The sequence below is a fragment of the Flavobacterium sp. genome (genome assembly GCF_036741995.1).
In the GTDB taxonomy this organism is placed as follows: Bacteria; Bacteroidota; Bacteroidia; order Flavobacteriales; family Flavobacteriaceae; genus Flavobacterium.
Window position 1 is genome coordinate 1 of the sequence record NZ_DAINRG010000013.1, and the last position, 52,922, is coordinate 52,922.

Genomic DNA, 52,922 nt, shown 5'->3' on the forward strand with positions numbered 1-52,922 from the left:
TATTAGATTTAGAAGGAATAAAAAGATAGTTAAAAATATTTTATTAAATTTGCAAAGTTATAAAGTCATGTAAAATGACTGATTAATGCGCCTTGACTAATTTATTTTATGAAAGAAGATATAAAAGCTCACGATAATGTGTTAAGTTTAATAGGGAATACTCCGCTAATTAGGCTTAATAAAATCACCGAATCTTTACCAGGAAATTTTTACGCTAAGGTTGAAGCTTTCAACCCAGGTCATTCTACCAAAGACAGAATTGCATTATATATTATTGAAGAGGCTGAAAGACAAGGAATCCTTTCTCCAGGCGATACGGTCATTGAAACTACTTCGGGGAATACCGGTTTTAGTTTAGCGATGGTTAGCATCATCAAAGGGTATAATTGCATTTTAGCGGTTAGTTCAAAATCTTCCAAAGATAAAATTGATATGTTACGCAGTTTAGGGGCCAAGGTATATGTTTGCCCGGCACACGTATCTGCGGATGATGAGCGTTCTTATTACAATGTAGCCAAGCGTTTGCACGAAGAAACCAAAGGTTCGATTTATATCAATCAATATTTTAATCAACTAAATGTTGATGCGCATTACAAATCAACCGGTCCGGAAATTTGGGAACAAACCAACGGAAAAATTACCCACTTAATTGCTTGTAGCGGGACGGGTGGCACTATCTCAGGAGCTGCAAAGTATTTAAAAGAAAAGAATCCGGATATTAGAATTTTAGGAGTGGATGCTTTTGGTTCTGTATTGAAAAAATACCACGAAACCAAAGAGTTTGACGCCGAAGAAATTTATCCATACCGAATTGAAGGTTTAGGTAAAAACTTAATTCCAACGGCTACCGATTTTGATTTGATTGATCATTTCATGAAAGTAACAGATGAGGAAAGTGCCCACACTACCAGAGAAATCGCCAAGAAAGAAGGATTGTTTGTTGGTTACACATCGGGTGCTGTAATGCAAGCGATTAAACAATATGCCGAAGAAGGTGAGTTTACTGAAAACAGTAATGTAATTGCCATTTTCCCAGACCACGGTTCGCGTTATATGAGTAAAGTATTCAGTGATGATTGGATGAATGAGCAAGGTTTCTTTGACAGCATCAATGCGGAAGAAGTTCAAAAAGTGGAATTTATTAAGTAATCATTACTTTTAAGATATAAAAAAAACTCCGGGCATTGCCCGGAGTTTTTGTTTTTACAGAACTTTGGATTATTTTTTCTTCGGTTCGTCTTTATCATTTTTGGTATCCATCATTTCCATCAGTTTCATTCCCAATAAGCCACTGATGCCGCCTTCGGAACCATTAGTGCCGGAAATCAATACATCCGGAATTACTTTAATGCTGCCTTTACCAATTTCTTCGGTGATTTTGTATTTGGTAAAGTTATCACCACCCATAGCAGAAACTTGTAATTGATACGATTCCGCTGTCGATTTACCAATGGCCATAATTTTCTCAGCTTCTGCCAAACCGGTTTTAGAGATTTTCTCTGCTTCGGCGCTGGCGTTTAGTTTGGTAGCTTCGGCTTGTGCACCGGCTCTGGCTTTAGTAGCCTCTGCTTCAGCATTGGCACGCATTTTTGTGGCTTCTGCTTCGGCGTTTACATTTAGTTTTAAACTGGTAGCATCACCTTCCGCTTTCTTAACAGTTGCATCGGCGGTGCGTTGGGCAATTTCAACACTTTGCGAAGCACGAACGATTTCCTTCTGCATATCGGCAATAGCGGTTTCTTTTTCCATTCCCTGACGCTGTTCTTGCGCCATTTTTTGGGTTTGATAGGTTTTTTGCTCTTCTTCGGCAATCTTTCTGTCGGTTAATGTTTTCATCAACGAATCCGGTGGCACGATATCTCCAATCAACGTATCTACGGCATTTACATTGTATTCATCCAAAACTACTTTGATATGATTTTTAGCCGATTCCTGACGCTCTTTACGAGTGCTCAGGAATGAAATCACATCACTTTCCTGTGCCGAGTTACGGAAATAGTTACCAATGGTTGGTTCTAAAACTTGTGACACTAAGTTGGTCATGCTACCAAAACGGGCAATTACTTTTGGAGCTTCATTAGCCGGAACGTGAATAATTTGCGACACGTCCAAGTTGAATGGGAAACCATCTTTAGAACGAACCGTAATAGTTGATAAATTATGATCCAAATTATGTGATTCACTTCGGGCATCAGCCCAGTTCAACACTAGGTTGGTGGTTGGTACTGATTCCAATTTGGTCGTATATTTATTCAAAGCGTATTTACCAGGTCCCAGTGGTTCCATCCAAACTCCACGTTGCCCTTTGGAAACTATATTTCCGTGTTTGAAATGTTCTCCAGTAACATCTTTACCGTCTTCACCAATATAAGAAATGACAACGCCAACATATCCAATTGGTACATCTGTCATTGGAGTTTGCTCAATTTGAATGGCCCAAGTGTTGATGTAATATGAACCAGCTAACATTACTTGTGGCTGCAAACCACGGTTTCCACCATCATCCAAAAACTTATCAAAATCCTGAAAGTTATTGTGTGATTCTACATATTTACCGGCAATTTGCCCGATTGGAATAGGTTCACCGTCTAAAGCGGTTACCACACCCACCATATTTTCGAATATTTTGATTTGATCGGCCATAACAATTTCGAACAGAAAAGTATTGATACGATACGAACCGGTTGTGATGAAAGCTGTCTGACGTCCTTTTTGACCACCATTTTCAAGGAATGCTTTGGCATCCTGGAAATTATCGCTGGAAACTTTTCGAGCCAAAATGCGACCGGTTGGGATTTCTTTTCCGTCTTTACTCAAGACCAATCCAATTTTGCCTTCGGGGATGATGGTAAACGGAGACATATCGATAGAATATTGCCAAATCCATTTCATCCAGTATAAACCCGGAGCTAGAGTTTGCGCCTGATAACCCGCTTCGCCTTTAGTGGCAATGATACGGCCGTCGGGCAATGATTTGTCAGTTCCGAAAAGCACGAATTTTTTGGTGACTAAACCAATTTTATCTTCGGGAACGATTACCATTCCGAAGAATACACGTAAAACAAATTTGTAAAGAATAATGGATAAGACAAGTAAGACTACCCACCAATAAGAGAAAATGTCATTCATTGTTATTAATTTAAGTTGGTTTTTTTAATTGGATTTTTAAAGAGATTGTATTGGAAAATAAAAATAAATCAAATTGCAGTTCAATTGATGTTGACGCTACGTTGCGATATTTTAGAATAGTTTTCTATGATAAAAATCTGTAATTATACGGAGCGCGAGTTTGAATGTTACAACTTTTTAGTACAATTTTTTTTATAAAAAAGTAAGTGTTTAAGAATCAGTTAAATAAAAAAATCCGTTCTGTTGGTACAAAACGGATTTACTATATGAGGTAATATAAAATTATTCTTCCATCGTATGATATACGTTCATCACGTCATCATCTTCCTCAATTTTTTCGATAAGTTTTTCTACGTCAGCCATTTCAGCTTCGGTTAATTTCTTAGTAATCTGTGGGATTCGTTCAAATCCTGAAGACAAGATTTCGATACCACGACTTTCCAATTCTTTTTGAATCGCTCCAAAGCTTCCGAAAGGAGCGTAGATTAGGATTCCGTCTTCATCGGCAAAAATTTCTTCGGCACCAAAATCGATGAATTCCAATTCCATTTCTTCAATATCAATATTGTTATTCGGAATGCGGAAATTGCAAGTGTGATCAAACATGAATTCTACCGAACCTTGTGTACCTAGTGTTCCATTGCATTTGTTAAAATAACTTCTAACATTGGCCACCGTTCGGTTGTTATTGTCAGTTGCCGTTTCGATTAAGATAGCGATTCCGTGTGGGGCATAGCCTTCGAATAAAACTTCTTTATAGTTAGCAGTATCTTTATCGGTTGCTTTTTTAATGGCACGTTCTACGTTTTCTTTCGGCATGTTGGCCGATTTGGCATTTTGCATCACGGCTCTTAAACGAGAGTTGGCTTCCGGATTTGGACCGCCTTCTTTTACCGCCATTACAATATCTTTTCCGATACGAGTAAACGCTTTGGCCATAGCAGCCCAACGTTTCATTTTTCTTCCTTTTCTAAATTCAAATGCTCTTCCCATTCCTAAGAATATTATGTTTTATGTCTAAATTGAGTGCAAAAATAAGGTATTATTCGATTAATGCAAATTTGAAATTAATCTGCCGGAACGTGAGAAGAAATAAAATTATCTCCCGTGTTATTCCAATTGGTAATTACCATATTTTTTTCCTGAAAATTGGCGCTGTTGGCTTTGTTGTAGTTCTCTATTTCTTTGTTGATTTGTTTCACCATGCCATTGTAATTATCGACTTCTTCTTTGGTTTTATCTTTATCCGATTTGGCTTCCAGCGATTTTCTGGCATTGTCAAATTTCTCATTAAACATAAGGAAATCAACCACTTTCGGAACGTATTGCTGCGCTTGTTTTTTATAGTATTCTAACGCTTTTTTAGTGACAATTACCATAGTGTTGTCATTTCCAAACGCTTTCATGGTTTTTAATTTTTCCAATCCTTCATCCGCATATTGCAATAAAGCATTGGCATTTTGTTGGATTACGCCTAAATCCTTCTTTTCAATAGCGACTGACAAATTTAAATCGGTGATATTAGTTTTGAAGAATATCAGGTACAACTGAGTGTGGTAATCAAATACTTCATTTGAAATTTTCATTTTTTCACCCAATTCACTCGTGTCCTCGGTTAGATTGATGTTGTATTTCAAGGCAAATTGTTTTTGTGCCAAACTCACTTTTTCATATTCGGCGTCAATTTTTTTATTCACCAAGTCACGCGTCATAATATAGGCTTCCATCAAATCGTAGGATTGCTCCGCCACTTCTTGCATGTCAATGATTTTATCGTATTCTTCGTTGATGTTTTTTTCAGAAATGCTAAGGAAATCCAGCACCTGATTTCTATAATCCAAATCATCTTTATAGCCTGCTTTTAAATCGCTGATTTTCTTACTGGCTGTTTGGATGCTTTTTATCAGTTGTTTTCGGGTAGCATCAATCTTACGGGCGCTTTTAGAATGGGCTACAGCCGAAGTGTACTTCCACATGCTCTTTGAAATGTTTCCCTGTTCTTTTCCAATGTAAGCCAAATAGTCAACCGGCGTCTTGAATTCTTGCGCTGATAAATTTAAACTTATCAAAAATATAAAGGCGAATAGTAATTTGAATTTCATATAGTTATGGTTTTGATTGTTTTATATCGTTAAGTATATTAATTGCTTCTAAAACATGAAAGTTTTTTTTAAGATCTTTAATCCTTTCGGTGTTACAACTCTTCAAATAGTCATCATATTTTTGGTATTCATCATCCACAGAATTTTGAGTGACAGCTATCGGATACTCTTTTTCATTGGCCGATTTTATACTTTTCCATAAGGCATTGACTTTGGTGACATCAGTAAAAACGGCATCAAATTTTAGTGTGATGGGTGGTAAATTATTATCGTAGAAAGGATTGATTTTCGCATTCAAAGCTATAATGTCGTTGGCTTCTTTACTGGTTTCAATTCTTTTTTTACTTAAAGCAATCGCATTTGCATATGTTTCATTCGGCAGGCGATTATATTTCAACGTAACAGCAATTTCATCGTTTTTCAAAGCGGTATCGTTACTGTCTTCTCTAGGCATTTGCTTATCAAACAACAGCGGAATTTCAACATCCGGCGTAATGCCTATGTACTGATTGCTTTTACCTGTTATTCTGTAAAATTTCTCCAGAGTCAATTTCAGAAACTCATCATTGTTCTCATCCAATGGAAATACCCGTTGCATAGAAGCTTTTCCTAATGATTTGTTACCAATAATGATAGCTCGATTGTAATCCTGCATGGCATTGGTAAAAAACTCACTGGCCGAAGCCGAAAAACCATTTATCATTACCACCATAGGACCATTATAAATGGTACCGCGATTGGTGTCTTTTAATATTTCTTTCTTGTTTTTATTGTTGTTCATGACCGCCAACGGACCATAATCGATGAATAGCCCCGATAGCCTTATTGCTTCTTCCATAGAACCGCCGCCATCATTTTCTAAATCGATAATGATACCGTCTACATTGTCTTCCTCTAATTTGTATACTTCCTTGGTCACATCGTTGCTTACGTTTGATTTTCCGTTTTCGAAAGTGGAATAAAAGCTGGGAATTCTAATATACCCAAAAGTGGCATTATCCTTTTTTATTTTAAAGCTAAAAACGTTGTTTTGGTAATCTTTCAATATTTTTTTGACTAAACTAACGCTGTAAACTTGTCCGCTTTTTTTGCGGAAAGTGAAATCGGCCTTCTTGTATTCATTGGAACTGATGATTTCATCAATTTTTTTCATCGAGGCACAGGCAATCTCATATTCTTCGTCTTTGTATTTGATTTTAATCAACTGATCTCCTTTGTCAATTTTCTCAGTGAAATAAGCTGAACTTCCCGGAATAATGTCGTCCACAGTCATTTCATCTTTCTCTGTCATGGAAACATACAAGCCAAAAGTCAGGTTGTCAGAACTCACCGTTGAGAAAAAAGAAGCCTTTTCATTGGCTGAAAAATATTCGGTATGCGGATCAAAATAAGAGCAAAACACACTAAAGAAAATCGCTTGAAATTCAGCTTCGGTAAACTGATAACTTTCAATTTTGCATTTGGATTTATCAAATACTTTGGCTTTGCTCGTGGCTGCAATCGTATTAAAATTGGTTACTAATGAATCCTTATTGGTACTCAATTCAGCTACATCGCGAAGGGTGTTGAACAAAATCCGTTTTTTGTACAAATGTTTAACTTCGGCTTCATCTTTGGCATAAGGGAATGCTTTCTTTGAAAAAACGACACTTTCGGTACTGCTCAAAGGAAACGGCTCTTTCTCCATAGCCGCCAGCATGGTTGTATACCGCGTTATGGTTTTGTTATAGGCCAAATAAAATTCATGCAAAAAATCACAATTGTTTGCCTTGATATAGTCATCAATTTTGTACTTGTGTTTGCTGAGTTCTTTGATTTCGGGCTCAATGAATAACCTGTTTTCTTCATCCAATCGGCTTAGAAAGGTAGTAAAAACATAAACCGATAAACTATCGTCTACCGGTTTGGGTTTGTAATGGTTCTCTTGAATCAGAGCATTTAGTTTTAATAGGGTTTCACAAGGATTTTTTTCAGTTTGACTGAAAAGGACACAAGGAAAAAGAATGCCTATGATAAAGAGTTTTTTCACTAAGTTTTATTTTTTGTAAAAGGGTAGTTTGACCACTTTTGCTTTTATTTTATTGTTTCGGATTTGGATAAAAATCTCACTGTCAACCGCAGAAAATTCGGTTTTCACATAGCCCATTCCAATTCCTTTACCCAAAGATGGCGCCATAGTTCCCGAAGTTACGATTCCAATGTTGTTGCCATCGGCATCTACAATTTCGTAATCGTGGCGCGGAATTCCTCTTTCGATTAGTTCAAAACCAACCAATTTGCGGGAAACACCGGCTTCTTTTTGTTTTTTTAGGTTTTCGGAATTGGTAAACTCTTTGGTGAATTTGGTAATCCAACCCAATCCGGCCTCTAATGGCGAAGTCGTATCGTTGATATCATTGCCGTATAAACAGAATCCCATTTCCAAACGCAACGTATCACGAGCGGCTAATCCGATAGGTTTGATTCCGAAGGCTTCACCAGCTTCGAATACTTTATTCCAAACTTGCTCGGCATCTTCATTTTTGCAATAAATCTCAAATCCACCTGAACCGGTATAACCAGTTGCGGAAATGATAACGTGTTCAATTCCGGCAAAATCAGCCACTTCAAAATGGTAATACTTGATAGCCGATAAATCAATAGAAGTCAAAGATTGCATGGCTTCCACAGCTTTTGGACCTTGAATAGCCAATAGTGAATAGTCTTCTGAAATATTTCGCATGTCAACGCCCAAGTCATTGTGAGATGAAATCCAGTTCCAGTCTTTTTCAATGTTAGAAGCATTCACTACCAATAAATATTGGTTTTCTTTCATTCGGTAAACGATTAAATCGTCTACAATTCCGCCATCATTATTAGGCAAACACGAATATTGCGCCCGACCAATTTCCAATACTGATGCATCATTGGAAGTTACTTTTTGAATTAAAGCCAAGGCATTGTCGCCAGTCAGTAAAAATTCGCCCATGTGTGACACGTCAAAAACGCCCACACCATTTCTCACGGTTTCATGTTCGGCATTGACACCTTCGTATTGCACAGGCATATTGTATCCGGCAAACGGCACCATTTTGGCACCTAAACTTTCATGAATATGAGTTAAAGCTGTATTTTTCATTTTAGATTGTAGTTGTAGTATTTAAAGTTTGTTTGTTTTATTTTCTAACGAATGGCGGTAATAATTTAGAAGAAACTTCGCCAAAGCCAATGCGTACCGAACTGTTTTGGCAATAACCTTTCATGATAACGGTATCATTATCATTAATAAATTTGCGTTCGGTTCCGTCTTTCATAATGATTGGGTTTTTGCCGCCCCAAGTCAATTCAAGCATCGAGCCAAAACTATCTTCCGTTGGGCCCGAAATCGTGCCTGAACCCATCATGTCACCCGAATTGATACGGCACCCATTTGACGTATGATGCGTCAATTGTTGCGCCATCGACCAATACATGTATTTGAAATTGGATTTGGAAACTAATGTGCCTTCTACATTTTCAGGTTCTATATAGACTTCTAAATTGATATCGAAAGCATTCTTTCCTTTTTGTTGCAAATAGGGAAGTGGTGTTGGTTCTTGTTTTGGGCCTTTGGTTTTGAAAGGTTCCAAAGCATCCATAGTCACTATCCACGGAGAAATGGAAGAAGCAAAGTTTTTGGCTAAGAAGGGCCCCAGCGGTACGTATTCCCATTTCTGAATATCGCGCGCGCTCCAGTCGTTTAGTAAAACCATTCCGAAAATATAATCTTCGGCTTCACTGATTGGAATATTTTCGCCCATGATATTAGCATCCGTAGTAATAAAAGCGGTTTCCAATTCAAAATCAACCGAACGGGAAGGACCGAAAACAGGAGTGTTTTCACCATTTGGCAAGGTTTGTCCCATAGGACGATGCACCGGAATTCCGGATGGAACTATAGTAGAACTTCTGCCGTGATAACCAACCGGAATGTGAAGCCAGTTGGGCAACAAGGCATTCGCCGGATCGCGGAACATTTTACCAACATTGGTAGCGTGTTCTTTGCTGGAATAAAAATCGGTGTAATCGCCAATTAAAACAGGGAGTTGCATTTCTACATCTTCCATTTTGAAAATAACGATATCGCGGTGCTCCTGATTGTCTCTTAGTTTAGGATTGTTGCTGTCAAAAATATTTCCAATGCGGTTTCTAACTAAGCGCCAGGTTTTCTTTCCATCTGATATAAAATCATTCAGAGTATCCTGCATGAACATATCGTCAGTTAATTCAATCCCGTCGAAATAATTCAGTTGTTGTAGCGCTCCCAAATCGATGGCATAATCGCCAATTCGAGTGCCAATCGTAATCACATCTTCTTTGGTTAAAAAAACACCAAAAGGAATGTTCTGAATGGGGAAGTCACTGTTATCGGGGACGCTAAGCCAGGATTTTCGAGTAGGATTGTTAGTTGTAATGGGCATTTTATTTTGATTTAGTTGTTGAAAAATTAGTAATCAAATATATCATTTACTATTAAAGTAACAAACCATTTTTGTAATTTTGAACTCAATTTAACGAAATAATTTCAAATGCAACGCGACGAACAAATTTTTGACTTAATTCTTGAAGAACAAGAAAGACAAATCCATGGAATAGAACTTATTGCTTCTGAGAACTTTGTGAGTGATCAGGTGATGGAAGCTGCCGGTTCCGTATTAACTAATAAATATGCCGAGGGCTATCCGGGCAAAAGATATTATGGCGGCTGTGAAGTGGTAGATGTCATTGAACAAATTGCCATTGACAGAGCCAAAGCTTTATTTGGTGCCGATTATGTAAACGTGCAGCCACACTCGGGTTCACAAGCCAATACAGCGGTTTATGCTGCTTGTTTGAAACCGGGAGATAAAATTCTAGGGTTTGATTTGTCCCATGGTGGCCATTTAACACACGGTTCTCCGGTGAATTTTTCAGGGAAATTATATAATCCTGTTTTCTATGGTGTTGACCAGGAAACGGGTGTTTTGAACTATGATAAAATCCAGGAAATTGCGACAAAAGAACAGCCTAAAATGATTATCGCAGGAGCGTCAGCATATTCCCGTGATATGGATTTTGAACGTTTCCGCAAAATTGCTGATAGCGTTGGCGCTTTATTATTAGCCGATATTTCTCATCCTGCCGGTTTGATTGCCAAAGGATTGATGAATGATCCAATTCCACATTGTCATATCGTTACTACGACAACGCACAAAACATTACGTGGGCCAAGAGGCGGTATCATTATGATGGGGAAAGATTTTCCAAATCCATGGGGGTTAACTACTCCAAAAGGAGAAATCAGAATGATGTCACACGTAATTGATATGGCTGTTTTCCCTGGAAACCAAGGAGGACCTTTGGAACATATTATTGCAGCTAAAGCAGTAGCTTTTGGCGAAGCCTTGTCGGATGAATTCTTTGCTTATGCGATGCAAGTCCAAAAGAATGCCAAAGCCATGGCAGAAGCTTTCGTGAAAAGAGGATATCACTTAATCTCAGGTGGAACTGACAATCACATGATGTTGATTGATTTAAGAAACAAAAACATTTCCGGTAAAGATGCTGAAATTGCCTTGGGCAAAGCGGAAATTACGGTGAATAAAAACATGGTGCCTTTTGATGACAAATCACCATTCGTAACTTCGGGAATTCGTGTGGGAACCCCTGCCATTACTACGCGTGGTATGGTAGAAAGTGATATGGAAACTATCGTGGCTTTGATTGATAAAGCCATTACCAATCACACTAACGATGAGTTATTGGAATCGCTTGCCGATGAAGTAAACGAAATGATGAGCGAAAGAGCGATTTTTGTTTACTAAAAAAATAAAATTCAATAAAAATCAAACCTTCAAAATTACTTTTGGAGGTTTTTTTAAATAAAAATACTATGTCTGTATTGCGTTTAGAATTACCAACCGACCCGAGATGGGTAAATATAGTCGAAAAAAATATAGAAGAAATTCTAACAGATCACGCGTGGTGCGAACAAAAAGCAGCCACCAATGCCATTACCATCATCACGCATAACTCGGAGCACGAAGATTTGGTTACCGATTTATTGGCTTTAGCCAAAGAAGAAATCGACCATTTTGAGCAAGTGCATGAAATGATAAAAAAGCGCGGATTAAAACTCGGGCGCGAGCGCAAAGACGATTATGTAAATGAATTGGCGCAATACATGAAACGGAGCAATGATGGCAGTCGTGTTTCGGCTTTGGTAGAACGTTTGTTGTTTTCGGCTATGATTGAAGCGCGTAGTTGTGAGCGTTTCAAGGTGTTATCCGAAAATATTCAGGATGCAGAACTGGCTAAATTTTACAGAGATTTGATGGAAAGCGAAGCCGGACATTATACCACGTTTATCACCTATGCCCGAAAATACGGAAAAGGAATAGACGTCGAGAAACGCTGGCGCGAATGGATAGCTTTTGAAGCTACTATTATTGCTAATTATGGTAATAAAGAAACGATTCACGGTTAAAATACCATTTAAATCCTTCCTTTCGGAGGGATTTTTTTTATGATAATTGTCACACTTAAATATCTGAATTATCGTAAATTTGGATTGCTGAATTCTATAAATAGTTATTTAATGAAAGTATTAAATGCCCTTTGTTTTCTCTTTATTCCTCTTCTTATTTCCTGTTCTAAAAAAGACAATGGTGAAATTCAGCCTACAAAAGGCACCATAACCGAAAGTGTTTATGCCTCGGGCGTTGTGAAATCCGAAAATCAATATACGGTATACTCTACGGTGAATGGCGTTTTACAGAAAGTCAATGTAACCGCCGGTCAAACCATAGTGCAGGGACAATCCTTATTTCAAATTGAAAGCGACAAAGCGGCATTGAATACCGAAAATGCTCGGCTAGCCTACCAATTGAGCAACGAAAACAATCACTACATACAAGATAAGATTTCGGAAATGGAAACCAAAGTTCAGGCTGCCAAAGACAAACTGGCCTTAGACCAATCGGTTTACAATAGAAATAAAAATATCAAGCAATACAATGTGATTTCGGAAGTAGAGTATGAACGAGTGGAATTGGCTTATAAAAATTCTAAATCCAATTACGAAGCGGCTTTAAAGCAATTGTCTCAATTAAAAGCGCAATTACAAAATGAGCAAAGTCGGAGCAATATCAATTTGAAAATCAATGAAAAAGCACAAAACGATTTCAATGTAAAAAGCGCTTTTTCGGGCGAGTTGTTTGATGTGCTAGTGAAGGAAGGAACATTAATTACCACACAAACTCCATTGGCCGTTATTGGAAAAAAGAATTCGTATTTGCTCGAATTGGATGTTGACGAAAATGACATGGTAAAAGTAAAACTGGGCCAAATTATGGAAGTTACTATGGATAGTTACAAAGGCAAGGTCTTTGAAGCTACTGTTGACAAGATTTATCCAATTATGGATGTGCGTTCGCGTACATTTAAGATTGAAGCTCATTTTACTAAGCTACCGCAGCAATTGTATCCCAATCTTACTGCCGAAGCCAATATTGTCATTCAAACCAAGAAAAATGTGTTGACTATTCCTAAAAGCTATTTGGTAAACAACGAATATGTTTTGGTAAATAAAGATGAAAAGCGCAAAGTAAAAATAGGGTTAAATGATTATGAGCATGTTGAAATTCTGGATGGATTGAGTGCGGAAGAAACCATATACCCACCAAAATAATGAACTTCAAACTCATTTTAAATATCGCTTTGCACTTACTTAGAGCCCGATTGAAACAAACTATCGTAGCTGCTGTTGGTGTCACTTTTGGTATTGCAATGTTTATTACGCTGGTTAGTTTTATGAATGGCATGAACGATTTGCTGGATGGATTAATGCTCAACAGAACGCCACATGTTCGTTTATATAACGAGATAAAACCTTCTGAAAATCAACCGATATCATTTTCAGAAAAATACAAAAATAAGACCAACTTTATATCTTCGGTCAAGCCCAAAGACAGAGGTAAAGCCATCTACAATTGCAAATCGATTATCCATGCTTTGAAACAGGATAAACGGATTATTGATGTGGCTCCCAAAGTAACCACACCTGTTTTTTTTAATTCGGGAACCATAGAAATTTCAGGAGTTATTAATGGAATTGATGTGTTGGCCGAAGAAAAATTATTCAAAATCAGCGACTATATTATTGAAGGCAAAGTACCGGATTTGCTACAAAATAACAGTATTATCATCGGGAAAGGGCTGGCAGATAAAATGCTATTGAAAAAAGGAGATATTATCAAAGTCACTACTTCCAAAGGGAATTTAGCTTCGTTAAAAATTGTTGGAATCTCACAAGTTGGCATTGCGGATATTGATGATTCGATGAGTTATACCTCATTGGTAACGGCACAAAAACTATTGGGTGAGCCGACAAATTATATTACCGATATTCAAGTGAAAACCTATGATATTACTACAGCTCCGGCTTTGGCTAAAGAATTCAAAGCAAAGTTCGATTTGGACACCATTGATTATCAAACCACTAATTCGCAATTTGAAACCGGTAGTACTATTCGAAGTATTATTTCTTATGCGGTCGGAATCGTATTGCTTATTGTAGCCGGTTTTGGGATATACAATATTTTGAACATGATGATTTTTGAAAAAATGGATAGCATTGCTATTCTTAAAGCCACCGGTTTTTCGGGCAATGATGTGAAATGGATTTTTATTTCGCTTTCCATGGTAATAGGGATTACAGGAGGTTTATTTGGTTTGCTTTTTGGCTTTATCTTTTCCCATATTATTGATGTAATTCCGTTTAATACAGCCGCTTTGCCAACGATTAAGACATTTCCCATCAACTACAATCCATTGTTTTACGGTATCGGAATTACGTTTGCTATGATTACCACTTTTATTGCCGGTTTGTTTCCGGCTTTGAAAGCGAGTAGAATTGATCCTGTTGAAATTATTAGAGGAAAATAAGATGAGCAACAAAACCATAGAAGTCAAAGGGTTGAGTAAATATTTCTACGACCCGATTAAATTTCAGGTGTTGAAAGAAATCAACATGAGCGTTAATCATGGCGAATTTGTTTCCATCGTTGGGAAATCGGGCTGCGGAAAATCAACTTTGTTGTATTTACTCTCTACGATGGATACCGAGTATGAAGGACAATTATTCATACACGAAGAATTAATCACGGGAAAAGCAGATAAGGAATTGGCTCAGATTAGAAACGAAAATATTGGGTTTGTTTTTCAATTTCATTATTTGCTTTCGGAATATAATGTGCTGAAAAACGTCATGTTGCCCGGCTTGAAACTCAATAAACTTTCAGAGGCAGAAGTAGAGCACAATGCAATGGAACATCTGAAAACGTTGGACATGCAGGAACAAGCTCTGAAAATGCCCAACCAACTCAGCGGCGGACAGAAGCAAAGAGTCGCCATTGCTCGGGCACTTATCAATAATCCCTTAATTATTATGGGAGATGAGCCTACCGGAAATCTAGACAAGAAAAACAGCGATTTGGTCTTTGATATTTTTAATCAATTAACGACAGAACACAATCAAACGTTATTAATTGTAACACATGACACAGATTTTGCCAAAAGAACTCACCGAACCATAACCATGGAGGATGGTAAAATTATTTCTTAATTTTTGTTTTGTAAAGAAAATTTTATTTTATTTGTTTATCAAACCTTTAAAACCAAACTCTTTATGAAAAAATTATTTATCAGATTATCAATTCTGTGTTTAGTTATTACTGCCGTAAGTTGTAGTAAAGATGACAGTAGTAGCCAACAAACTTTTAAACCAAAAGTTTCAACAATCGATGTAAGCAAAATAGCGCCAGCTAGTATGCAAAATAGTGCGCCTGAAGCTTATGGAATGTTATCCCAAATGTCTGCTTACATGGCTATGCCAGCGGCTTACATGCAAAACCCAAACGGAAAAACTGGTGCCACCTCTGGCACATGGACTAGTGGAGGGTACACCATTGTTTACTCTTATGGTGATGACGGAACACAATACAATTTCAGTTATGTAGGGACTAACGCTCAAGGCCAACAATGTTTTAGTGTTGAAGGCTGGGAGAATATGGATGGATCTGCAGGTTCTTGGGATTATACCATTAATACAGCTGTATTAGGAGATCCAAACGGAGGAAATTACAATGTAAGCTTTGATTGGAATACCAATACACAAGGTGGATATCATTTCGATATGCATTTTGATTTGGGTTCAGTTAATTACCATTATGTGATGAATACTTTTGCCAATTATGCTGGTAATATGTCTATTTCTGAAGGTTCTACTTTGACTGACTATATCGAATGGACAGCAGCAGGAGGAACTTGGACGGATTACTCAACGGATCCGGCTGAAGTAACTACTTGGACAAACTAAGAATAACTTTAGGATATAAATTAAAAGAGGATGTAAATTTTACATCCTCTTTTTTTATTTAATAATCAAATCGTATTTTTCTAAAAGCCCTTTCAAACCTTCTGTTGAAAAGACAGCTTTCTTCAGCTTGTTTTTCTCCGGATCAATAGTGTAATCATAGCTGGTAGAGAAATCAGCTTTATTGGCAATGGTATCCATAAAAACAGTTCTTCGCAGATTGCAATTGTCGAATAAAACTTCGGTCAGATCGCTTGCCATAAAATCAACTGCTATCATGCTGCAATTGACAAACTGCATTTTTTTTAGTTTCAACGCATAGAATTTGGCATAATCCAACAAACAATCCTTAAAGTGAAATTCATAAATCACTTGATCGGTCATGGCAAAATTAACTGCCGTAAAATCACATTTGGTAAACTGAACGCCGCGTAAGGAAACATAGTTGATTTTGGTATCTTTAAAATTGCAGTCAAAGAAATTGCAATCGACAAAAGTTACCGTTTGAAAGGTACAATCGGTAAAATCACAGTTGTGAAACGTGCAGTTTTCATAGTCTTTGAATTTGATATCGGCTTCGAGAAAATAGACATCTTCAAATTTTTGATCAATAATATAATCAGAGGACATAGTCGTTTTTTTGAGCCGTAAAACTAAATAATTTATTTGGTTACTCAGCCTCATATAAATTCGGTTTATGTTAATATAACGATAAAAAGTATTTCGGACATTATCGGTTTGTGGCAAAACACTAAATTTACAACGTTATCCCAACAGCCATTTCATCTCTATGGATAAAGAAAACTCATCTCAATCAACCCCTTCCGGATTTTTTTATAAAAACCCTTCGCTCAAAATAAGGGAATTCCAATCGTTTCTTACCGCTCGTTTAGGAGTGATTTTTGCGCTAAATATGCAATCTACTATTTTGTATTATTGGGTGTATCACATTACCAACAGCAAACTTTCCTTAGGATACGTAGGACTTTCCGAAGTAATTCCGGCCATAGGCTGTTCTTTATTTGCCGGTCATTTTGTTGATTTGAGTGAAAAACGGAAAATGGTGGTCCTTTGTCTGACAGGCTATGCGTTGATCGCGATTTGTCTTTTTGTCATTGCGATGCCAGTTTCCAGCCAATATCTTTCGGTTACGGCTATGGTAAGTTTGATCTATCTGTTTGTTTTCCTTGGTGGCGTGTTGCGCTCGTTCTTCAGTCCATCAATGTTTTCATTGTTTGGATTAGTGGTACCGCGCGAGCATTATGCCAATGCCACGAGTTGGAGCAGTATGTCATGGCAACTGGGCTCTGTCTTAGGGCCTTTGGTAGCTGGAGTTTTCATCGCCTGGAAAGGAATTACTGCTGGACTATTTGCTGTGATTGTATTAGAACTGCTCTTGTTTTTCCCTGTTTTATCCATTACAGTAAAACCAATTTTGAATAAAGTCAAAGAACCCGTTTTACAGAGTGTAGCCGAAGGATTAAGATTTGTGATGCGAACACCAACGCTTTTGGCAGCGCAATGCTTGGATATGTTTTCGGTTTTGTTTGGTGGAGCCGTGGCCTTATTGCCGGTGTATCAAAAAGAAATTCTGCACGTAAACGAAATGGGTTTCGGAATCCTGCGCGCTTCACCAGGAATAGGAGCGTTGCTGACTTTAGGATTATTGGCTTTTTTACCATTGAAAAATAAACCGGGAAGAAAACTCTTTTTATGCGTTACGGGATTTGCCTTATCGATTATCATCTTCGGAATTTCAACTAATTTTTACCTTTCGGTAGTTATGCTGATACTTTCCGGCATGTTTGATGCGGTCAGTGTGGTTATTCGAAGTACCATTTTGCAATTAGTAACGCCTGATGATATGCGTGGCCGTGTTTCGGCTGTGAATACAATGTTTGTAAGTTCTTCTAATGAATTCGGTGATTTTGAGAGTGGCGTTATGGCGCATTGGTTGGGCACCGTGCGAGCGGTTGTAGTTGGCGGTTGCCTCACGATGGGTGTAATTGCCATTACTTTTTTCAAAGCTCCACAATTGCGGGAATTTAGTTTTGAAGATAAGAAGAAGGAAGAATAAGAGTTTTGGCGTAGGCTGAAAAAACACGCGTTTTTTATGTTTAAAAATCAAATTTGATTTGCAGGTTTATCAAATATAACTATATTTGCACCCACAAAAAGGCCTCGTGGCGCAACTGAATAGCGCATCTGATTACGGCTCAGAAGGTTACTGGTTTGAATCCAGTCGAGGTCACAGAAAAATTAAAAGCCCACACGAAAGTGTGGGCTTTTTTTATGGAAATTTGATTTTGAATTTGTGGAAAACTTACTGAAGTCTAACTCATTTTAAAGCTTTTTTGGTAACATAATACCGCCAGCCGATAATGGCCATTTGCCACTTTTTGGCTTTAGCCAAATCCAATTGCTGTTTGGTAAAACTGGGTAAAATCAGTTTGTTGAGTTGGGCTAATAATTTGTACATCAGTAATTGTTTCTGCAAAAATAAAAAAGACCACTGAACTAAGTGGTCTTTTTAAATTATGATTTTTGTTTCTTAAGTTCAGTTTTTGCTTTTTCGAGTTCAGCTTTGGCTTTCTCCATTTCGGCTTTAGCCTGTAGCATTTCTTCTTTGGCTTGCAGCATTTCGGCTTTGGCTTTTTCTAATTCCGGTTTTGAAAGCTCAATTTCTCTTCTTGCTTTTTCCATTTCCGGTTTTCTTCTTTCCATTTCTGCGCGTACTCTGTCTTTTTCGATTTTAACCATTTCCATTTGCTTTTTCATTTGAGGTCCCATCCGTCTGATTTGGATTTGGGCATTGGCCATGGCTTCGCTTCTTACTTTCGCCATGTCTTTTCCATTAATGATAATTTGAGTAGCTTCACTATCTCCATCATTCATTTTGGATGCGTTTTTGAGTTCTTCTAATTCATCTTTATCTAAAGAACTTTCGTCGCCTTCAACTACTTTTCCGTTGATGATTACCAATGGTTTTTTACCGTCTTTTTTGATGATTATTTTGGAATTTCCATCATTGGAAGCAATCCTATCGGCTCCATCCGTGTTGATATCAAAGTCAAAATTAAGGTCTTTAATTTCCGGAATACTGTCGTCATCAAAATGATAGGCATAACTCATTTCTGGCTCTCCCTCATTAGTAGCATTTTCATTTTTGCCATGATTGATGTTGGTGATTACTCTCACTTGTTTTGGCTCTCCAAATCCAATCGCTTCGTCATTTTTATAGAAATGGATTGGTTTTATAGGCTCATCACCATTTACCTGAGTGGTGCCTTTGTTTCCCTTTTTGTCTTTAAACTCCACTTTGATCCCAGTGATTTCGCCGGAAGTATTTCGTTTAATTTTGGTGCATTTTAAAGTAACACCATGTTCTTCTTTTAATCGGGCCGCTTCTTTTTTCAAGTCTTCATCTGAGGAAGATTTGTCAATTTTGATATGAATTCCCTCAGAGTTTCTGAGTTTTTCCATGAAAGCGGATTCCTCTTTTTCCTGCGCAATAGTTTTAATCTGAAATAGCAGCACGAAGCCAATTAGGGCTGGAATTACTAAAGCGTATTTCCAGGAATTTCTTTTGTGTGATTGATTGGTGTTTAACATAACGATTCGTTTTTTGATTAATGATTGATAAAAATGATTGGTAATGGATAAGCAGTTTTGATGCGAAACTACTTTGAGTAATGCGTGTTGATAAGCTTGTCGGTCGTCGAGTTGCTGAATTGCTTTTTGGTCGGCAATGTATTCCAGATTTTGGGAAATAGCTTTTTTATAAAGCCAAACAAACGGATTAAACCAAAATACTACAGTGAATAATTTGACCAATAAAACATCAAAAGAATGATGTTCTTTGCTATGAACCTGTTCGTGTAATATGATGCTTTGCAACTCGGCATCCGTATAGAAATCAGAATTGTAAACGATGTATTTAAAGAACGAAAATGGAGAGATGTTATCGTCTAAGTCAACTAAGGTAAATCCTTCTCTTTTAAACATTTGCTGTTTGTGAAGCATTCGATACAGTGAAAGTAAATTAAGCACAATTTTAATCACCAAGACAAAGGCAATACTGATGTAACCAAACCAAATAAGTTGTGTCCAATCAAATGCTTCAACAGCTTGTATCTCTTTAGTCGTTGCAGTAGCTTGTTGGGAATAAGCCACCAAATCGGCCATCGAGATTTTAGGTCTTTCCACCCAAATTATCTTTTTGATAAAAAATAACGGAAGCAAGGCCGAAGTAAATAAACCGGCTAATAAAAACCAACGGTTGCTGTTAAAAAGAGTTTCTTTGCGCACCAAAAAATAATACGCCAAATAAAACATAGCAAGCAATCCGCTCGACTTGACTAAATAAATGAAAAGTGTTTCCATGTTATTGCTTTTTTTCGATTATGGCTAAAATCTCGCGCAATTCTTCTGCTGATATTTTTTGTTCTTCAGCAAAAAATGACACCATATTTTTATAGGAATTATTAAAATAAGTCTCAATGGCAGTGTTCATAAAGCGCTTTCTATAGTCTTCCATTTTTACGATGGGGAAGTACTGATGTGTGTTTCCATAGGCATTGTGTGCTACAAAACCTTTGTCTTCCAGATTTCTGATTATAGTAGAAAGTGTATTGTAGTGGGGTTGATCTTCGGTAATTTCGGCCAAGACATCTTTCACGAAAGCTTTTTTTAACTTCCATAAAATTTGCATGATTTCTTCTTCCTTGTTTGTTAACTTTTGCATGATGATTTAATTTGAAATCAAACTTACAACTATATTTTTAGTTAACAAACTGTTTTTATAGTTATTTAACTAAATTTTAAGGAATGCATAAAGAAATTAAAAGTTAAGCAATTGATTAATAGCTAGTTGTTTTCTGATTTGACTAGGCGGTAAGCCCAAAGCCCAAATAGAGTTCCTACGATACCCAGCATTCCCATAAAGAACCAATTGGTGGTATAACCGAAATCCTGAATGATTTGCATTCCCATTTTGGAACTGAGAATGTGCGCCATACTAAAACTCATCGTGTAAATGGCCATGTAGCGTCCTTCATGTCCTTTGGGGGCCCGACTCAAAGAAACCGAATTGGAGAAAGGGAAAGAAAACATTTCGCCAAAGGTCATAAAGATCATCATTACGATTAATATGCCCACCCAGGCTTTAAACATCAATAGAAACAAGCTAATCGCCATCAGGAATGTACCAGTAAATACTACTTTTATCTTGTTGATTTTTTTGCGTTCAACAAAGCTTACCAAAGGCATTTCGAGGAAGAATATCAGTAAACCATTCATCGTTAGTAACAACCCAGTTTGAAATTCCGTCAAATGAAACTGTTCGCCGTGATACAACGGAATAGTGGTGAAGACTTGGAAAAATAAGATTCCGCTAACCAAACACGTAACCTGAAAAACCCAAAAGGCTTTGTCCTTGAAAACCGATTGAGCGAGTACTTTGCTGGGATGTTCTTTGTCTAGGAAAGGTGATTTCTTCTTTTCTTTTACCAATAACCAAAAGATTAGTATGGCCACTATACAGGTAGCGCCATCCACCCAAAATAGACCACGATACCCAATATTCATAATGATTAAACCACCTAAGGCTGGTCCGGCAGAGAAACCGAGATTAACGGCTAGTCGAACTAATGTCAGCGCCCGGGTTCTGTTCTCGGGTTTGGCATAAGCGCCAATAGATACAAACATCGCAGGGCGGAACATATCGGCAATAATCATTAATAAAAACATACCAATGCAGAGCCCGACAAAACTGGTGATGAATTCCACAAAAAGAAGTAAAATACCGGTAGTTAGCAAACTAAAAATCATGATTTTGTAAAACCCGATTTTATCCGAAAGTTTGCCGCCCAACCAAGAACCAATCATAGAACCGCAACCAAAACAAACCATAATCCAACCAACTTGACTATAGGAAAAACTCAAATCTTCTTTCAGGTATTTCGAAAGAAAAGGCAATACCATCGTGCCGGCACGATTGATAAATGTGATGATGGTCAGTATCCAAATTTCGCGGGTGAAGCCTTTGAAATTGTTGAGATAGCGTTGAAAAGCGGTTAGGAGCATGGATTGATGATTGATACAACAAAGGTAAAAAACTTTACAGCTTGGTTTCTTTGTGGCTTTGCAACTTTTACAGTATTTTTGAACATGCCTTATTTTAATCTTCATACACACAAATACACCAACAATCATAATACTTTGGAGTTGGTGAATCAATATCCTTGGGAGTTTGATGCCAGTATTCCGCAGTATTCCATTGGCATTCATCCGTGGCATATTGATGTAGCACGATTGGAAAGTGATTTACAACTTATAGATGAAAAACTGGCCTTACCCGAATGCCTGGCTTTGGGCGAATGTGGTTTAGATAAACGCATTGAAATACCACTGTCACTACAGATTGAAGTATTTGAAAAGCAAATTGCTCTGGCTGAAAAACACCAAAAACCTTTAGTATTGCACTTAGTAGCGGCTTTTCAGGAGTTGATTGAAATTAAAAAACGATTGAATATTTCGGTGCCAATAATCATTCATGGATTTTCCAAAAACGAACAAGTAGCCCGCGAATTACTTCACAATGGTTTTTATTTATCGTTTGGCAAATACTTGTTGCGCAACCCGGAATTGAAAGAAGTCTTTCTCTCGGTGCCCAATGACCGTTTCTTTCTCGAGACTGATATGATTGAAGAAACCTTGGAGGAAGTATATGAGCTTGCCGCTTCTTATAAAAAAATCACCATAGATGCTTTACAAACTCAGGTAGAGGAGAATTGGCGAAAGGTTTTCGGAAAAAACAATACCATTTCATAATTACTTTGAACCTTTTCCTTCCTGTTTTTTGCTTATTTTTACACTCATAAAATCAGAAATACTAAATACGGATTCGCATGGCTAAATGGCAGGAAAGAGCAGAGCTTTTATTTAAAACCGAAGGATTAAACAAGTTAAAAAAAGCTAATGTCCTAGTCGTTGGATTGGGTGGTGTGGGTTCTTTTGCTGCAGAGTTTTTGGCTCGTGCCGGAGTGGGAAACTTGACAATTGTTGATGGGGATGTAGTTGATATTACCAATGTGAACCGACAATTACCGGCTTTACACTCTACAGTTGGAATGCCGAAAGTGCATGTAGTTGGGGATCGATTGATGGATATTAATCCCGAATTAAAGTTAACCCGTGTGGAAGAATTCCTGTCACCGGAACGCTCGCTGGAAATCGTAACTCCCGAATTTGATTATGTGCTGGACTGTATTGACAGTGTAACTCCAAAACTGAATCTGATTACTGCCTGTAAAAGAAAACGGGTCAAAGTTATTTCGAGCATGGGCGCCGGCGGAAAGATGGACGCTTCCAAAGTAAAGGTGGGCAATATCAAGAATACTACCAATTGTCATTTGGCAAAGACCATCAGAAAGCGTTTAAAAAAGATCAAAATTGATAAACTGAAAGTAGTATACTCATCCGAAATACAAGATGCCAGCAGTCTTAAAATGACCGATGGTGCCAATTATAAAAGATCATTTTATGGTACCAATAGCTATATGCCGTGTCTTTTTGGCTTGTATGCTGCCGAAACCGTAATTCGTTATTTGCTTAAACAAGAAGAATAAACTCAAAATCATAGCGCCTCAGCTACTTAGAACTTAAAAAATGATACAAACCGTAATTTTCGATATGGATGGTGTGATTGTTGACACCGAACCGGTGCACCATTATGCCTATAACCAACATTTCAAACAACTCAATATAGAAGTCACGCCCGAGATGTACGCTTCGTTTACCGGTAATTCAACCAAGAATATCTTTGAACGTTTGAAAACCCAATTTAATTTGGAAGAGGATGTACAGACTTTAGTAGAAACCAAACGCAATCTCTTCAACGATGCTTTTGACAACAAAGAAGATTTGTATTTGCTGGACGGTGTGGAAGATTTAATCAAAGATTTGTATGCCAATGGGATGCAGTTGGTTTTGGCTTCTTCCTCGGCGACGGTTACTATTAATCGAATTTTTGACCGTTTTGGTTTGCACAAATATTTCTCTCATATTGTTTCGGGAGAAGATTTCCCAAAATCGAAACCGCATCCGGCGATTTTTCAGCATGCGGCATTTTTGGCACAAACTCCGATTGAAAATTGCATTGTCATTGAAGACAGCACCAACGGAATTTTAGCCGCAAAGGCTGCCGGAATTTATTGCATTGGCTATGACAGTTTTCATTCCAAAATGCAGGATTATAGCAAAGCGGACCAAATTATCAGTAATTTTAAGGAGTTGAATTACAGTATCATTCGCCAAATCCAACCCTCATGAAAAAGATAGTAGCTTTATTCGTTTTATTCATTTCGCTTCAGGTAGCTTCGCAGGAGAAACCTTTTTGGGATGAAATAAAAGCCTTCAGAACCCAAGACAGCATCCAAAAACCGCAGGACGGAATGGTTTTGTTTATTGGGAGCTCTTCGTTTCGTTTATGGAAATCGGTGAAAGAAGATTTTAAGAATCCGAATATAGTGAACAGAGCTTTTGGTGGGGCAACGCTATTGGACGTGATTAACTATCAGGATGATGTGGTTTTGAAATACAAACCGAAAAATATATTTATTTATTGTGGCGAAAATGACATTGCCAGCTCCGAGAAAGTAACTCCGGCAATTGTTTTCGACCGATTTAAAACTCTTTATCAAACCATACGAAATCATTTTCCGGAAACGCCGATTGTTTTTGTGTCGATAAAACCGTGTATTTTACGATGGTCAATGAAAGACCGAATGATGGCCGCTAATACTTTAATAAGTCAGTATTTAAGCCAACAAAAGAAAGCTACTTTTGTCAATATTTGGGATAAAATGCTCGAGAATGGCGAACCAAAAAAAGACATCTTTATTGAAGATAAGCTCCATATGAATGCCAAAGGATATGCCATTTGGGTAAAAGAAATGGCCACATTAGTGAACGAATAGTGATTGTAATAGCATAAAAAAAAGCCAGTGAGAACTGGCTTTTTTATTGGAATAAAGTCTTATTTTTTGACTTCTACTTTTACGTCTTTGCTATCAACATTAACACCATCACTGCTCACTTTTACTGAAGTCCCGTCCGTTTTTGGCTGAGTAGTATCTTTTACAACTACAGTGTCAGTTTCGACTGTATTGGTAGTGGTATTATTTTCAATAGTATCCGTTGTTTTTTCTTCTTTTTTTCCGCAAGATGATAAGGTTAATACAGTTATCAATCCCAAACATAATCCAATCTTTCTCATAAATAGTTATTTAAAGTGAATAGTAAAGGTACTCTAAAAGCAATGACTAAACTATTTATTATCAAACTATTAATGTTAAAGCTATCCAACAGCTTCTTTATAAATTTTCAAACATCTTTCTCTGGCTTCTTTGTGCTCAACAATTGGTTTAGGATATTCCAAAGTATTCAGTTCAGGAACCCATTTTTTGATGTATTCTAAATCCTTGTCAAACTTCTTAATTTGTTCTGTTGGATTGAAGATTCTGAAATAAGGAGCAGCATCAACGCCACAACCTGCAGCCCATTGCCAGTTGCCTACATTGCTGGCTTGTTCGTAATCTAACAGTTTACTGGCAAAATAGGTCTCGCCCCAGCGCCAGTCAATTAATAAATGTTTGCACAAAAAACTAGCTACGATCATTCGCACGCGATTGTGCATGTGTCCGGTGGCATTCAGTTCTCGCATGCCGGCATCTACAAAGGGATAACCGGTTTGGCCTTCGCACCATTTTTGAAATAATGCTTCATTATTGTCCCAACGAATGGCATCGTATTTTGGGCGGAAACTTTTAGTAATGGTATGCGGAAAATGCCAAAGGATCTGCATAAAAAATTCGCGCCAAATGAGTTCTTTAAAGAAAGTTTCATTTTGACTTTCAATTGCTTTAGCCACCATTTTCCGAATGGAAACGGCTCCAAACCGCAGGTAAATCCCGAGATAGGAAGTCCTGTTCATCGCCGGAAAATTGCGTGTCGCTTCGTAATTATCGATTAAATCATTTGAAATATCATAAGGTGTCACCTGAATAGTTGATTTTTGAAATCCTATTTCTTTTAAGTTCAAAAAAGGATAGGAGTGGAGCGCGATTTGGGCTAAATAATCTTCGGAATTGTAATGAACAAGCTGAATTTTTTTAAAGTTCTCTTTCCATTTATTAGAATAGGGAGTGTACACTACATAAGGCGTTCCGTCGTCTTTCACCACTTCGTTTTTCTCGAAGATGACTTGGTCTTTACTCGTTTTGAATTCGATGTTGTATTCTTGGAACAAATGATATAATTCTAAATCGCGTTTGCGGGCATACGGCTCGTAATCGTGATTGGTGTAAACCGCTTTAATATCGTTTTCGGTAAGTATTTTATTGAATATTTCAAAAGGCTCACCGTGAAAAACAGCCAATGATTTTCCAAATTTCTTTAGTTGGCTTTGTATTTTTTCCAATTGCTCCTGAATAAAAGTAACACGCGCATCGTCTTTGGGCAATTGTGTCAGTATGGTAGTATCAAAGATGAAAATAGGTAGCACTTCTTCATTACTTTTTAAAGCATGAAAAAGCCCAACGTTATCATTCAGGCGCAAATCGCGGCGAAACCAAAAAATATTCATATTACAAATTTAGGAATTTACTAAAAGGGTTGACATTCCTCCATCCACATGGAAAATCTGGCCAGATATCCAACTGCTTTTGTCACTTAACAGAAAGCTAGCCATTTGTGCCAAATCGGTCGAAGTGCCAAATCGTTTCAACGGATGACGTTGTGCTGATTTTTCTCTTTTTTCGTCGCTGTTTAAAAATTTATCTGCTAAGGGCGTATCCGTAAGTGAAGGAGCAATAACATTCACTCTGATTTTCGGAGCATATTCGGCTGCTAAAGCTTTGGCAAAACCTTCAATAGCACCTTTGGCTGCAGCTACACTGGTATGAAAAGGCATTCCCATACTCGCTGCCACGGAGCTAAACAATACAATGCTTGATTGTTCTGAAGCTATTAAATTTGGTAAAACAGTTTGAATTACCTTAATCAGGCTGATGAAATTGATTTGCAAATCGGCTTCGAAGGCTTCGGGTTTTAAACCTCGAAACGGACGCAAATTAATGCTTCCCGGGCAATAGACTAATCCGTCAATTACAGCGGGTAAAATAGTTGTGTCTAAGGTGTCGGCTAAAGCATCAAACGGAAGGTGAGTTATGTTTAATTCGCTCAAATTCTCGTTAGTGCGAGAAGCAATAAAGAGATTGTTTTCTGTGTTTAGTTCTTTGGCTATAGCTAAACCAATGCCATAGGAACCGCCAATTAAAAGTATGTTTTTCATGTTGTTAGGTTTTGTATTCTCCAAAAATCTCTGTGAGTTTGTTTCTACGGTAGTCAAAGATTTCGTCAAGTTTGGGTTTTACCAAAAAAGGATGTACTAACTGCCCCAAAATTCCCATCGGTACCTTATAATCTATGACGTCTTCCATTTCTACACCGCCCGGAATTTCTTTTAAAAAGTGTTTGTGATGCCAAAGCGAATAAGGACCGAAACGTTGTTCATCTACAAAATAACTTTTGTCTTTTAGATGAGTAATTTCGGTTACCCATTTCATAGAAATGCCCATAACAGGCGTTACGATATATTGAATAATTTGTCCTTCAAACATTGCTCTGTCATCACCCGAAAGGGTTTTAAATCCCATGTAATCCGGAGTAATAATTTTAAGATTCTTCGGGTTCGATAGAAATTCCCAAGCTTCGTTGAGTGTAATGGGAAGGTTTTGTTTGGTATGTAGTGTATATATTTTCATTTTTTGGTAAAATTACAAAATTGTTTAATATTTTTTTAATTTTGTTAAACAAAATATATTTAAGTTATTCTTAACATTCGCCAACTTATACTATTTGTAATTTTGAAAAACATCAAAAACACTAGCTCATGAGAAAAATTATTTTTGTTTTAGCAACGCTAATTGCTAATTATGTTATTCACGCTCAAGTGAAAACACCACAACCAAGTCCACATTCCACGCTAACACAAGTCGTGGGTTTGACAGATGTAACTGTTGATTATTCGAGACCCAGTGCTAAGGGAAGAGTGATATTTGGAGATTTGGTTCCGTTTGGAAAACTTTGGAGAACTGGCGCTAATGCCAATACAACTGTTACGTTTAGTGAAGATGTTGTAATTAAAGGCACTACTTTAAAGAAAGGAAAATACGCTTTATACACTACACCAAAAGCCGATATGTGGGAAATCATTTTCTACTCTGAAAGCGATAATTGGGGAACACCGGAGAACTGGAATGTGAACAATGTGGCGTATACCACGAATGTTGATCCTATTGCGTTAGGCAATGCTGTAGAGTCGTTTACCATTTCGATTAATAATTTGACGAATGACAGCGCTACTTTAGATATTTCCTGGGAGAAAACCATGGTGTCTTTAAAGTTTGAAGTACCAACTCAAAAAATGGCTATGGCCAGTATCGACAAGACTTTAGCCGGACCAACTGCCGGAGATTATTTCTCATCCGCTCAGTATTTTTACCAATCGAATGGTGACTTGACTAAAGCTTTAGAGTATGTAAATAAAGCTATCGCGATGACAAAACCGGGAGATGATATTCCGTTTTACCAATTGCGCATGAAATCGTTAATTCAGGCTAAATTAGGAGATAAGAAAAGTGCGATTGAAACCGCAAAATTGTCGTTAGCCGCTTCTGAAAAAGCAAAAAACAATGATTATGTTAAAATGAATAACGACAGTATTAAAGAATGGAGTAAGAAGTAATTTTATTTTTTATACAATTGGAAACCACGGATTCAGTAATGAATTCGTGGTTTTTTTATGCCATGACTTTTTCTTTTTCCCGGAATATAAATTGGGAAATGACTGCCAAAACTACCGTCAGGGTGGCTCCAATAAAGTTAAGCCACAAATACCCGAGTTTTTCCTGACCAGTCGGATAAATATGAATGGTGTAGTAGTAGATGAAAAAGATAGTGGTTTGGCTAATGATAGCGCTGTAAAATATGGCATTAGCTTTCACATATTTGATATAAAACCCAACCAAAAACACGCCTAAAACGGTTCCGTAGAATATGGAACCTACGATGTTTACCAGTTGAATCAAGTTTTCAAATAACGTTCCCACACAGGCAAAAAGGATGGCAATGATTCCCCAAAGCAGGGTAAAGGCCTTGGTAGCATTTACAAAATGCTTTTCCGATTTTTCCCCGTTGACATTTCGTTTATAGATATCAATGGCAGTGGTTGATGCTAAAGCGGTCAAGCCCGAAGCCGAGGACGACATCGCCGCCGAGAAAATCACAGCCAGTAAAAGCCCGATTAAACCGGAAGGAAGGTAATGCAGAATGAAATAAATAAAGACATAATCCTTATCGTTGGTTTCGGCTTTGCCGTCTACCTTTTCGATGATTTCCTTGGCTTGGTCGCGCAAATCTTTTTCTTTTCCGGAAAGGGAAACCAGCTTTTTCCGAAGTATTGGGTTGTCGTAATTTTGATTTAAATGGTCAATGTAGAGCAAGTTGTATTCCTTTTTCTCTTCGGATAAATTGACTAATTGTTTTTCAAGTGAGTTGTATTGTGTGGCATATTGTGACTTTTCAACCGCATCTTTATTGATAGGATTGAAATGCAACGGCACCGGATTGAATTGGAAAAATACAAATACCATGACTCCGGTTAATAAAATGAAAAACTGCATCGGCACTTTCAAAAAACCATTCATGATTAATCCCATTTGGCTTTCTCTGTCTGATTTCCCGGAAAGATATCGTCCCACCTGCGATTGATCAGTTCCAAAATACGAGAGCATCAGGAAGAAACCTCCGGTGATACCACTCCAAAAGGTATAACGATTTTCCGGATCAAAAGAGAAATCCAATATGTTCATTTTGCCATTGGCACCTGCAATATGTAGCGCATTAGAGAAGGTCATGTCATTGGGCAACAAGTGCAAGATGAGAAAGAACGTGATAAACATTCCGCTCATGATGATGAACATTTGTTGCTTTTGGGTAACGTTTACCGCTTTGGTTCCGCCGGCAAAAGTGTATATAATCACCATTATTCCGATGATGACATTGAGGAACGTCAGATTCCAACCCAAGATAGACGAAAGAATAATGGCTGGCGCATAAATGGTTAATCCGGTGCCCAGTCCTCTTTGGATTAAGAATAAAATAGCCGTAAAGGAGCGCGTTTTTAAATCGAATCGTTTTTCTAAATATTCGTAAGCGGTAAAGACTTTGAGCTTGTGGTAAATGGGAATAAATGTGATGGAAATCACCACCATGGCGATGGGCAAACCAAAATAAAACTGTACAAATCCCATTCCGTCGTGATAGGCCTGTCCCGGTGTGGAAAGGAAAGTAATCGCACTGGCTTGGGTTGCCATGACAGACAAACCAACCGTCCACCATGGAGTTTCTTTATTTCCTAAAATGTAATCTTCTACGTTTTTGCTTCCTTTGGTTTTATAAACTCCGTAGAAAACAATGAACAATAGCGTTGCCGAAAGTACAATCCAATCCAGTTGCTGCATACTAAAAGAATAATTGCATTAGAATAAAAAAGATGATAATATAAATAGCATTGATGACCAAAACCCAGGTGTAGCTATTTTTCCAAGATGATTTTTTTGTTTCCATATTATTTCCCGATTGCTATCATGTTGGCTAGTAATCTAAACGCTCCCGGCACGCCTTCTGGCAATTCACGGAAGAAACTTAGTCCTGTATAAATGTAATTTCCTTTGCCGTATTTGGCAATTAGTAAAGCGCCGTCTTTTGGTTTTTCGCCTTTGTCGTTGGCCGAAAGAATAGGAGTGAAGTTCTTATCCCATTCGTTAGGATAATTCAAACCTTGCTCTTGTTTCCAGCCTTTGAAATCCTCGGCGGTGATTTTATTCGGATAATTTAAAACTTGATTGTCAGGAGCCAAAAAGCGCACTTCAGCATTTTCTTCCGTCACCCGATCTTTAGAAATTTTCAATGAAAACGGCGCTATGTCTTTGGTAACCAAATCATCCGTAGTGTTGTATTGTACTATCATCGTTTTGCCGTTTTTGACAAAATCTAACAGGGTTTGCTGTTTGAAAGCCAATGCATTCAACACATTGTAAGCGCGTATTCCGGTCATTACAACATCAAATTCTTCTAATTTTTCTGCCGAGATTTCTTCCGGTTTTAGTATGGTAACTTCGTATCCCATTTGCGCCAGGCTTTTTGGTACTTCATCACCCACGCCCATGATGTAGGCAATTTTTTCGTTTTTGGTTTTAATTTTTAAGCGAATGCCTTTGGCTTCAGCCGATTTTAAAATCATTTGCTTGTAAATGTGTGGATAGTTAATGTCAATTTTGTTTTGGTCATAGGTTTTTCCATCAATGGTTACGATGCTTTTGATATTGATTTCGCTGGCTTCTTTGGATGGAGCAACACTAAAAACCGCCAAAACTTCCTGTCCTTTTTTGTCAATGCTAAACGGAATTTCTGTTGGTGAAACCTCCCAGTTTTCGGGAACTTCTAATTTCACATTTCCGGTGATGTTGTCTTTTCCGGCTTTTACTTTTACGGTTATCGTTTTGTCTCTGTCGTTGTTGAAAATATAAACTTTCTCAGCAATAGCAGATGTTGCCACCGGAACAATATCCAGCGGTTGATAAACTTCACCTTTAACGTCGTCATTGTATTTGTACACCACGTTTCTGTCAAAAGGAATCACAACGCCATTGATTTCAATGATAAAAGTAACTTTCACTTGGCGAATGATATCGGGTTTTCCAATGTTTTGTTGATCATCCACGCGGTACATTCCAACGGTTCCTTTTTGGTTTAACCAATAAGCATTGGTGTAATCCATGTTGTCAGGCAATTCAAGCTCAATAGTTTTAGTAATCGGTTTGTTGTTCAACAGCGGAGTGATTTGTTGCGTATTCATCGAATTAGGAAAAGTCACCATCGTATTCCAGTTGATGGTTGCATTGCTTCTGTTGGTCGCTTCCAATTTGACTTTCACAGTGCTTCCCGGCGTGGCTTCCTGATTGTCAGTCACAGCTTCTAGATACAAACCGGCACAACCGGCAATGATTTTTTTAATTTCTTCCGATTTGATGGATTTCCAATGGGTATCTTCTAGTTTTTGAATTAAATCATAGGCTTTCACCAGCTCCGAAATGCTAGCGGCTGGATTTTTGAAATCAAAGTTTTTCTCTACTGCCGAAAGAATATCGCCAATAGCTTTGCCGTTTTTTACACGATTCCAAGTGGTATCAATACCATCGAAAAGATTGGTTTTGTTTTTGGGTGCTTCTCCTTTTAAGAATTCTAAATATTCCTCTTCTTCGCCACGAGTTCCGGTAGAACCAAAGCCTTGAGATTGATGGCGACTGCGACTCAAGGCTGCAATTTCCTGATTGGATTTGCCTAAAGATTGGTAATAGGTTCCGATTTTTAGATTGATTAAATTAGTTTTATCGGCAGCATCAAACTTTTCTTTGCTTCCGTAAAACCACCAGGAAGTGTTGAAAAACAAGCGTTTGGGTTGCCATGTCGATACGTATTGCAATTGATTTGCAAAAACATTGGCATCATTCACTTTGTCAAAAGCTTCAAAACTCAACATAGCCGAAGAGGTATGATGTCCGTGAGTAGTTCCTGGCGAACGATGGTCGAAACGATTGATGATGACGTCGGGTTGGAATTTTCGGATGACCCAAATGACATCGCTAAGAACTTGATCTTTATCCCAAATCTGCAAAGTTTCATCAGGATTTTTGGAAAAACCAAAATCATTGGCACGGGAAAAGAACTGTTCACCACCGTCTATTTTTCGGGCTTCGATGAGCTCTTGTGTACGAATGACTCCCAGTTGTTCGCGCAATTCGGAGCCAATGAGGTTTTGTCCGCCATCACCGCGCGTTAACGATAAATAGCCGGTTTGGGCTTTGATATCATTGGATAAATAAGCAATGAGTCGCGTGTTTTCATCGTCGGGATGTGCAGCGATATAAAGAACTGAGCCTAGGAAGTTCAGTTTTTGTATTTGATTGTATAACTCAATAGCATTGGGTTTTTGAGGCTGTTGTGCCCAACCCAACTGAAAGGTAAGAAGTAAAAAGAGAACAGATACTGAATAAAGCTTTTGCATTTTCTAATCTTTAGGGGTGCAATAGCTTCAAATATAAGGATTAAATAAAAAAGTGAGTTTTAATTATTTTGATTTTAACTAAATCATAATCAAATAAAGGTTTACTCGCCGTTCATAGTAGCATAGGCAAATCTGCCTTTGGAATTGTAAGGGTATATCTTTTTATGCAACAAAATGAGTTGAAAGGGATTCTCATCGTCATAATTGGTTATGCTCACATGCGCTTTGTTGTATAATGAATAGCCACCATAATTCTCAGGAAGTTCGGGAGCAGTAGTCCAATTGCCTTTTTCTTTGTAATAATAAACCATTTTCAAATTATCGAAATAGGCTTCTATATTTGGAAAGTAATAATACCGCAGGTAGCAGTTGGTTTTGGAATCCATAGGTAATGATTCTTTTTTTATTGCAGTTTCCTGAGAATGGATGCTGTTGGATATCAGTGCAATAAACAGGGCGAAAGTAATTTTAGTCGTTTTCATGTTTTTGTAGATTTGGGATTAACAAAAATATCGAGCGGCATTTTTAATAATAATCTATTGCAAATATATACAAAGAATCACTCATAAATCCGCTAAAGAAACCATATTATCGATGAAATACGCTTTTTTAATAAAAAATTAAGAATTATAGTATTTTAATTAATTGACTATTAGTGTTTTAACCGGCAGCTAATTTGGCTAAAAAGTAAAAAGGCAAGGAGTAACTCCCTGCCTTTGCTTATAGTGGTATTTTAAAGATTATTTCTTTCCGTGGCCTTTACCATTTCCGTTTCCATGACCTTTGCCATTTCCTTTCCAGTTTCCATTTCCTTTCCAATTGCCATTGTGGTTTCCGTTATCGTGACCATTGTTTTTCCATTTTTTACCAACATATTTGACTCTGTGTTCTTTGTAAAAAACATAAGGAGTTCTTCCATGGTAATCAGTCAAATATACGGTTTGTCCATGATATAAGTCGTATCCTCTGTAACGAGCCGGAAGAACCGCTGTACGAGTCCAGACCCCATTTCTCATGTAAATATAGCGACGTGCTGGAACATCATAATAAGTTTGAATATCAGGAAGATAATAATACTCTACTTCCACAGGAGCTGCTGGAGCCCACACAGGAGGTGTTCCTAGATTGACATTCACTGAAACTTGTGCCTTACTGCTTACTGTAGCCGCAAAGAGTGCTACCAGTAAAAATAATTTTGTTGTTCTCATAATACATTCTTTTAATTTAATTCTCTCTTTCCTTCTGTTTTTTGTAAAGAAAGAAAGTCATTAGATTAGACAATAATTTTGTTAGTATTGTTAAGTCAAAATTAGCTTGTCGGGTATAGAAATGTGTTACAGAATTTTTTCTATGATTTACATAATTAACCGTTAATCGGTAAATTCAGTGTCCTCGAACTTGGGTTTGATGATAGAAATTCCCTTTTGCAGCAAGAGGTTGTTAGGATAAGTAATGCGTTCCCCTTTGTCGGTTTTTAAGTAAATATGAAACGCTTTGATGTCTTCGATTTCGGCTTGAATGGGAAAATCTTTATCATGCACTTTGATAATATCACCAATTCTAAACGGAAAAAAGAAAAATAAAATAATGCCCGAAGTGATATTGCTAAGAATTGACCATTGGGCAAACATGGCCACACCAACGACAGTCGTAACAGATGACAAAGTGAAAAGAATATCCTTTTTTTGAACGCCCCAAATTACAATAAGTCCCAAAAGCGCCAGAATACTGATTAATAGATGAATGTATTTGATTACCAAATTCGTTCTGTGCTCCATAATAGAAGACAGCTTAGCATACCGACGAATTAGTTTAGCCACCACAATTCTCAGGAAAATGATAATAGCTAAAAGTATTCCTGTGGCAATCACTTCTTTGGTGAATTCTGAGAAGAAACTCATGTTTTACTGAAAATATGTTAATTCTTTTGATTATCGGTCTTGTCAATTGGATTGACTTCGTTGTTGTTTTCGGGTGTGATTTCCTCAGGAGTATCCGTACTGAAATTAATGGTTGTTGTCGAATTATTGTAATTATACATCGGAATTCTGATTTTGTGCCATTCAAATGTTTTTGGTAAATCATCGCCCATCAAATAACCCCAGGGCTCCAGAGCTTCAATGCGGTCAAAGATTACCTTTAATATGGCAATAATCGGTATGGCTAAAAACATTCCGGTAATTCCGCCCAGGACATTTCCAATAATTATTCCCACAATAGAAACCAAGGCATTAATCTGCACTTTTGAATTGACAAACAGAGGCACCAATATATTGTTATCAATGAGCTGTACCACAACATTCACGGCAATTACGCCAACAATAATTGACAAATCTGTTGAACCGGATAATGATACTACTATACTCAAAGCACCCGCAAACAGTATGCCGATATAAGGAACCAAATTCAGTATTCCGGTTATGATGCCGAGTAAAATGAAATATTGCACTCCTATAAAATATAAGCCAATCGTTGTTAAAACCGAAACGGCTACCATTTCAAACAGCAAGCCTACCACATAACTTTGTACGGCTACTTTGATTTCAATCAGGATTTCCTGCAGTTTTTTATGATGCTGTGGTTTGTATAATTTGATTAAAAAAGTGATGAATAAATTTTGATACAATAAAAACAGGAAAGTATAAATGGGAATCAACGTCAGATTCAATACAATATCGGTAAACGAACTAATGGTACTGCCCACGATTTCTTTGCCCGAATTTAAGCTGTCTATTTTGGCATTTTTAATAATTTGATTTTGCTCTCTTTTGCTCAAATTAAAATTGTCTCTAATCAGTTGTTGAAAATGCTCAAAATGATAGTAAAAATTGTTTTTTATTTTGCCCCAATCATTAGCCATGTCACTAACCTGAAGTGAAATAAAATAAAAGATTCCGAGAAAAATCAAGACAAATAATACAATGGCAAAGACCACAGCGATAAAATGCGGAAAGCGGAGTTTTTGAATTAAAAACTTAACGACTGGCCGAAGAATAATGGCAAATAGGAGGGAGAGCAGTATAGGAAAAATGATGTCTTGGCCTAAATATAATATGGTTATGATTCCAATTAAACACAGTAGTAAGGCTGCCAATTTAATGTAGAATGGAAATTTCACGGTTTCTGTCATAACGATTTATTTTTAGTAAAGTTAATTCATTCCGAGCGCTTTTACTTATAATTCTTCAAATACTGGTATACTTTTTCGGTGGGTAAGCCAACAACATTGGTGTAGGAACCGTCAATTTTAGTAATGCCAACCAATCCTATCCATTCCTGAATGCCATAGGCTCCGGCTTTGTCAAAAGGTTGGTAGTTTTCTAAATAATAGTGAATGGCCTCTTCAGTGAGTTCGTTGAAGGTTACTCGGGTTACTTCAAAAATAGTCTCAGTTTTGTGTATGGTTTTAAAGCAAACCGAAGTAATGACTTCATGAGTTTGATTGGAAAGCGATTTTAATATCTCGACAGCATCCTTATAATCTTTAGGTTTGCCCAGGGCTTTGTTGTTAAGCCAAACAATGGTGTCACTGGTTATTAATAACTCATTTTCTTTGATTTCGCTGTCAAAAGCATTGGCCTTCAATTCTGCTAAATAATTAGTGATTTCAACGCCTTGTAGGTTTTCCGGATATACTTCTTCAATGTCTTTTAACCGAATTTCAAAAGTTAACCCCAGGTCTTTCAAAAACTGTTGTCTTCTGGGAGAACCCGAAGCTAGGATGATTTTATAATTTTTTAGTTTTTCGCTAAGCACGATATATAATATTTAAGTTAATCACCAAAATAGAAACAATTCCAAAGAAAATAACCCATTTCAAAACGTTACTCAACAAACGAAAGTCTTTTTTCGCGTCAGCGTTCCATATCTTAACGATAAAGAAAATCATAGGACCAACAATAAACAACAAACCATAAACGGTAGCGTAGTATAGTTTGGAATCCATCAGATTGGCATTGATATACCACAACAAAATCACCGTGGCTAGTATACCCAAAACCGAAGCTACTTTCGCTGTTCTGCTCACACCAAGTGCAATAGGCAAAGTACTCATTCCTTGATTGTAATCGCCATCAACATCTTGCATGTCTTTAACGATTTCCCTGATGAAATTAAGGATGAACGCAAACACGGCATAATCAATTAAGATGGAAAAAATGACTCTCATTTCATCTCGATTTCCATCATAAATGGCAGGCAATAAATCAAAAACACCAATAATCAAAACACTGGATGAAAGGACCAGAGCCACTATGATATTTCCCACCAACAGCATTTGTTTCAAGCTGGTCGCATACAAATACAATGTCGCAGCAATCACAATAAAAATAGCAGCAAAGCTTGGCTTCTGTATCACATTCGATAAATAAAAACCAATCCCAACCCCAATAATATTGAGTCCCACATAAATGTTATAGGCTCTTCCTTCTGAAATTTCTTTGCCAATAATTACGCTGTTAGGTCTGTTTTCAGTATCCGTTTCCTGATCCATAATGTCATTGATGACATAACCGGCTGCCGCAATTAAAACGGTTGACAACACCAGTAATCCGTATTGCCACTCGTTTAAGGAAAGGAAGATATTCTGGAACTTTAAAAAACCATAACGGATCATCAACTGCATAAAAGCCAGCAAGAGTAAATTTTGGAAACGTATTAATTTAAGGTATTTCATTTTAGTGTTAATTCGGTTATTCGTTGATTGGGTTAATGGGCTGCTAATCGTGTTTTCCGTTATAGTAGAGATGCCATTTGCCTTGTACTTTCATTACCTGTTCAATCATCTCACGAACGGCGCCTCTACCGCCTTTTTTATGGGATATGTATTTGGAAATGGCTTTGATTTCCGGACTCGCATCTTGCGGACAAACCGGCAAACCTACCAATTGCATCACATGATAATCGGGGATGTCATCGCCCATATACAGCACTTGTTCCGGATTGATATTGTACAATTCGACATACTCATTGAACGTAGCTACTTTGTCGGGGGAAGCCAAATGAATATCGGTTATTCCGAGATTTCTCAAGCGAATGCGAACGCCTTCATTATTACCACCCGAAATGATGCAAACATTATAACCACTTTCGATAGCGGCTTTCATGGCAAATCCATCACGAATATTCATAATACGCAGCATTTCTCCGGTTGGTGTCACATGTACTGTACTATCCGTCAAAACACCATCCACGTCAAAAATAAACGTAGAAATGTTGTTTAGTATTTCTTTATAGCTTTTTCCCATTATCGATAATTGATTTTGTTAGTAGTTTATAGATTTCTTTTTGATGTTCGTCTGTCAAAAATGACAAATGCGCATTGATGGTTTCTGTATCTTGTCGCTTGGCCGGCCCTGTTTGTGCTTCTTTTGGCGAAAGTGTCAAAATTTTGTGGGCTGTTTCCTGAATCAGGGGCTTTAAAATTTCAAAATCTAATTTGTTTTCGGTACAAATATCCTGACCCATTTGATACAAATGATTGACAAAATTAGATACGAAAACCGCTGCGACATGCAAGGCTTTGCGTTGCTCCGAATTGACTTTGTAACTCACATTTGAAATTGATTCCGCTAACGTTTCGAGCATTTTAAAATCTGTAGCCTCTTCGGTTTCCAGGCAAATCGGAATGACTTTAAAATCTACGGCTTTTGATTTGGAAAAAGTTTGCAGCGGATAAAAAACACCTCTTCGGTTTTTAGCACTCAATCCTTCCATGGCAACACTTCCGGAAGTATGAGCGACCAACTGGTGCTCCAACGGAATCTGATTGGAAACCTCAGCAATAGCGTTATCAGTAACGGCAATAATGATGGCATCAACGGTTTGGAGTTTGCTGAAATCAGAGATGATTTTAGCCGCAGGAACTAAATCTGAAACCGCTTTGGGTTGTCTTGAAAACACCTGAACCAGCTCCACTGCAGCAGTTTTACTAAACGCCTGAATTAAATGCTGGGCCACATTTCCGGAACCAATTATCGTCACTCGAATCATGTGGCTAAATTATCGAAAAATACTTTTATTTTTTATTTTAAATAAAAGAAATACCGAACTCTTAAAAAAGTATTAAAACCCAAAATAAATGAAGTCTAAATCTATTTATTTACGCTATTTTTGTACGACTTTTTTAAAAAAATATTCCACCTCATGGAAAAAAAAATATACTCGATTTTATTCTCTACACGATTGATGGCTATTTTGTTTTTGGGTTTTGCAGTAGCCATGGCCACCGGAACCTTCATTGAAAGCAAATACAATACCGATACAGCCCGGATTTGGATATACAACTCCTGGTGGTTTGAAGCCATTATGTTGTTTTTCGTAATTAATTTTATTGGCAATATCAAACGTTACCAATTGTATAAAAAAGAAAAATGGGCAACACTCTTGCTGCATTTGTCTTTCATCTTCATTATTTCCGGGGCTTTTATCACGCGTTATATTAGTTATGAAGGCATGATGCCCATACGCGAAGGTGCAACATCCAACCAGGTTTTCTCTGATAAATGCTATTTAACCGTTTTTGTGGATGGCATGTATCAAGGTGAATTGAAAAGAAGAATTTTTGAAAAACCTATGTTATTGTCACCAGTGACCAATAATTATTTTTCTATTGATGAAATGTTTGCGGAGACTCCGTTTGACATTGAATACAAAGACTTTGTTTTAGATGCCAAAGAAACCGTCAAGGAAGAGGCTAAAGGCGATGTGTATTTGAAATTAGTGGAATCAGGCGATGGCATGCGACACGAGCACATGCTGAAAGAAGGCGAAGTTCAGGACATTCACAATGTGCTGTTTGCAGTAAACAAATTCACGAAAGGCGCTATCAATATTGATACGAACAACAATACCATTACCTCACCATTCGAAGGACAATTCATGCGAATGGCTGATAAACTACAAGGAAAGGTTGCTAAAGATTCGGTACAGCCATTGATGTACCGTTCGTTATATAATGTTGGCGGAACGCAATTCGTAATTCCGGATGCGCCTAAAAAAGGGGTGAAAACCTTTGAGCCTAGCGGTAATTTTAAAGCCAAAAACGGTAACGATGCGTTAGTGGTAACAATTCATTCAGGCAATAAAACTGAAGAAGTTACCTTAGTAGGTTCCAAAGGAAAACAAGGCGAACCGAAAGTTATCAAAGTTGGTAATTTAGAGTTTACACTAAGTTACGGAAGTAAGGTTTATACTTTACCGTTCAGCATCAAACTGAATGATTTCTTGGCTCAAAAATATCCGGGAACCGAAAAGAGTTTCTCGTCGTTTGAGAGTAAAGTTACCGTTCAGGATTCAACCAAAAAGTTTGATGCCCGCATTTATATGAATCATATTTTAGATCACAAAGGGTTCCGCTTTTTCCAGGCTTCTTTTGATCCGGATGAAAAAGGAACCGTACTTTCGGTAAACCACGATTTCTGGGGAACTACTATAACTTACATTGGTTACTTCCTGCTGTTCTTCTGTTTGATGGCCATTATGTTTGTTAAAAAATCTCGCTTTGCCGACTTGAAACGAAAACTGGAAACCGTAAAAAAGAAAAAAGCCAAACTTCTTTCCATACTGATTCTGTTGCTGTCGTTTAATGGGTTTGCCCAAAATCACGGCAATCATAACGGTGGTTTGCCAACCCAAAAGCAAATCGATTCGATTTTAAACAAATACAAAGTTTCCGAAAAACACGCCGCACAGTTTGGCCGATTAGTCATTCAGGATGATGGCGGAAGAATGAAACCTATCAATACCTTTTCTTCGGAATTACTGCGAAAAGTGAGTCACAGCGATACTTATAAAGGAATGAATTCCGATCAGGCATTTATCTCGATGACGCAATTCCCAACCGTTTGGTTTGAAACACCATTGATTTATATCAAAAGCGGTAATGACAGCATTCGTAAAATATTGGGCATCAAATCGGATGCGAAGTATGCTACGTTCCGTTCCTGTTTTGATGACAGAGGGAATTATAAATTGTCACCTTATTTAGATGAAGCCTATAAAACGGCCAATCCAAATCAATTCGAAAAGGATTTTGTAGAAACAGATAAAAAAGTAAACCTGCTGAATGCGGCTTTGAGCGGAAAGATTCTGAGAATTTTCCCGATTCCGAACGACAGTAACAACAAATGGGTTTCGTTCTTAGAAGCCGGGCATCCTACCGGAACCGCTTTGGACACTATCAAAAATGCCTTGCCGGTTTATTTAGACGCTTTGATGAAAGCGACTCAAAACAACAACTACACCATGGCCAATACCTATTTGGTTGGAATGGAAAACTACCAAAAGAAATTTGGGAAAGCCGTGCGTCCATCGGATGAAAAGATCAATTACGAGATTTTGTATAACAAATACGATGTCTTCCAAAAGTTGCCTTATTGGTATTTAACCATTGCTGCTTTGATGATGCTGTTTACCATTATTCAAATTTTTAAAGAGCGAAAGTGGCTTTCTGTCACCGTCAATGGTTTGCATGTTGTGGTCGGATTGCTGTTTGCCTTGCATACGGTAGGATTAATTGCCCGTTGGTATATTTCGGGGCATGCGCCTTGGAGTAACGCTTATGAGGCTATCGTTTATGTGGCTTGGTCAACCATGTTCTTTGGTTTGGCTTTCGACAGAAAATCAAAATTAACCGTGGCTTCCTGTGCCTTTGTTACCGCCATGATTTTGACCGCAGCTTACGCCAATTGGATAGATCCGGAAATAGCCAACCTACAGCCGGTACTGAATTCGTATTGGTTGATGATACACGTAGCCGTAATTGTGGCAAGTTATGGCCCTTTTGCTTTAGGTGCTATATTGGGATTTGTTTCGCTGGTATTGATATTCTTTACTAATAAAAAGAACAAAGCCAAAATGGAATTGAACATCAAAGAGATTACCTATATCAATGAAATGGCATTAACTATAGGGTTAATCATGTTGACAATTGGTAACTTCTTAGGTGGGCAGTGGGCCAATGAAAGCTGGGGTAGGTATTGGGGTTGGGATCCAAAAGAAACCTGGGCCTTAATCAGTATTATGGTCTATGCTTTTGTGATTCACGCTCGTTTTGTACCCTCGTTGCGAAATAAATGGTTGTTTAACTTAATGAGTATGTATGCCTTTGTGTCGATTTTGTTTACCTATTACGGTGTGAATTTCCATTTGGTAGGACTGCATTCCTATGCTAGTGGCGAAGCTAAATCCCTGAGTTGGATTTGGTACACCTTGGGAAGCATGTCCTTAATAGGTGCCCTAGCATATCCGAGTTATAGAAAGCATTATAAAAAGAAATAAAAAAAGTCCTGAGCAATCGGGACTTTTTTAGTAAACAGAAACAATCCCACTGTTTTAACCGTTTCCGCCAGTAACGCAGCCTCTTCCGCTGCCGGAATACACCAAGAAGATGGCGGAACGCAGTAAGAAGGTGGCGGAAAACAGCAAGAAGGTGGCGGAACGCAGTAAGAAGGTGGCGGAAAACAACAAGAAGGTGGCGGAAAACAGTAAGAAAGTGACGGAAAACAACAAGAAGGTGGCGGAATACAGTAAGAAGGTGGCGGAATACAGTAAGAAGATGGCGGAAGACAGTAAGAAGATGGCGGAACACAGTAAGAAGGTGACGGAATACAGTAAGAAGGTAGTGCCAATCAGTTTATAGAATTTTGATTAAACTAAAAAAGTCCCGATTGCTCGGGACTTTTTGTTGATTATTGGGTTTAATTTATACTTTTCCCAAAGTATAGAGTTGTTCCATGGTTGGTGTAGCACTTCCGCCGGCTGGTTCCAGTGTGATACCGAAAGCTTCTGCATCACCTGTTTTTTCAACAGCGAATAGTTTGTTTGAATTGCTTTTGAAATTCGCCAAGAGTCCGATGCTGGTTGGTGTTAACTGGGGTTGCAGTTTTAAGGACCAAATTTGATATACTTTGCCTTCCGGTGGTTCCGGTAATCCGCTGGCATCTACATATACTAATTGGGTTTGCTTATTCCAATAGATTTTGGCTTTAGCAGTTGGTGCCGCCGCTTGACCACCCAAAGCTACCACTGTATTGTTTTCGTCCCGAATGACATTTAAGGCGGTTTCGGTGTTTTTGTTTTTGGTTTCTAAAACCACTACCGTTTGCTGCAGGTATTCTTTTTCTTTTTTGGTGGTTTCAATTTGTTCTTTGCTGTCATTCAGTTTTGAATATTGAAAACCAATACCAAGTAACAAGACAATAGATGCTGCCCAGCCAATATAGGTTGCCGTATTGCTTCGCGATTTGAAATCAACCACCTTACCGTGTTTGAGTTCCAGTCGGGCTTTGATTTTCTCAAATTGACTATGAGAAATAAAAGGGGCAAAGCTGCTCGAAAGGTTGATAATAGCCTTTTCGATAGAGAGAATTTCTTCTTTGATTTCGGGATTTTTGTTGGCCATAGCATTTACTTCGTCGTTCTCCGATTCGGTAAGTAAACCATAAACATACAATTCTAAAATTCCGGATTCTATATAGTCTTTAGTTTCCATTTATACTTTTAAAAAATTTCGTAGGTCGTTCATGCACATTCTGTTTTGGGTCTTTACAGTTCCTAAAGGAATGGCTAATTCCTCTGACGCTTCCTGTTGCGTGTATCCTTTGAAGAACAGCAAGTCAATGATTTGAATGCACTTTGGTTTTAGTTTTTTTACAAATTCTCTAATACCTATAGTATCTATTCGGCTCGTTAGCTTATTACTGTCATCCAACAGATGTACGAAATTATCAGCCGAGAGGTTTTTTTTGCTGTTGTTAAAACCTTTCGAACGCAGTTTATCGATAGAAGTATTTCGGGCAATGTTGAGCATCCAGGTGTACAATCTTCCTTTGCTTTGGTTGTAAGTATCGATGTTTTTCCAAATTTTCACAAAAACTTCCTGAAGCACATCTTCGGCTTCTTCGCGGTCACTGATCAAATTGGTTATGATGCTGAAAAGGCTTTTGGAATACATATCATATAACTGAGTGAATGCCCTTTCTTCCTTCCTTAATAATAAGGGTAATAGTTCTTCTTGTGTCATACGATTAGGTTTTAGTTTATAAATTTAAAGAAACTTACTGAAAAGAAAGCAATAAAAAAAAGTAAAAACTGGTTTGCTGGCTCTTTTTGCGCCTCATCCTCAATGAATTTGAATAAATACTGTCTTTTTTTTAACAAAACTTTATTATTTGTTTAAGGGGGAAAAAGCTTTTTGTTGATGTTATCTAAGTAAGAGTTAGGGAAAGAATCTGCTATGAGATTGTTTCATTTTGTTTGGTTGGTAGAAAATAATTTTTCTATTATGTTTTGTTGGGAGCTCAGCGATTGATTTAGTCGCTGAGCTCTTTTTAATAAAACTTTAGGAATTGTATAACAGCAAACCAATCAATATTGACTAATTTTATAAAAAAAATTAATGATGAGAAGATTTTTAATACTTAGTTGCGGAGTATTACTCCTTTGGAGTTGCCAAAACAATGCGCAAACAAAATCGGTTGAGCCAACCACAAAAAAAAATAGTACAATGAATACAGAAACAAAAACAGAAACGATTTACCAGTTTAAGGTAACGGATTTATATGGAAAAGAATTTGACTTTGCCTCTCTTAGAGGGAAGAAAGTTTTAATTGTCAACACCGCTTCAGAGTGTGGATTGACACCACAATACAAAGACTTGGAAGCGATTTATGAAAAATACAAAGACAAAAACTTTGTCATTGTTGGGTTTCCGGCCAATAACTTTGGTTCTCAAGAACCGGGTAGCAACGAACAAATTGCCAAATTCTGTCAATTGAATTACGGAGTGACTTTCCCGATGATGAGTAAAATTTCGGTAAAAGGAGAGGACAAAAACGAAGTATATCAATTTTTAACCGAAAAAAACCGAAATGGTTTGCAGGACAGTGAAGTAGAATGGAATTTCCAAAAATACTTAATCAACGAACAAGGCGAATTGGTTAAAGTGTTATCACCAAGAGTATTGCCAACCGATGCGGCCATAGTAGGCTGGATTAACGGAAAATAGAACAAATAGCTTTTATAGAGACAAAGCCCGATGGAGAAATTCATCGGGTTTTTTGTTTTGATTCTATCGACGAACGTCACACCCCTCGTGATTTAAAGAGTTTTTTATCCTTTCAACGATTTTTAAATTCAAACTCGAGTATAGTTAATAGCTTTGATGTATTAAAAGCCACAATAAGTATTATGAAAAATATATTCAACCCCGCCTATAGACAAGATTACTTAGACGGATATACAAGCGGACTCAATCCTTATATTGACAGTATTGAGGACACCACTGAAGCTTATGCTTTTGGATTTGAACAAGGAAGAGTAGAATATGAACGATTAAACGGAAGAATCATCTACGGAATTCCTCAATTAATTGTAACGAACAAAGTACTGGAAGATTTCCTCTTAGCCGGAATGTTAGGCATGGATATCGATGCAGATGATTATACTGCTTTCCAGATTGATGTCATTCAGAAATGGTACCAGAGCGGCGTAGAAAAATACAATCCAAGCCAAAGCAGCTATATCTTAGCTTTATTAGAAGAGAACGGTATCGATATAATATAATTTACAAAATGACTAACCCGTCACTTTATAACCTGATGAAGTTCATCAGGTTTTTTTATGTCGATTTTATTCCAACATCAATTGCATAAACTGGCTATGCAGCCAACGGTCAAACTTAAAGCCGGTTTCTTTGATAACGGCAACTGTTTTAAAACCAAACTTCTCATGAAATGCCACACTGTCTTGGTTCTCGGAATCAATCACGGCAATCATGGTATGAAGCTTTTGCTTTTTGGCTAACCCAATAAGGCTTTCCATAATAACTTTACCAATGCCTTTCCCGTGTTCATTTGGCAGCACATAAACAGAATGCTCAACAGTATATTTATAAGCTTCGCGAAACCGAAATTCACTGTAATATCCAAAACCAACAATGCGCTCCTCCATAGTGGCAACAATCACCGGAAATCCTTTGCTGAGTTTGTCTTCAAAAATGGCTAGTTGTTGCTCAAAGGTGCGCTGCGTGTAATCATACAAAGCTGTTGAATTTACAATGTAGTAATTCAGGATGGCCACAATGGTTTCCACATCTTCGGGTTTGTAGGGTCTTATTTCTATTTTAGCCATATCAGAATTAAAAGTTAAATGTAAAAAATAACTTTGAACCTTTGTACCTTTGTTACTTTGAAACTTAAAATAAATGATTTATCCCAAAATACCTCTGGCACAAAGCATCATCGAGATATGCCATGCCAAAGGAGTTCACGATATAATAATTTCCCCCGGTTCCCGAAACGCTCCGTTAACTATTGGATTTACCAACAATCCTAATTTTCGTTGCTATAGTATTGCTGACGAACGTTGTGCTGCTTTTTTTGCTTTGGGGATTGCCCAACAAACCCAGAAACCGGTTGCCGTAGTTTGTACTTCGGGCTCGGCGTTGCTGAATTACTATCCGGCTTTGGCGGAAGCTTTTTACAGTCAGATTCCGTTTGTGGTTATTTCTGCCGACAGGCCTTTTGACAAAATCGATATTGGCGACGGGCAAACCATTCGCCAGGAAAATGTCTTTCAGAATCACTCTTTGTATAATGCTAATCTGTTGGATGAAGCTTCTGAAGAAAACGATGTGTTTATCAACGAAGCTATCAATGTAGCCATTGCTTATAAAGGCCCAGTGCATATTAATGTACCATTTGAAGAACCGTTATATGAAACAACTAACAAACTTTCTGTTGACTTCAATGTGACGAGTTTGTTTAAAGTCCATCGAACAGTTAGAGTCGAAGATATTATTGCTTTTTCAACCTTGTGGAATCACAGTCAGAAGGTATTGGTCTTGGTAGGTGAGTGCTTCCCCAATTCAATTGAACAAAAATGGATTGACCAACTCGCAGCATTGCCTTCCGTAGTGGTGATGACAGAAACCACATCGAATTTGCATCATCCGTCGTTTATCAATAACATAGATAATTTGATTACGCCTTTTTCGGTAAAGGAATTCACTGAACTACAACCTCGAATTTTAATCACCTTTGGCGGCATGATAGTGTCAAAAAGAGTCAAAGCTTTTCTCAGAAAATACAAACCCAGACATCATTGGCATATAGATGAACTCAGAGCGTATGATACTTTTGGTATTTTGACCAAACATTTTCATGTGCATCCGAATCAGTTTTTTAAACAGTTTTTGCCTTTTGTCAAAAATGTAGAAAGCGATTATAAAGCGAAGTTCGAAGCTATTCATCAGTTGCGAAAAGCGAAACACAAGGATTATTTGTCCAAAGTAGCGTTTTCCGATTTGAAAGTTTTTGAAGCGATACTGTCCGGTTTGCCAAAAGATATTCAGTTGCAAATCAGCAACAGTGCGGCGGTTCGTTATGCGCAGTTATTTGATATCGATCCTTCGATTGAAGTTTTCTGCAATCGCGGCACCAGCGGCATTGACGGAAGTACATCAACAGCCATCGGAGCTGCCGTTGGCAGTCCTAAACCAACTGTTTTGATTACCGGTGATGTTAGTTTCTTATACGATAGCAATGCGCTTTGGAACAATTACATCCCAAAGAATTTTAAAATCATTTTGGTAAACAATGGAGGAGGAGGAATCTTCAGAATATTGCCGGGGCATCAGGAAAATGAAACGTTTAACACTTATTTCGAAACCTCGCATTGCTTAACGGCAGAGCATTTAGCCAAAATGTATCGCTTTGAGTATGTTACCGCCAGCGATGAGAAATCGTTAACCAAAGGATTGAAACAATTGTTTGCCCAAAACGACCAACCTGTCATTCTGGAAGTATTTACGCCAACCCGTGAAAACGACAAACTGTTAAAACAATATTTCAAGGAATTAGTATAAATTGATACATTTACGAAAACCGATCGCACTGTGAGCCACACCAATAAACTAAAAATATTCAACGATCCGATTTACGGATTTATTACCATTCCCAATTCTTTGGTGTATGATTTAATTCAGCATCCTTATTTTCAGCGGTTGCGCCGCATTTCGCAAATGGGTTTGTCTTACTTGGTCTATCCCGGTGCGCATCATACCCGTTTTCACCATGCGCTTGGCGCGATGCACATGATGCAGAAAGCGGTGGAAGTATTGCGATTTAAGGAAGTGATTATCTCTAAAGAAGAAGAAAACGCCTTGTATATTGCCATTCTTTTGCACGACATTGGTCACAGCCCTTTTTCACACGCCATGGAACACAGCATAGTGGAAGAAGTCAATCACGAAGCCATTTCGTTGTTGTTTATGAATAAATTAAACGAAGAATTTAAGGGTCAATTAAGTTTAGCCATACAGGTTTTCAAAGGAGAATACCATCGCAAATTCATGCTGCAGTTGATTTCAAGTCAATTGGATATGGACCGAATGGATTATCTGAAACGCGATAGTTTTTATTCCGGTGTGGCAGAAGGCAATATCAATTCCGATCGCTTAATTCAAATGATGAACGTGGTAGATGATGTTTTGGTGATGGAAGAAAAAGGGATTTATTCGATAGAAAAATTCCTGATGGCGCGACGTTTGATGTATTGGCAGGCCTATTTACACAAAACAAGTCTGGTAGCCGAATTGACTTTGACCAAAACCCTGCAACGAGCAAAAGAGTTATTGCACAGAGGCGTTGCCATAGAATGCAGTCGGCCACTGATGTACTTTATGAAGCACAAAGTTACGTTAGAAAATTTCTCCAATACTGATTTAGATACTTTTGCACAATTAGATGATTTTGATATTGTTAGCGCTTTAAAAAATTGGCAGTATCATCAAGATTTTATTCTGAGTAGTTTGAGTAAAATGATTATCAACAGGGATTTGTCCAAAGTAAAACTCAACAGCGAAAAATTCCCAAAAGAAGTGTTGGAAGAAATGACAGCGCGCTTCATTAAAGAGCATAATATTACCCAACAAGAAGCTAAATACTTTATCTTTAAAGGAAAAATAAAAAACCAGGCCTACAGTAAAGACGCGGAACCAATTCGGATTTTGAAGAAAGACCGAACTATTGAAGATGTAGTGGAAGCTTCTGACCAATTGAATTTGAAAGCCTTGTCAAAACCGGTGACCAAGTATTTTATCTGTTTTCCAAAACTACTGGCCGAAAATTAACATTAAAATTGATTTTTTTATACTTTTGTGGCGATGAAATTTACAGCAGCTCAAATAGCAGGAATTCTGGAAGGCGAAGTAGTAGGCAATCCCAATGCCGAAGTTTTCAAACTAGCCAAGATAGAAGAAGGAACTGAAGGTTCGCTAACGTTTTTAGCCAACCCCAAGTATGCTAATTTCATTTACACTACCGAAGCGACCATTACCATTGTTAATCACACTTTTGAACCGGAAGGCGAAATTAAAACTACCCTGATTAAAGTGGAAGATGCTTATCAGTCGTTTTCTAAATTGCTGGAGTATTACAATCAGGTAAAGTTAATGAAGTCAGGCATTGAACAGCCTTCGGTGATTTCTGAGAATGTTACGTATGGTGAAAATCTGTATTTAGGAAGCTTCAGCTATGTCGGTAAAAATGTAGTGATTGGTGATAATGTAAAGATTTACCCGAATTCCTTTATTGGCGACAATGTCACTATTGGCGATAACACCATCTTGTTTGCCGGTGTGAAAATATATTCAGAATCGGTGATTGGTGCCAATTGTACTATGCATTCCGGTGCTATTATTGGTTCGGACGGATTTGGATTTGCACCAACAGAAGCCGGAACATTCAACAAAATTCCACAAATCGGAAATGTTATCCTGGAAGATTATGTAGATGTTGGCGCTTGCACCACTATTGACAGAGCCACATTGGGTTCTACCATCATCAGAAAAGGAGTAAAGCTTGATAATCATATTCAGATTGCCCACAATGTTGAAATCGGAGAGCATACCGTTATAGCAGCTCAAACCGGAGTGGCAGGTTCTACTAAAATAGGAAATCATTGCCTGATTGGCGGACAGGTAGGTATTGCAGGTCATTTGACTATTGGCAACAATGTACGCGTTCAGGCTCAATCCGGTATCGGAAAAAACATAGCCGATGGAGAAACCATACAAGGCTCGCCGGCATTTAATTATGGTGATTACAGCAAGTCTTATGTTCATTTCAGAAACTTGCCAAAGATTGTGGCCGATATAGAAGAATTAAAAAAGAATCATACACCCGAAGCGTAGCCGAATTGTTTGGAGCGCAGCGGAATAAAACTAAACTTAAATAGCATATCCATGGTTAAACAAAAAACCATCCAAAACGAGATTTCGCTTACGGGCGTTGGACTTCACACGGGAAAAGAAGTCAAAATGACTTTCAAACCGGCACCGGTGAATAACGGTTATACTTTTGTTAGAGTAGATTTAGAAGGAAGTCCTATCATCGAGGCGGATGCCAATTATGTTGTCAATACACAAAGAGGAACGAACCTTGAGAAATTAGGTGTAAAAATTCAAACTTCAGAGCATGTGCTTGCTGCTTTTGTTGGTTGCGATGTAGATAATGTTATCATCGAATTAAACGAATCAGAGCCGCCAATTATGGATGGTTCTTCTAAGTTTTTTGTAGAAGCTATAGAAAAAGCAGGAGTGGTTGAACAAGATGCTATCCGTAACTATTATGTGGTGAAAGAAGTCATTTCTTTTACCGATGAAGCTACCGGAAGTGAGATCTTGGTAATGCCTGCCGATGATTATCAAGTGACTGCCATGGTTGATTTTGGTACCAAAGTATTAGGTACTCAAAATGCAACGATGAAGAATATTTCAGAATTCAAAACTGAAATTTCAGATTCGCGTACGTTTAGTTTTTTACACGAATTGGAAACGTTACTAGATAACGGATTAATCAAAGGTGGTGATTTGAACAATGCTATTGTTTATGTAGACAAAGAGATTTCTCCAAAAACCATGGAGAATTTGAAAGTAGCTTTTGGCAAAGACCATATTTCGGTAAAACCAAACGGAATTTTAGACAACCTTACGTTGCATTATCCAAACGAAGCGGCACGTCACAAATTGCTTGATGTGGTTGGTGATTTAGCTTTAGTAGGAACTCGTATCAAAGGAAAAGTGATTGCCAACAAACCAGGGCATTATGTAAATACTCAGTTTGCCAAAAAGCTGTCTAAAATCATTAAAATTGAACAAAGAAATCAAATTCCGGTGTATGACTTACACAAGGAACCTTTGATGGATATTAATAAAATCATGGCCATGCTGCCACATCGACCACCCTTTTTGTTGGTAGATAAAATCATTGAAATGTCGGAGGAACATGTGGTAGGATTGAAAAATGTAACGATGAATGAAGATTTCTTTATCGGACATTTTCCGGGAGCACCAGTTATGCCTGGCGTTTTAATAGTAGAGGCTATGGCACAAACCGGAGGGATTTTGATTTTGAGCTCTGTTCCGGATCCTGAAAATTATTTGACTTATTTCATGAAAATTGACAATGTAAAATTCAAGCACAAAGTATTGCCTGGAGATACATTGGTATTCAAATGCGATTTAATTTCTCCAATAAGAAGAGGTATTTGCCACATGCAAGCCAACGCTTATGCCAATGGAAAATTAGTAGCCGAAGCCGAATTAATGGCGCAAATAGCCAAAAAGAACTAAACCATTACTGTATGAATCAACCGTTAGCTTATGTACATCCGGGCGCGAAAATCGCTAAGAATGTCGTTATAGAACCTTTTACTACCATTCATAACAATGTCGTTATTGGCGACGGAACGTGGATTGGTTCCAATGTAACCATTATGGAAGGGGCCCGAATTGGAAAAAATTGTAATATTTTCCCGGGAGCCGTTATTGCTGCTGTGCCACAGGATTTGAAATTTGGAGGAGAAGAATCACTTGCGGTAATTGGCGACAATGTTACTATAAGAGAGTGTGTTACGATTAATAGAGGAACCATTGCTTCTGGCCAAACAAAAGTTGGAAACAACTGTCTAATCATGGCAACGGCGCACATTGCACACGATTGTCATATTGGTGATAATGCCATTATTGTAAATGGTGTTGCTTTAGCCGGACATGTAATTGTGGGGAACTACGCCATCATTGGAGGGTTAGCCGCTATTCATCAATTCATTCATATTGGTGATCACGCTATGATTTCAGGTGGTTCCTTGGTTCGTAAAGACGTTCCGCCTTATACTAAAGCGGCAAAAGAACCACTTTCGTATGTGGGTATCAATTCCGTTGGATTGAGAAGAAGAGGATTTACATCGGACAAGATTAGAGAGATTCAGGATATTTACAGAATTCTGTACCAAAAAAATTATAACACTTCTCAGGCAATGGGAATCATAGAAGCTGAAATGGCGGCCTCTCCAGAGCGAGATGAGATTCTGGATTTCATCCGAAACTCGTCAAGAGGGATTATGAAAGGCTACTCGGGGTCTTATTAACAACAAACAAATAAACGAATAACCACATTAACAAATAAATAGTACAATGGCATCTACATCAGATATTAGAAACGGATTATGCATTAAGTTCAATCACGATATTTATAAAATCATCGAATTCCTTCACGTAAAACCTGGAAAAGGACCAGCTTTCGTTAGAACCAAATTAAAATCATTGACTAACGGAAAAGTATTGGATAACACCTTTTCGGCCGGACACAAAATTGATACAGTTAGAGTGGAAACTCAGAATTTTCAATATTTATATGCAGAAGGTGATCAATTTCATTTTATGAATGTAGAGACTTATGAGCAAATCACTTTGAACAAAGATATCCTTGATGCGCCGGATTTATTGAAAGAAGGAACCAACGTTATGGTTCAGATTAATACCGAAACGGAATTACCACTTTCGGTTGATATGCCTTCTTCAATTGTTTTAGAGGTGACTTATGCAGAACCAGGCGTAAAAGGAAACACAGCAACCAACGCTACTAAACCGGCAAAAGTAGAAACCGGAGCTTCTGTAAACGTGCCTTTGTTTATCAACGAAGGAGACAAAATCAAAATTGATACGGCTACCGGTTCATACATGGAACGTGTAAAAGAATAGTTTTGAAAATTTCAAAACTATTCTTTTACACGTTTCATGTATGAACCGGTAGCCGTATCAATTTTGATTTTGTCTCCTTCGTTG

Annotated in this window: 51 protein-coding genes, 1 tRNA gene and 1 pseudogene; 24 read left to right on the plus strand and 29 right to left on the minus strand. The window is 37.7% G+C overall.

The features are described 5' to 3' along the window. The first annotated feature begins 108 nt into the window (after positions 1 to 108). Positions 109 to 1,149 (plus strand): PLP-dependent cysteine synthase family protein, encoded by a 1,041-nt coding sequence (locus V7D82_RS06130; RefSeq protein WP_333600094.1) that lies wholly within the window; start codon positions 109 to 111, stop codon positions 1,147 to 1,149. A 69-nt stretch (positions 1,150 to 1,218) separates the two neighbouring features. On the opposite strand, the gene V7D82_RS06135 is transcribed toward V7D82_RS06130, so the two are convergent. From V7D82_RS06135 to fahA, 6 genes are all read right to left on the minus strand, one after another. Continuing rightward, a complete protein-coding gene (locus V7D82_RS06135; RefSeq protein ID WP_333600095.1) occupies positions 1,219 to 3,129 on the minus strand; it encodes an SPFH domain-containing protein in 1,911 nt (636 codons plus the stop codon). 282 nt (positions 3,130 to 3,411) lie between these two features. After that, complete coding sequence (locus V7D82_RS06140) at positions 3,412 to 4,122, minus strand: YebC/PmpR family DNA-binding transcriptional regulator (protein WP_333600096.1); 711 nt, start codon at positions 4,120 to 4,122, stop codon at positions 3,412 to 3,414. Between the two features lie 74 nt (positions 4,123 to 4,196). Further along, positions 4,197 to 5,231: an LIC11966 family surface protein gene (locus V7D82_RS06145; protein ID WP_333600097.1), complete on the minus strand. Its 1,035-nt coding sequence runs from the start codon at positions 5,229 to 5,231 to the stop codon at positions 4,197 to 4,199. 4 nt (positions 5,232 to 5,235) lie between these two features. Beyond that, positions 5,236 to 7,260: a S41 family peptidase gene (locus tag V7D82_RS06150; RefSeq protein ID WP_333600098.1), complete on the minus strand. Its 2,025-nt coding sequence runs from the start codon at positions 7,258 to 7,260 to the stop codon at positions 5,236 to 5,238. Between the two features lie 6 nt (positions 7,261 to 7,266). Further along, positions 7,267 to 8,349 carry a glycine cleavage system aminomethyltransferase GcvT gene (gcvT, locus tag V7D82_RS06155; RefSeq protein ID WP_333600099.1) on the minus strand — a complete coding sequence of 361 codons (1,083 nt, stop codon included), beginning with the start codon at positions 8,347 to 8,349 and terminating at the stop codon, positions 7,267 to 7,269. A 37-nt stretch (positions 8,350 to 8,386) separates the two neighbouring features. Beyond that, positions 8,387 to 9,670 carry a fumarylacetoacetase gene (gene fahA, locus V7D82_RS06160; RefSeq protein WP_333600100.1) on the minus strand — a complete coding sequence of 428 codons (1,284 nt, stop codon included), beginning with the start codon at positions 9,668 to 9,670 and terminating at the stop codon, positions 8,387 to 8,389. Positions 9,671 to 9,778: 108 nt separating this feature from the next. Between fahA and glyA the strand changes: the two genes are divergently transcribed. The 6 genes from glyA to V7D82_RS06190 all read left to right on the plus strand — a co-directional run bounded on the left by glyA (position 9,779) and on the right by V7D82_RS06190 (position 15,606). Then, the gene (gene glyA, locus V7D82_RS06165) at positions 9,779 to 11,053 is read left to right on the plus strand and encodes a serine hydroxymethyltransferase (RefSeq protein ID WP_333600101.1); all 1,275 of its coding nucleotides are present in this window, start codon (positions 9,779 to 9,781) and stop codon (positions 11,051 to 11,053) included. A gap of 68 nt (positions 11,054 to 11,121) precedes the next feature. Continuing rightward, positions 11,122 to 11,715: a tRNA-(ms[2]io[6]A)-hydroxylase gene (locus V7D82_RS06170; RefSeq protein WP_333600102.1), complete on the plus strand. Its 594-nt coding sequence runs from the start codon at positions 11,122 to 11,124 to the stop codon at positions 11,713 to 11,715. A 111-nt stretch (positions 11,716 to 11,826) separates the two neighbouring features. Beyond that, positions 11,827 to 12,918, plus strand: coding sequence for an efflux RND transporter periplasmic adaptor subunit (locus V7D82_RS06175; protein ID WP_333600103.1), 1,092 nt, complete (start codon positions 11,827 to 11,829; stop codon positions 12,916 to 12,918). Next, positions 12,918 to 14,174 (plus strand): ABC transporter permease, encoded by a 1,257-nt coding sequence (locus V7D82_RS06180; RefSeq protein ID WP_333600104.1) that lies wholly within the window; start codon positions 12,918 to 12,920, stop codon positions 14,172 to 14,174. The genes V7D82_RS06175 and V7D82_RS06180 overlap by 1 nt, the downstream gene beginning before the upstream one ends. Position 14,175: 1 nt before the next feature. Continuing rightward, positions 14,176 to 14,853 (plus strand): ABC transporter ATP-binding protein, encoded by a 678-nt coding sequence (locus V7D82_RS06185; protein ID WP_333600105.1) that lies wholly within the window; start codon positions 14,176 to 14,178, stop codon positions 14,851 to 14,853. 63 nt (positions 14,854 to 14,916) lie between these two features. Continuing rightward, positions 14,917 to 15,606 (plus strand): hypothetical protein, encoded by a 690-nt coding sequence (locus V7D82_RS06190; protein ID WP_333600106.1) that lies wholly within the window; start codon positions 14,917 to 14,919, stop codon positions 15,604 to 15,606. Between the two features lie 54 nt (positions 15,607 to 15,660). Here the strand turns inward: V7D82_RS06190 and V7D82_RS06195 are convergent, their stop codons facing one another. After that, positions 15,661 to 16,233 carry a pentapeptide repeat-containing protein gene (locus V7D82_RS06195; protein ID WP_333600107.1) on the minus strand — a complete coding sequence of 191 codons (573 nt, stop codon included), beginning with the start codon at positions 16,231 to 16,233 and terminating at the stop codon, positions 15,661 to 15,663. A gap of 160 nt (positions 16,234 to 16,393) precedes the next feature. On the opposite strand from V7D82_RS06195, the gene V7D82_RS06200 reads away from it, so the two are divergent. Then, positions 16,394 to 17,680: an MFS transporter gene (locus V7D82_RS06200; RefSeq protein ID WP_333600108.1), complete on the plus strand. Its 1,287-nt coding sequence runs from the start codon at positions 16,394 to 16,396 to the stop codon at positions 17,678 to 17,680. Positions 17,681 to 17,780: 100 nt separating this feature from the next. Further along, positions 17,781 to 17,854, plus strand: a tRNA-Arg gene (locus V7D82_RS06205). Between the two features lie 87 nt (positions 17,855 to 17,941). On the opposite strand, the gene V7D82_RS06210 is transcribed toward V7D82_RS06205, so the two are convergent. The 4 genes from V7D82_RS06210 to V7D82_RS06225 all read right to left on the minus strand — a co-directional run bounded on the left by V7D82_RS06210 (position 17,942) and on the right by V7D82_RS06225 (position 21,687). Next, a complete protein-coding gene (locus V7D82_RS06210) occupies positions 17,942 to 18,082 on the minus strand; it encodes an SsrA-binding protein (RefSeq protein ID WP_333600109.1) in 141 nt (46 codons plus the stop codon). Between the two features lie 56 nt (positions 18,083 to 18,138). Beyond that, complete coding sequence (locus V7D82_RS06215; protein ID WP_333600110.1) at positions 18,139 to 19,986, minus strand: M56 family metallopeptidase; 1,848 nt, start codon at positions 19,984 to 19,986, stop codon at positions 18,139 to 18,141. A gap of 1 nt (position 19,987) precedes the next feature. Continuing rightward, a complete protein-coding gene (locus V7D82_RS06220) occupies positions 19,988 to 20,347 on the minus strand; it encodes a BlaI/MecI/CopY family transcriptional regulator (RefSeq protein WP_333600111.1) in 360 nt (119 codons plus the stop codon). Positions 20,348 to 20,469: 122 nt separating this feature from the next. Next, positions 20,470 to 21,687, minus strand: coding sequence for an MDR family MFS transporter (locus V7D82_RS06225; protein ID WP_333600112.1), 1,218 nt, complete (start codon positions 21,685 to 21,687; stop codon positions 20,470 to 20,472). Between the two features lie 84 nt (positions 21,688 to 21,771). Here V7D82_RS06225 and V7D82_RS06230 point away from each other — a divergent pair, with 84 nt between their 5' ends. The 4 genes from V7D82_RS06230 (at position 21,772) to V7D82_RS06245 (ending at position 24,581) form a co-directional block, all read left to right on the plus strand. Next, a complete protein-coding gene (locus V7D82_RS06230; RefSeq protein WP_333600143.1) occupies positions 21,772 to 22,434 on the plus strand; it encodes a TatD family hydrolase in 663 nt (220 codons plus the stop codon). Between the two features lie 77 nt (positions 22,435 to 22,511). Next, the gene (locus V7D82_RS06235; RefSeq protein WP_333600113.1) at positions 22,512 to 23,231 is read left to right on the plus strand and encodes a tRNA threonylcarbamoyladenosine dehydratase; all 720 of its coding nucleotides are present in this window, start codon (positions 22,512 to 22,514) and stop codon (positions 23,229 to 23,231) included. A gap of 40 nt (positions 23,232 to 23,271) precedes the next feature. After that, positions 23,272 to 23,934, plus strand: a complete 663-nt coding sequence (locus V7D82_RS06240) for an HAD family hydrolase (protein ID WP_333600114.1) — start codon at positions 23,272 to 23,274, stop codon at positions 23,932 to 23,934. Then, entirely contained in the window at positions 23,931 to 24,581 is a 651-nt protein-coding gene (locus V7D82_RS06245) for a GDSL-type esterase/lipase family protein (protein WP_333600115.1), read from the plus strand. Before V7D82_RS06240 ends, V7D82_RS06245 begins: the two co-directional genes overlap by 4 nt. A gap of 59 nt (positions 24,582 to 24,640) precedes the next feature. Here the strand turns inward: V7D82_RS06245 and V7D82_RS06250 are convergent, their stop codons facing one another. From V7D82_RS06250 to V7D82_RS06265, 4 genes are all read right to left on the minus strand, one after another. Further along, positions 24,641 to 24,880: a hypothetical protein gene (locus V7D82_RS06250; RefSeq protein ID WP_333600116.1), complete on the minus strand. Its 240-nt coding sequence runs from the start codon at positions 24,878 to 24,880 to the stop codon at positions 24,641 to 24,643. Between the two features lie 81 nt (positions 24,881 to 24,961). Beyond that, on the minus strand, positions 24,962 to 26,248 hold the full coding sequence (locus V7D82_RS06255; protein ID WP_333600117.1) for a cryptochrome/photolyase family protein: 1,287 nt from the start codon (positions 26,246 to 26,248) through the stop codon (positions 24,962 to 24,964). A gap of 9 nt (positions 26,249 to 26,257) precedes the next feature. Further along, the gene (locus V7D82_RS06260; protein WP_333600118.1) at positions 26,258 to 26,956 is read right to left on the minus strand and encodes an SDR family NAD(P)-dependent oxidoreductase; all 699 of its coding nucleotides are present in this window, start codon (positions 26,954 to 26,956) and stop codon (positions 26,258 to 26,260) included. 4 nt (positions 26,957 to 26,960) lie between these two features. Then, complete coding sequence (locus V7D82_RS06265) at positions 26,961 to 27,428, minus strand: SRPBCC family protein (RefSeq protein WP_333600119.1); 468 nt, start codon at positions 27,426 to 27,428, stop codon at positions 26,961 to 26,963. A 128-nt stretch (positions 27,429 to 27,556) separates the two neighbouring features. Here V7D82_RS06265 and V7D82_RS06270 point away from each other — a divergent pair, with 128 nt between their 5' ends. Then, the gene (locus tag V7D82_RS06270; protein WP_333600120.1) at positions 27,557 to 28,411 is read left to right on the plus strand and encodes a DUF2911 domain-containing protein; all 855 of its coding nucleotides are present in this window, start codon (positions 27,557 to 27,559) and stop codon (positions 28,409 to 28,411) included. 55 nt (positions 28,412 to 28,466) lie between these two features. Here V7D82_RS06270 and V7D82_RS06275 read toward each other — a convergent pair whose 3' ends face one another. The 10 genes from V7D82_RS06275 to V7D82_RS06320 all read right to left on the minus strand — a co-directional run bounded on the left by V7D82_RS06275 (position 28,467) and on the right by V7D82_RS06320 (position 38,785). Then, positions 28,467 to 30,188, minus strand: coding sequence for a sodium:solute symporter (locus V7D82_RS06275; RefSeq protein ID WP_333600121.1), 1,722 nt, complete (start codon positions 30,186 to 30,188; stop codon positions 28,467 to 28,469). A gap of 107 nt (positions 30,189 to 30,295) precedes the next feature. Further along, positions 30,296 to 32,794, minus strand: a complete 2,499-nt coding sequence (locus V7D82_RS06280) for a PIG-L family deacetylase (RefSeq protein ID WP_333600122.1) — start codon at positions 32,792 to 32,794, stop codon at positions 30,296 to 30,298. 101 nt (positions 32,795 to 32,895) lie between these two features. Then, positions 32,896 to 33,276, minus strand: coding sequence for a hypothetical protein (locus V7D82_RS06285; protein WP_333600123.1), 381 nt, complete (start codon positions 33,274 to 33,276; stop codon positions 32,896 to 32,898). Positions 33,277 to 33,534: 258 nt separating this feature from the next. Then, positions 33,535 to 34,002 carry a hypothetical protein gene (locus V7D82_RS06290; RefSeq protein WP_333600124.1) on the minus strand — a complete coding sequence of 156 codons (468 nt, stop codon included), beginning with the start codon at positions 34,000 to 34,002 and terminating at the stop codon, positions 33,535 to 33,537. A 162-nt stretch (positions 34,003 to 34,164) separates the two neighbouring features. Beyond that, positions 34,165 to 34,695, minus strand: coding sequence for a mechanosensitive ion channel family protein (locus V7D82_RS06295; protein WP_333600125.1), 531 nt, complete (start codon positions 34,693 to 34,695; stop codon positions 34,165 to 34,167). A gap of 17 nt (positions 34,696 to 34,712) precedes the next feature. Next, positions 34,713 to 35,924 carry an AI-2E family transporter gene (locus tag V7D82_RS06300; RefSeq protein WP_333600126.1) on the minus strand — a complete coding sequence of 404 codons (1,212 nt, stop codon included), beginning with the start codon at positions 35,922 to 35,924 and terminating at the stop codon, positions 34,713 to 34,715. Between the two features lie 41 nt (positions 35,925 to 35,965). Next, positions 35,966 to 36,550, minus strand: a complete 585-nt coding sequence (locus V7D82_RS06305) for a Maf-like protein (protein WP_333600127.1) — start codon at positions 36,548 to 36,550, stop codon at positions 35,966 to 35,968. Further along, entirely contained in the window at positions 36,543 to 37,469 is a 927-nt protein-coding gene (locus V7D82_RS06310; protein ID WP_333600128.1) for a geranylgeranylglycerol-phosphate geranylgeranyltransferase, read from the minus strand. The genes V7D82_RS06305 and V7D82_RS06310 overlap by 8 nt, the downstream gene beginning before the upstream one ends. A 43-nt stretch (positions 37,470 to 37,512) precedes the next feature. After that, the gene (locus V7D82_RS06315; protein ID WP_333600129.1) at positions 37,513 to 38,040 is read right to left on the minus strand and encodes a KdsC family phosphatase; all 528 of its coding nucleotides are present in this window, start codon (positions 38,038 to 38,040) and stop codon (positions 37,513 to 37,515) included. Continuing rightward, a complete protein-coding gene (locus V7D82_RS06320; protein WP_333600130.1) occupies positions 38,024 to 38,785 on the minus strand; it encodes a Rossmann-like and DUF2520 domain-containing protein in 762 nt (253 codons plus the stop codon). The genes V7D82_RS06315 and V7D82_RS06320 overlap by 17 nt, the downstream gene beginning before the upstream one ends. A gap of 153 nt (positions 38,786 to 38,938) precedes the next feature. On the opposite strand from V7D82_RS06320, the gene ccsA reads away from it, so the two are divergent. Together ccsA and V7D82_RS06330 are read left to right on the plus strand one after the other, a co-directional pair. Beyond that, the gene (gene ccsA / locus V7D82_RS06325; RefSeq protein WP_333600131.1) at positions 38,939 to 42,073 is read left to right on the plus strand and encodes a cytochrome c biogenesis protein CcsA; all 3,135 of its coding nucleotides are present in this window, start codon (positions 38,939 to 38,941) and stop codon (positions 42,071 to 42,073) included. Between the two features lie 109 nt (positions 42,074 to 42,182). Next, positions 42,183 to 42,434 (plus strand): hypothetical protein, encoded by a 252-nt coding sequence (locus V7D82_RS06330; RefSeq protein ID WP_333600132.1) that lies wholly within the window; start codon positions 42,183 to 42,185, stop codon positions 42,432 to 42,434. A gap of 63 nt (positions 42,435 to 42,497) precedes the next feature. Here V7D82_RS06330 and V7D82_RS06335 read toward each other — a convergent pair whose 3' ends face one another. Continuing rightward, positions 42,498 to 43,286, minus strand: a complete 789-nt coding sequence (locus V7D82_RS06335; RefSeq protein ID WP_333600133.1) for an anti-sigma factor — start codon at positions 43,284 to 43,286, stop codon at positions 42,498 to 42,500. After that, positions 43,287 to 43,817: an RNA polymerase sigma factor gene (locus V7D82_RS06340; protein ID WP_333600134.1), complete on the minus strand. Its 531-nt coding sequence runs from the start codon at positions 43,815 to 43,817 to the stop codon at positions 43,287 to 43,289. A gap of 378 nt (positions 43,818 to 44,195) precedes the next feature. On the opposite strand from V7D82_RS06340, the gene V7D82_RS06345 reads away from it, so the two are divergent. Then, positions 44,196 to 44,801: a glutathione peroxidase gene (locus V7D82_RS06345; protein ID WP_333600144.1), complete on the plus strand. Its 606-nt coding sequence runs from the start codon at positions 44,196 to 44,198 to the stop codon at positions 44,799 to 44,801. Between the two features lie 182 nt (positions 44,802 to 44,983). Further along, positions 44,984 to 45,358 carry a hypothetical protein gene (locus V7D82_RS06350; RefSeq protein ID WP_333600135.1) on the plus strand — a complete coding sequence of 125 codons (375 nt, stop codon included), beginning with the start codon at positions 44,984 to 44,986 and terminating at the stop codon, positions 45,356 to 45,358. A gap of 66 nt (positions 45,359 to 45,424) precedes the next feature. On the opposite strand, the gene V7D82_RS06355 is transcribed toward V7D82_RS06350, so the two are convergent. Further along, the gene (locus V7D82_RS06355) at positions 45,425 to 45,925 is read right to left on the minus strand and encodes a GNAT family N-acetyltransferase (RefSeq protein ID WP_333600136.1); all 501 of its coding nucleotides are present in this window, start codon (positions 45,923 to 45,925) and stop codon (positions 45,425 to 45,427) included. A gap of 73 nt (positions 45,926 to 45,998) precedes the next feature. Between V7D82_RS06355 and menD the strand changes: the two genes are divergently transcribed. From menD to efp, 6 genes are read left to right on the plus strand one after another with little or no spacing between them, the layout of a single operon-like run. After that, a complete protein-coding gene (gene menD, locus V7D82_RS06360; protein ID WP_333600137.1) occupies positions 45,999 to 47,660 on the plus strand; it encodes a 2-succinyl-5-enolpyruvyl-6-hydroxy-3-cyclohexene-1-carboxylic-acid synthase in 1,662 nt (553 codons plus the stop codon). Positions 47,661 to 47,690: 30 nt separating this feature from the next. Then, positions 47,691 to 48,926, plus strand: a complete 1,236-nt coding sequence (locus V7D82_RS06365; RefSeq protein ID WP_333600138.1) for an HD domain-containing protein — start codon at positions 47,691 to 47,693, stop codon at positions 48,924 to 48,926. Positions 48,927 to 48,959: 33 nt separating this feature from the next. Beyond that, positions 48,960 to 49,988 carry a UDP-3-O-(3-hydroxymyristoyl)glucosamine N-acyltransferase gene (gene lpxD, locus V7D82_RS06370; protein ID WP_333600139.1) on the plus strand — a complete coding sequence of 343 codons (1,029 nt, stop codon included), beginning with the start codon at positions 48,960 to 48,962 and terminating at the stop codon, positions 49,986 to 49,988. Positions 49,989 to 50,039: 51 nt separating this feature from the next. After that, positions 50,040 to 51,428 (plus strand): bifunctional UDP-3-O-[3-hydroxymyristoyl] N-acetylglucosamine deacetylase/3-hydroxyacyl-ACP dehydratase, encoded by a 1,389-nt coding sequence (locus V7D82_RS06375; protein ID WP_333600140.1) that lies wholly within the window; start codon positions 50,040 to 50,042, stop codon positions 51,426 to 51,428. Positions 51,429 to 51,439: 11 nt separating this feature from the next. Continuing rightward, positions 51,440 to 52,225: an acyl-ACP--UDP-N-acetylglucosamine O-acyltransferase gene (gene lpxA, locus V7D82_RS06380; protein ID WP_333600141.1), complete on the plus strand. Its 786-nt coding sequence runs from the start codon at positions 51,440 to 51,442 to the stop codon at positions 52,223 to 52,225. A 46-nt stretch (positions 52,226 to 52,271) separates the two neighbouring features. Then, positions 52,272 to 52,838 (plus strand): elongation factor P, encoded by a 567-nt coding sequence (gene efp, locus V7D82_RS06385; protein ID WP_333600142.1) that lies wholly within the window; start codon positions 52,272 to 52,274, stop codon positions 52,836 to 52,838. A 17-nt stretch (positions 52,839 to 52,855) separates the two neighbouring features. Here efp and V7D82_RS13810 read toward each other — a convergent pair. Then, positions 52,856 to 52,922, minus strand: a pseudogene (locus V7D82_RS13810) (elongation factor P); the annotation flags it as partial.

Excerpts from the sequence above, each read along its gene's own strand:
- V7D82_RS06130 (WP_333600094.1), top strand. The coding sequence starts at position 109 with ATGAAAGAAGATATAAAAGCTCACGATAATGTGTTAAGTTTAATAGGG.
- V7D82_RS06135 (WP_333600095.1), bottom strand. The coding sequence starts at position 3,129 with ATGAATGACATTTTCTCTTATTGGTGGGTAGTCTTACTTGTCTTATCC.
- V7D82_RS06140 (WP_333600096.1), bottom strand. The coding sequence starts at position 4,122 with ATGGGAAGAGCATTTGAATTTAGAAAAGGAAGAAAAATGAAACGTTGG.
- V7D82_RS06145 (WP_333600097.1), bottom strand. The coding sequence starts at position 5,231 with ATGAAATTCAAATTACTATTCGCCTTTATATTTTTGATAAGTTTAAAT.
- gcvT (WP_333600099.1), bottom strand. The coding sequence starts at position 8,349 with ATGAAAAATACAGCTTTAACTCATATTCATGAAAGTTTAGGTGCCAAA.
- fahA (WP_333600100.1), bottom strand. The coding sequence starts at position 9,670 with ATGCCCATTACAACTAACAATCCTACTCGAAAATCCTGGCTTAGCGTC.
- glyA (WP_333600101.1), top strand. The coding sequence starts at position 9,779 with ATGCAACGCGACGAACAAATTTTTGACTTAATTCTTGAAGAACAAGAA.
- V7D82_RS06170 (WP_333600102.1), top strand. The coding sequence starts at position 11,122 with ATGTCTGTATTGCGTTTAGAATTACCAACCGACCCGAGATGGGTAAAT.
- V7D82_RS06175 (WP_333600103.1), top strand. The coding sequence starts at position 11,827 with ATGAAAGTATTAAATGCCCTTTGTTTTCTCTTTATTCCTCTTCTTATT.
- V7D82_RS06180 (WP_333600104.1), top strand. The coding sequence starts at position 12,918 with ATGAACTTCAAACTCATTTTAAATATCGCTTTGCACTTACTTAGAGCC.
- V7D82_RS06185 (WP_333600105.1), top strand. The coding sequence starts at position 14,176 with ATGAGCAACAAAACCATAGAAGTCAAAGGGTTGAGTAAATATTTCTAC.
- V7D82_RS06190 (WP_333600106.1), top strand. The coding sequence starts at position 14,917 with ATGAAAAAATTATTTATCAGATTATCAATTCTGTGTTTAGTTATTACT.
- V7D82_RS06195 (WP_333600107.1), bottom strand. The coding sequence starts at position 16,233 with ATGTCCTCTGATTATATTATTGATCAAAAATTTGAAGATGTCTATTTT.
- V7D82_RS06200 (WP_333600108.1), top strand. The coding sequence starts at position 16,394 with ATGGATAAAGAAAACTCATCTCAATCAACCCCTTCCGGATTTTTTTAT.
- V7D82_RS06210 (WP_333600109.1), bottom strand. The coding sequence starts at position 18,082 with ATGTACAAATTATTAGCCCAACTCAACAAACTGATTTTACCCAGTTTT.
- V7D82_RS06215 (WP_333600110.1), bottom strand. The coding sequence starts at position 19,986 with ATGGAAACACTTTTCATTTATTTAGTCAAGTCGAGCGGATTGCTTGCT.
- V7D82_RS06220 (WP_333600111.1), bottom strand. The coding sequence starts at position 20,347 with ATGCAAAAGTTAACAAACAAGGAAGAAGAAATCATGCAAATTTTATGG.
- V7D82_RS06225 (WP_333600112.1), bottom strand. The coding sequence starts at position 21,687 with ATGCTCCTAACCGCTTTTCAACGCTATCTCAACAATTTCAAAGGCTTC.
- V7D82_RS06230 (WP_333600143.1), top strand. The coding sequence starts at position 21,772 with ATGCCTTATTTTAATCTTCATACACACAAATACACCAACAATCATAAT.
- V7D82_RS06235 (WP_333600113.1), top strand. The coding sequence starts at position 22,512 with ATGGCTAAATGGCAGGAAAGAGCAGAGCTTTTATTTAAAACCGAAGGA.
- V7D82_RS06240 (WP_333600114.1), top strand. The coding sequence starts at position 23,272 with ATGATACAAACCGTAATTTTCGATATGGATGGTGTGATTGTTGACACC.
- V7D82_RS06245 (WP_333600115.1), top strand. The coding sequence starts at position 23,931 with ATGAAAAAGATAGTAGCTTTATTCGTTTTATTCATTTCGCTTCAGGTA.
- V7D82_RS06250 (WP_333600116.1), bottom strand. The coding sequence starts at position 24,880 with ATGAGAAAGATTGGATTATGTTTGGGATTGATAACTGTATTAACCTTA.
- V7D82_RS06255 (WP_333600117.1), bottom strand. The coding sequence starts at position 26,248 with ATGAATATTTTTTGGTTTCGCCGCGATTTGCGCCTGAATGATAACGTT.
- V7D82_RS06260 (WP_333600118.1), bottom strand. The coding sequence starts at position 26,956 with ATGAAAAACATACTTTTAATTGGCGGTTCCTATGGCATTGGTTTAGCT.
- V7D82_RS06265 (WP_333600119.1), bottom strand. The coding sequence starts at position 27,428 with ATGAAAATATATACACTACATACCAAACAAAACCTTCCCATTACACTC.
- V7D82_RS06270 (WP_333600120.1), top strand. The coding sequence starts at position 27,557 with ATGAGAAAAATTATTTTTGTTTTAGCAACGCTAATTGCTAATTATGTT.
- V7D82_RS06275 (WP_333600121.1), bottom strand. The coding sequence starts at position 30,188 with ATGCAGCAACTGGATTGGATTGTACTTTCGGCAACGCTATTGTTCATT.
- V7D82_RS06280 (WP_333600122.1), bottom strand. The coding sequence starts at position 32,794 with ATGCAAAAGCTTTATTCAGTATCTGTTCTCTTTTTACTTCTTACCTTT.
- V7D82_RS06285 (WP_333600123.1), bottom strand. The coding sequence starts at position 33,276 with ATGAAAACGACTAAAATTACTTTCGCCCTGTTTATTGCACTGATATCC.
- V7D82_RS06290 (WP_333600124.1), bottom strand. The coding sequence starts at position 34,002 with ATGAGAACAACAAAATTATTTTTACTGGTAGCACTCTTTGCGGCTACA.
- V7D82_RS06295 (WP_333600125.1), bottom strand. The coding sequence starts at position 34,695 with ATGAGTTTCTTCTCAGAATTCACCAAAGAAGTGATTGCCACAGGAATA.
- V7D82_RS06300 (WP_333600126.1), bottom strand. The coding sequence starts at position 35,924 with ATGACAGAAACCGTGAAATTTCCATTCTACATTAAATTGGCAGCCTTA.
- V7D82_RS06310 (WP_333600128.1), bottom strand. The coding sequence starts at position 37,469 with ATGAAATACCTTAAATTAATACGTTTCCAAAATTTACTCTTGCTGGCT.
- V7D82_RS06315 (WP_333600129.1), bottom strand. The coding sequence starts at position 38,040 with ATGGGAAAAAGCTATAAAGAAATACTAAACAACATTTCTACGTTTATT.
- V7D82_RS06320 (WP_333600130.1), bottom strand. The coding sequence starts at position 38,785 with ATGATTCGAGTGACGATAATTGGTTCCGGAAATGTGGCCCAGCATTTA.
- ccsA (WP_333600131.1), top strand. The coding sequence starts at position 38,939 with ATGGAAAAAAAAATATACTCGATTTTATTCTCTACACGATTGATGGCT.
- V7D82_RS06330 (WP_333600132.1), top strand. The coding sequence starts at position 42,183 with ATGGCGGAACGCAGTAAGAAGGTGGCGGAAAACAGCAAGAAGGTGGCG.
- V7D82_RS06335 (WP_333600133.1), bottom strand. The coding sequence starts at position 43,286 with ATGGAAACTAAAGACTATATAGAATCCGGAATTTTAGAATTGTATGTT.
- V7D82_RS06340 (WP_333600134.1), bottom strand. The coding sequence starts at position 43,817 with ATGACACAAGAAGAACTATTACCCTTATTATTAAGGAAGGAAGAAAGG.
- V7D82_RS06345 (WP_333600144.1), top strand. The coding sequence starts at position 44,196 with ATGAGAAGATTTTTAATACTTAGTTGCGGAGTATTACTCCTTTGGAGT.
- V7D82_RS06350 (WP_333600135.1), top strand. The coding sequence starts at position 44,984 with ATGAAAAATATATTCAACCCCGCCTATAGACAAGATTACTTAGACGGA.
- V7D82_RS06355 (WP_333600136.1), bottom strand. The coding sequence starts at position 45,925 with ATGGCTAAAATAGAAATAAGACCCTACAAACCCGAAGATGTGGAAACC.
- menD (WP_333600137.1), top strand. The coding sequence starts at position 45,999 with ATGATTTATCCCAAAATACCTCTGGCACAAAGCATCATCGAGATATGC.
- lpxD (WP_333600139.1), top strand. The coding sequence starts at position 48,960 with ATGAAATTTACAGCAGCTCAAATAGCAGGAATTCTGGAAGGCGAAGTA.
- V7D82_RS06375 (WP_333600140.1), top strand. The coding sequence starts at position 50,040 with ATGGTTAAACAAAAAACCATCCAAAACGAGATTTCGCTTACGGGCGTT.
- lpxA (WP_333600141.1), top strand. The coding sequence starts at position 51,440 with ATGAATCAACCGTTAGCTTATGTACATCCGGGCGCGAAAATCGCTAAG.
- efp (WP_333600142.1), top strand. The coding sequence starts at position 52,272 with ATGGCATCTACATCAGATATTAGAAACGGATTATGCATTAAGTTCAAT.